This window comes from Bacillus sp. ms-22 (genome assembly GCF_009759805.1).
GTDB classification, from domain to species: Bacteria; Bacillota; Bacilli; order Bacillales; family Bacillaceae; genus Bacillus; species Bacillus xiamenensis.
Map to the genome: position 1 here is coordinate 3,513,661 of NZ_CP046653.1, position 57,671 is coordinate 3,571,331.

At 42.0% G+C, this 57,671-nt stretch carries 53 protein-coding genes, 1 pseudogene and 1 riboswitch (2 of these 55 only partly in view); of the genes and pseudogenes, 23 read left to right on the plus strand and 31 right to left on the minus strand.

Annotated features, from left to right (window positions below; all coding sequences use genetic code 11):
• On the plus strand, positions 1 to 165 hold the 3' portion of the coding sequence (locus GPA07_RS18000; protein ID WP_157293096.1) for a DUF4352 domain-containing protein. It extends 876 nt beyond the left edge of the window; the window shows 165 of its 1,041 coding nt (coding positions 877–1,041); its start codon lies off the left edge, out of view; the stop codon is at positions 163 to 165.
• A 53-nt stretch (positions 166 to 218) separates the two neighbouring features.
• Here the strand turns inward: GPA07_RS18000 and GPA07_RS18005 are convergent, their stop codons facing one another.
• From GPA07_RS18005 to GPA07_RS18015, 3 genes are all read right to left on the minus strand, one after another.
• Positions 219 to 1,304 (minus strand): SEC-C metal-binding domain-containing protein, encoded by a 1,086-nt coding sequence (locus GPA07_RS18005; protein ID WP_071168160.1) that lies wholly within the window; start codon positions 1,302 to 1,304, stop codon positions 219 to 221.
• Positions 1,305 to 1,497: 193 nt separating this feature from the next.
• On the minus strand, positions 1,498 to 2,436 hold the full coding sequence (locus GPA07_RS18010) for a response regulator (RefSeq protein WP_157293097.1): 939 nt from the start codon (positions 2,434 to 2,436) through the stop codon (positions 1,498 to 1,500).
• 4 nt (positions 2,437 to 2,440) lie between these two features.
• Positions 2,441 to 3,727, minus strand: coding sequence for an ATP-binding protein (locus tag GPA07_RS18015; protein WP_008358238.1), 1,287 nt, complete (start codon positions 3,725 to 3,727; stop codon positions 2,441 to 2,443).
• 518 nt (positions 3,728 to 4,245) lie between these two features.
• On the opposite strand from GPA07_RS18015, the gene GPA07_RS18020 reads away from it, so the two are divergent.
• Together GPA07_RS18020 and GPA07_RS18025 are read left to right on the plus strand one after the other, a co-directional pair.
• Positions 4,246 to 5,226, plus strand: coding sequence for a glutaminase (locus tag GPA07_RS18020; RefSeq protein WP_071168161.1), 981 nt, complete (start codon positions 4,246 to 4,248; stop codon positions 5,224 to 5,226).
• A gap of 33 nt (positions 5,227 to 5,259) precedes the next feature.
• On the plus strand, positions 5,260 to 6,687 hold the full coding sequence (locus GPA07_RS18025) for an alanine/glycine:cation symporter family protein (protein WP_157293098.1): 1,428 nt from the start codon (positions 5,260 to 5,262) through the stop codon (positions 6,685 to 6,687).
• Positions 6,688 to 6,711: 24 nt separating this feature from the next.
• On the opposite strand, the gene GPA07_RS18030 is transcribed toward GPA07_RS18025, so the two are convergent.
• The 4 genes from GPA07_RS18030 to GPA07_RS18045 all read right to left on the minus strand — a co-directional run bounded on the left by GPA07_RS18030 (position 6,712) and on the right by GPA07_RS18045 (position 11,124).
• The gene (locus GPA07_RS18030) at positions 6,712 to 7,587 is read right to left on the minus strand and encodes an alpha/beta fold hydrolase (protein ID WP_157293099.1); all 876 of its coding nucleotides are present in this window, start codon (positions 7,585 to 7,587) and stop codon (positions 6,712 to 6,714) included.
• A 113-nt stretch (positions 7,588 to 7,700) separates the two neighbouring features.
• A complete protein-coding gene (locus tag GPA07_RS18035; RefSeq protein ID WP_008358234.1) occupies positions 7,701 to 8,066 on the minus strand; it encodes a VOC family protein in 366 nt (121 codons plus the stop codon).
• Between the two features lie 100 nt (positions 8,067 to 8,166).
• A complete protein-coding gene (locus GPA07_RS18040) occupies positions 8,167 to 9,549 on the minus strand; it encodes an amino acid permease (RefSeq protein ID WP_071168163.1) in 1,383 nt (460 codons plus the stop codon).
• A gap of 66 nt (positions 9,550 to 9,615) precedes the next feature.
• Positions 9,616 to 11,124: a class I adenylate-forming enzyme family protein gene (locus tag GPA07_RS18045; protein WP_157293100.1), complete on the minus strand. Its 1,509-nt coding sequence runs from the start codon at positions 11,122 to 11,124 to the stop codon at positions 9,616 to 9,618.
• Positions 11,125 to 11,386: 262 nt separating this feature from the next.
• Here GPA07_RS18045 and GPA07_RS18050 point away from each other — a divergent pair, with 262 nt between their 5' ends.
• Positions 11,387 to 11,824: a MarR family winged helix-turn-helix transcriptional regulator gene (locus tag GPA07_RS18050; protein WP_008358231.1), complete on the plus strand. Its 438-nt coding sequence runs from the start codon at positions 11,387 to 11,389 to the stop codon at positions 11,822 to 11,824.
• Positions 11,825 to 12,278: 454 nt separating this feature from the next.
• Here GPA07_RS18050 and GPA07_RS18055 read toward each other — a convergent pair whose 3' ends face one another.
• From GPA07_RS18055 to GPA07_RS18065, 3 genes are all read right to left on the minus strand, one after another.
• Positions 12,279 to 13,301 (minus strand): quercetin 2,3-dioxygenase, encoded by a 1,023-nt coding sequence (locus tag GPA07_RS18055; RefSeq protein WP_008358230.1) that lies wholly within the window; start codon positions 13,299 to 13,301, stop codon positions 12,279 to 12,281.
• 80 nt (positions 13,302 to 13,381) lie between these two features.
• The gene (locus GPA07_RS18060) at positions 13,382 to 13,945 is read right to left on the minus strand and encodes a TetR/AcrR family transcriptional regulator (protein WP_157293101.1); all 564 of its coding nucleotides are present in this window, start codon (positions 13,943 to 13,945) and stop codon (positions 13,382 to 13,384) included.
• A 45-nt stretch (positions 13,946 to 13,990) separates the two neighbouring features.
• Positions 13,991 to 15,475: an amidase gene (locus GPA07_RS18065; protein ID WP_198303830.1), complete on the minus strand. Its 1,485-nt coding sequence runs from the start codon at positions 15,473 to 15,475 to the stop codon at positions 13,991 to 13,993.
• 169 nt (positions 15,476 to 15,644) lie between these two features.
• On the opposite strand from GPA07_RS18065, the gene GPA07_RS18070 reads away from it, so the two are divergent.
• Entirely contained in the window at positions 15,645 to 17,276 is a 1,632-nt protein-coding gene (locus tag GPA07_RS18070) for a S8 family peptidase (RefSeq protein WP_157293103.1), read from the plus strand.
• 36 nt (positions 17,277 to 17,312) lie between these two features.
• On the opposite strand, the gene GPA07_RS18075 is transcribed toward GPA07_RS18070, so the two are convergent.
• The gene (locus GPA07_RS18075; protein ID WP_008358226.1) at positions 17,313 to 17,849 is read right to left on the minus strand and encodes a ribonuclease FAU-1 family protein; all 537 of its coding nucleotides are present in this window, start codon (positions 17,847 to 17,849) and stop codon (positions 17,313 to 17,315) included.
• A 114-nt stretch (positions 17,850 to 17,963) separates the two neighbouring features.
• On the opposite strand from GPA07_RS18075, the gene GPA07_RS18080 reads away from it, so the two are divergent.
• On the plus strand, positions 17,964 to 18,170 hold the full coding sequence (locus tag GPA07_RS18080; RefSeq protein WP_157293104.1) for a hypothetical protein: 207 nt from the start codon (positions 17,964 to 17,966) through the stop codon (positions 18,168 to 18,170).
• 57 nt (positions 18,171 to 18,227) lie between these two features.
• Here GPA07_RS18080 and GPA07_RS18085 read toward each other — a convergent pair whose 3' ends face one another.
• A complete protein-coding gene (locus GPA07_RS18085; protein WP_157293105.1) occupies positions 18,228 to 18,764 on the minus strand; it encodes a GNAT family N-acetyltransferase in 537 nt (178 codons plus the stop codon).
• A gap of 212 nt (positions 18,765 to 18,976) precedes the next feature.
• On the opposite strand from GPA07_RS18085, the gene GPA07_RS18090 reads away from it, so the two are divergent.
• Positions 18,977 to 20,194 (plus strand): multidrug effflux MFS transporter, encoded by a 1,218-nt coding sequence (locus tag GPA07_RS18090; protein ID WP_071168167.1) that lies wholly within the window; start codon positions 18,977 to 18,979, stop codon positions 20,192 to 20,194.
• Between the two features lie 101 nt (positions 20,195 to 20,295).
• On the opposite strand, the gene GPA07_RS18095 is transcribed toward GPA07_RS18090, so the two are convergent.
• The 5 genes from GPA07_RS18095 to GPA07_RS18110 form a co-directional block, all read right to left on the minus strand.
• Positions 20,296 to 21,648, minus strand: a complete 1,353-nt coding sequence (locus GPA07_RS18095; protein ID WP_157292061.1) for an IS1182 family transposase — start codon at positions 21,646 to 21,648, stop codon at positions 20,296 to 20,298.
• A gap of 142 nt (positions 21,649 to 21,790) precedes the next feature.
• The gene (locus tag GPA07_RS18700) at positions 21,791 to 21,952 is read right to left on the minus strand and encodes a hypothetical protein (protein ID WP_008358222.1); all 162 of its coding nucleotides are present in this window, start codon (positions 21,950 to 21,952) and stop codon (positions 21,791 to 21,793) included.
• Positions 21,949 to 22,536 (minus strand): DUF1700 domain-containing protein, encoded by a 588-nt coding sequence (locus tag GPA07_RS18100; RefSeq protein ID WP_008358221.1) that lies wholly within the window; start codon positions 22,534 to 22,536, stop codon positions 21,949 to 21,951. Before GPA07_RS18100 ends, GPA07_RS18700 begins: the two co-directional genes overlap by 4 nt.
• Complete coding sequence (locus GPA07_RS18105) at positions 22,529 to 22,846, minus strand: PadR family transcriptional regulator (RefSeq protein WP_157293106.1); 318 nt, start codon at positions 22,844 to 22,846, stop codon at positions 22,529 to 22,531. Before GPA07_RS18105 ends, GPA07_RS18100 begins: the two co-directional genes overlap by 8 nt.
• A gap of 693 nt (positions 22,847 to 23,539) precedes the next feature.
• Positions 23,540 to 24,370: a YitT family protein gene (locus tag GPA07_RS18110; protein ID WP_008358218.1), complete on the minus strand. Its 831-nt coding sequence runs from the start codon at positions 24,368 to 24,370 to the stop codon at positions 23,540 to 23,542.
• Positions 24,371 to 24,705: 335 nt separating this feature from the next.
• Here GPA07_RS18110 and mmuM point away from each other — a divergent pair, with 335 nt between their 5' ends.
• On the plus strand, positions 24,706 to 25,644 hold the full coding sequence (mmuM, locus tag GPA07_RS18115) for a homocysteine S-methyltransferase (RefSeq protein WP_008358217.1): 939 nt from the start codon (positions 24,706 to 24,708) through the stop codon (positions 25,642 to 25,644).
• A 46-nt stretch (positions 25,645 to 25,690) separates the two neighbouring features.
• Positions 25,691 to 27,094 carry an S-methylmethionine permease gene (gene mmuP, locus GPA07_RS18120; protein ID WP_008358216.1) on the plus strand — a complete coding sequence of 468 codons (1,404 nt, stop codon included), beginning with the start codon at positions 25,691 to 25,693 and terminating at the stop codon, positions 27,092 to 27,094.
• Positions 27,095 to 27,176: 82 nt separating this feature from the next.
• Here mmuP and GPA07_RS18125 read toward each other — a convergent pair whose 3' ends face one another.
• Positions 27,177 to 27,659: an Ig-like domain-containing protein gene (locus tag GPA07_RS18125; protein ID WP_008358215.1), complete on the minus strand. Its 483-nt coding sequence runs from the start codon at positions 27,657 to 27,659 to the stop codon at positions 27,177 to 27,179.
• A gap of 108 nt (positions 27,660 to 27,767) precedes the next feature.
• Complete coding sequence (locus tag GPA07_RS18130) at positions 27,768 to 30,434, minus strand: S8 family peptidase (RefSeq protein WP_157293107.1); 2,667 nt, start codon at positions 30,432 to 30,434, stop codon at positions 27,768 to 27,770.
• Between the two features lie 242 nt (positions 30,435 to 30,676).
• Between GPA07_RS18130 and GPA07_RS18135 the strand changes: the two genes are divergently transcribed.
• From GPA07_RS18135 to GPA07_RS18160, 6 genes are read left to right on the plus strand one after another with little or no spacing between them, the layout of a single operon-like run.
• The gene (locus GPA07_RS18135; RefSeq protein ID WP_008358213.1) at positions 30,677 to 31,135 is read left to right on the plus strand and encodes a PTS sugar transporter subunit IIA; all 459 of its coding nucleotides are present in this window, start codon (positions 30,677 to 30,679) and stop codon (positions 31,133 to 31,135) included.
• Positions 31,132 to 31,461, plus strand: coding sequence for a PTS fructose transporter subunit IIB (locus GPA07_RS18140; protein WP_007498438.1), 330 nt, complete (start codon positions 31,132 to 31,134; stop codon positions 31,459 to 31,461). Before GPA07_RS18135 ends, GPA07_RS18140 begins: the two co-directional genes overlap by 4 nt.
• A gap of 36 nt (positions 31,462 to 31,497) precedes the next feature.
• Positions 31,498 to 32,616: a PTS fructose transporter subunit IIC gene (locus GPA07_RS18145; protein WP_017358746.1), complete on the plus strand. Its 1,119-nt coding sequence runs from the start codon at positions 31,498 to 31,500 to the stop codon at positions 32,614 to 32,616.
• A 28-nt stretch (positions 32,617 to 32,644) separates the two neighbouring features.
• A complete protein-coding gene (gene mngB, locus GPA07_RS18150) occupies positions 32,645 to 35,308 on the plus strand; it encodes a mannosylglycerate hydrolase (RefSeq protein WP_157293108.1) in 2,664 nt (887 codons plus the stop codon).
• 57 nt (positions 35,309 to 35,365) lie between these two features.
• Entirely contained in the window at positions 35,366 to 36,250 is an 885-nt protein-coding gene (locus GPA07_RS18155; RefSeq protein ID WP_157293109.1) for an ROK family protein, read from the plus strand.
• On the plus strand, positions 36,247 to 38,166 hold the full coding sequence (locus tag GPA07_RS18160) for a BglG family transcription antiterminator (protein WP_157293110.1): 1,920 nt from the start codon (positions 36,247 to 36,249) through the stop codon (positions 38,164 to 38,166). Before GPA07_RS18155 ends, GPA07_RS18160 begins: the two co-directional genes overlap by 4 nt.
• A gap of 105 nt (positions 38,167 to 38,271) precedes the next feature.
• Here GPA07_RS18160 and arr read toward each other — a convergent pair whose 3' ends face one another.
• Positions 38,272 to 38,688: an NAD(+)--rifampin ADP-ribosyltransferase gene (gene arr, locus GPA07_RS18165; protein WP_157293111.1), complete on the minus strand. Its 417-nt coding sequence runs from the start codon at positions 38,686 to 38,688 to the stop codon at positions 38,272 to 38,274.
• 135 nt (positions 38,689 to 38,823) lie between these two features.
• The gene (locus GPA07_RS18170; protein WP_232532080.1) at positions 38,824 to 39,006 is read right to left on the minus strand and encodes a hypothetical protein; all 183 of its coding nucleotides are present in this window, start codon (positions 39,004 to 39,006) and stop codon (positions 38,824 to 38,826) included.
• 382 nt (positions 39,007 to 39,388) lie between these two features.
• Between GPA07_RS18170 and GPA07_RS18175 the strand changes: the two genes are divergently transcribed.
• Entirely contained in the window at positions 39,389 to 39,589 is a 201-nt protein-coding gene (locus GPA07_RS18175) for a hypothetical protein (protein WP_008358206.1), read from the plus strand.
• A gap of 37 nt (positions 39,590 to 39,626) precedes the next feature.
• On the opposite strand, the gene GPA07_RS18180 is transcribed toward GPA07_RS18175, so the two are convergent.
• Positions 39,627 to 41,246, minus strand: a complete 1,620-nt coding sequence (locus tag GPA07_RS18180; protein WP_157293113.1) for a glutamate/serine transporter AimA — start codon at positions 41,244 to 41,246, stop codon at positions 39,627 to 39,629.
• Positions 41,247 to 41,596: 350 nt separating this feature from the next.
• Positions 41,597 to 42,559 carry an oxygen-dependent tRNA uridine(34) hydroxylase TrhO gene (gene trhO / locus GPA07_RS18185; protein ID WP_157293114.1) on the minus strand — a complete coding sequence of 321 codons (963 nt, stop codon included), beginning with the start codon at positions 42,557 to 42,559 and terminating at the stop codon, positions 41,597 to 41,599.
• Positions 42,560 to 42,756: 197 nt separating this feature from the next.
• Between trhO and GPA07_RS18190 the strand changes: the two genes are divergently transcribed.
• The 3 genes and pseudogenes from GPA07_RS18190 to GPA07_RS18200 all read left to right on the plus strand — a co-directional run bounded on the left by GPA07_RS18190 (position 42,757) and on the right by GPA07_RS18200 (position 47,176).
• Positions 42,757 to 43,824 carry an iron-containing alcohol dehydrogenase family protein gene (locus tag GPA07_RS18190; RefSeq protein ID WP_008358203.1) on the plus strand — a complete coding sequence of 356 codons (1,068 nt, stop codon included), beginning with the start codon at positions 42,757 to 42,759 and terminating at the stop codon, positions 43,822 to 43,824.
• A 120-nt stretch (positions 43,825 to 43,944) separates the two neighbouring features.
• Positions 43,945 to 44,750, plus strand: a pseudogene (locus GPA07_RS18195) (IS3 family transposase); the annotation flags it as partial.
• Positions 44,751 to 45,493: 743 nt separating this feature from the next.
• Positions 45,494 to 47,176 (plus strand): CDP-glycerol glycerophosphotransferase family protein, encoded by a 1,683-nt coding sequence (locus GPA07_RS18200; RefSeq protein WP_232532081.1) that lies wholly within the window; start codon positions 45,494 to 45,496, stop codon positions 47,174 to 47,176.
• A 1,100-nt stretch (positions 47,177 to 48,276) separates the two neighbouring features.
• On the opposite strand, the gene GPA07_RS18205 is transcribed toward GPA07_RS18200, so the two are convergent.
• The 4 genes from GPA07_RS18205 to GPA07_RS18220 all read right to left on the minus strand — a co-directional run bounded on the left by GPA07_RS18205 (position 48,277) and on the right by GPA07_RS18220 (position 50,554).
• Entirely contained in the window at positions 48,277 to 49,104 is an 828-nt protein-coding gene (locus tag GPA07_RS18205; RefSeq protein WP_157293115.1) for an aldo/keto reductase, read from the minus strand.
• A 181-nt stretch (positions 49,105 to 49,285) separates the two neighbouring features.
• Positions 49,286 to 49,747: a 2-thiouracil desulfurase family protein gene (locus GPA07_RS18210; protein WP_008359308.1), complete on the minus strand. Its 462-nt coding sequence runs from the start codon at positions 49,745 to 49,747 to the stop codon at positions 49,286 to 49,288.
• Positions 49,744 to 49,989: a hypothetical protein gene (locus tag GPA07_RS18215; RefSeq protein WP_008359309.1), complete on the minus strand. Its 246-nt coding sequence runs from the start codon at positions 49,987 to 49,989 to the stop codon at positions 49,744 to 49,746. The genes GPA07_RS18210 and GPA07_RS18215 overlap by 4 nt, the downstream gene beginning before the upstream one ends.
• A gap of 106 nt (positions 49,990 to 50,095) precedes the next feature.
• The gene (locus GPA07_RS18220) at positions 50,096 to 50,554 is read right to left on the minus strand and encodes a MarR family transcriptional regulator (RefSeq protein WP_008359310.1); all 459 of its coding nucleotides are present in this window, start codon (positions 50,552 to 50,554) and stop codon (positions 50,096 to 50,098) included.
• 207 nt (positions 50,555 to 50,761) lie between these two features.
• On the opposite strand from GPA07_RS18220, the gene GPA07_RS18225 reads away from it, so the two are divergent.
• Positions 50,762 to 51,529, plus strand: coding sequence for a GNAT family N-acetyltransferase (locus GPA07_RS18225; protein WP_008359311.1), 768 nt, complete (start codon positions 50,762 to 50,764; stop codon positions 51,527 to 51,529).
• A 137-nt stretch (positions 51,530 to 51,666) separates the two neighbouring features.
• Positions 51,667 to 52,044 carry a hotdog domain-containing protein gene (locus tag GPA07_RS18230; RefSeq protein ID WP_008343876.1) on the plus strand — a complete coding sequence of 126 codons (378 nt, stop codon included), beginning with the start codon at positions 51,667 to 51,669 and terminating at the stop codon, positions 52,042 to 52,044.
• A gap of 42 nt (positions 52,045 to 52,086) precedes the next feature.
• Here GPA07_RS18230 and GPA07_RS18235 read toward each other — a convergent pair whose 3' ends face one another.
• On the minus strand, positions 52,087 to 53,259 hold the full coding sequence (locus tag GPA07_RS18235) for an MFS transporter (RefSeq protein WP_017358727.1): 1,173 nt from the start codon (positions 53,257 to 53,259) through the stop codon (positions 52,087 to 52,089).
• A gap of 77 nt (positions 53,260 to 53,336) precedes the next feature.
• Positions 53,337 to 53,436, minus strand: a riboswitch (purine riboswitch).
• Positions 53,437 to 53,835: 399 nt separating this feature from the next.
• Here GPA07_RS18235 and proS point away from each other — a divergent pair.
• Both proS and GPA07_RS18705 read left to right on the plus strand, forming a co-directional pair.
• Positions 53,836 to 55,269 carry a proline--tRNA ligase gene (gene proS / locus GPA07_RS18240; protein WP_008359313.1) on the plus strand — a complete coding sequence of 478 codons (1,434 nt, stop codon included), beginning with the start codon at positions 53,836 to 53,838 and terminating at the stop codon, positions 55,267 to 55,269.
• A gap of 175 nt (positions 55,270 to 55,444) precedes the next feature.
• Entirely contained in the window at positions 55,445 to 55,621 is a 177-nt protein-coding gene (locus GPA07_RS18705; RefSeq protein ID WP_017358723.1) for a hypothetical protein, read from the plus strand.
• A 52-nt stretch (positions 55,622 to 55,673) separates the two neighbouring features.
• Here GPA07_RS18705 and GPA07_RS18245 read toward each other — a convergent pair whose 3' ends face one another.
• The 3 genes in view from GPA07_RS18245 to GPA07_RS18255 are tightly spaced (at most 58 nt apart) and all read right to left on the minus strand, a layout consistent with a single transcriptional unit that may run on beyond the window.
• Positions 55,674 to 56,450, minus strand: a complete 777-nt coding sequence (locus tag GPA07_RS18245; protein WP_157293116.1) for a sulfite exporter TauE/SafE family protein — start codon at positions 56,448 to 56,450, stop codon at positions 55,674 to 55,676.
• A 58-nt stretch (positions 56,451 to 56,508) separates the two neighbouring features.
• Positions 56,509 to 56,739, minus strand: a complete 231-nt coding sequence (locus tag GPA07_RS18250; RefSeq protein WP_008343881.1) for a sulfurtransferase TusA family protein — start codon at positions 56,737 to 56,739, stop codon at positions 56,509 to 56,511.
• A gap of 34 nt (positions 56,740 to 56,773) precedes the next feature.
• On the minus strand, positions 56,774 to 57,671 hold the 3' portion of the coding sequence (locus GPA07_RS18255; RefSeq protein WP_157293117.1) for an MBL fold metallo-hydrolase. 230 nt of this gene lie beyond the right edge of the window; the window shows 898 of its 1,128 coding nt (coding positions 231–1,128); the start codon falls outside the window, past its right edge — the gene reads right to left on this strand; its stop codon occupies positions 56,774 to 56,776.

The following is a 57,671-nucleotide window of genomic DNA, read 5'->3' on the forward strand; positions in this document are numbered from 1 at the left end:
AAAATCTTGAAGATGTACGCATCTGAGTTCGAAAAGCTTCCTCCAGTCTCCAGCCCAGTTGAATATGAAGTGAAAATGAAGCGGAATGGGGACGACAAGTGGAAAATCGACCTCAATGATTATCAAACAGAGCAGTATATGAACGGCTTTATCAAAACAAGGTAATAAGAAAAGAAGACGCTGGCTCCCTAAAGGGTGCCGCGTCTTTTTCATTTACATTATACAGCCGCCTCTTGCTCTTCTTTGACCGCTTTTTCAATGTCTTTAAAACGGCTCGATACAGTAGACGCACTAACGCCATACTTTTTAGCCACTTGGGCTTGAGAAAGTGGTGCATCACTTGCAAGCGAATGAATATAATATTCGATTCCCGCAGCAAACGACGCTGCTTTACGGATCACAGGTGATTTCTGATCACAGTAAGCTTTCCAAACCGTTAAAGCGCCATCTGTGAGGCTTTGGTCACCGTGCTCTTTCATGCCATCTTCAATCAGTTTGGCTGTTTCCAGCTGAACATCACTTGCCCAGTTCATACGGTCTGCTGATAGTCCTGTACCGCCTTCTGTTGGAACAGACGCTTCCGTTTCTTCTACTTCTTGCTTCGCAAACATACGCTTCAGCACTTCAGGGAAGGCTTCTCTCATAAATGTGCTACGCGCGCCTCCATTTGCTTCGTGCGCTTCAACGAGCTGGCGAACCTGAAGAAGGAGCGTATCTGTAAACTCTTTCGTAAACATCGTATATTGAATGAAAAACTCTGCTTTTTCTCCAAACTGAACAGGAAAACCCAGAACAAGACTGCCCTTCTCTGGCAGTACCGTTTGATTCGGCTTCACATCAACTTCAACCTTCTGAGCTGTTACCATATTCTCGAAGAAAAGAGACTCGTCCGTTTTTTCATTTAATAAAAGTAAAGATGGCTCCATGTTTGTCCAAGATTGAACCACCTGTCTTGTTTTCGGACGGGTAATATCCTCTGCTTTCTTTGTCAGAAATTCATGGAAGATCGTCTCTTTCTTATCTGTTAATGGGCGGAAGAAGATGCCCCATACACTCAAATGAAAGACTGAGATTTGTTGCGTTTCTTTATCCATATCTGCAAGAAAAGAAAACTCATTAATGAATTGATTAATCGCTCTCTGATGCTTAGAGAAGGCATAATTCATTAAATCCTTTTGAACTTGAACAGCTTCCTTAAACACAAGTTCAGACGTTTGTTCTCCGCCTGACTTTTGACCACAGCAATGTTTATATTTTTTTCCGCTTCCGCATGGGCAGAGCGCATTTCGTTTAATTTTTCCCAAAATAAAACCTCCGACATTCTAGTCTAACCTCACTATTTTAACAAACGATTGCATAGGAGAGTTTTATTTTCAAGAAAAAAGAAAAATCAGAATGATCGGATAAATAACAAAGACACCTACAAGAGCAAGACCGATCCTAGAAAAGAGCATCCTGTCTCTGTTTATTTTCTCCAATCATTCCAACAGATTTTCCTTAGTTCATTCCTTCGAATAACTGCTTGGCTTCAAAATAAAAAATTTGCACAAACTTCTTCGTATTGACCCTGCCTGTTGACCCTGCGGGTGAAGATGCCTTCTGCATTTCTTTCATTCTTTGGCTGACGTCGGTAAAATCAAAAAACTTTGACGCATAATGCTCAAACTTAGGATTCGAGAAATCTGTTAACCCTAGTGAAGCGAAATGGTTTAAGGAATGATGAATAGCTCGTCTAATTCGCTGCTCTGCTGCTTTCACTTCCCGCATCACTTCCACATCGGTCGCACCATGATCCAGCTTTCTCTCCGCCGTTTTGATAAACAGCTGCTTGAGTGGAGGAAAATTGACCTCATGGGAATTGGCTGTCTGCGTTTCATGTAAGTAGATCAATATCTCTAGTAAATCCTTAGAGCCGCTCTCTCCAACAATTCCTAATTCAGATAGGAGGAATTCCCCTGCCTCTTTCATCGTTCTTCGCTTCGCCCCAGCGCCCGCATCATGAGAAATCACTGGCTCTAATTGCAGCACATGCCGAAGGGAAGCTTGAATATCATAAATGGATTTTTCCAGCTTCATACGCTCTATGACCTTTCGAATGACACTGACAATTTCAATTCGATTGACGGGTTTATGAATATAATATTCAATCCCAAGTTCATAGGCCTCTGCCATCATCTCTTTTGCCTCTACTTGAGAAATCATAATGACCTTGCCTTTGAATTCAGGGTGAATATGGCGTATTGTTTGAATACCATCTCTAGCTGGCATTAAAAGATCAATCAAAAGGATGTCTACTTTTTTCAGGTTCAATGAATGAGCTTCTAATCCAATTCCGTCATCAGCTTCATCCACGACCTCTCCCAAATCCTCATCCTCAATGATTTGACATAAAATCGAGCGTATTGCACGATCATCATCTGCAATGAAAAATCGCATACACTCACCCTCTCTGTATTAAATTTTGTATTGGAAGGACAAGCTGAAAAGCTGTACCTTTTGCTTCTTTTTGTTCAATCTTGATTTGCCCTCCAAGCTCTTGAACCAGCTCTCTCACGTAGGATAAACCAATCCCCGTAGACGGTGTACCATATGCATCAAATTTCGAGGTGTAGCCTGGATCAAAGACAACCTCTCTTAATTTCTCAGGAATACCCGGTCCATCATCTTCAACCCGAATCTCTATTTTATCATGACTGCCTTTTAATACGAGTGAGATGGCCCCGTTATCCTCTATTGCTTCAACTGCATTTGCCATTAAATTATTAATCAGTGATAAGAAAATGAACACATGATAATCATGCAAGTGAATGCCTCGTATATCAGATGTAAAAGTAATGTTCTTCTCTAGAGACAGCGCATATTTCTCTTGAATGCGGATCACAATTTGAACGAGCTCCTCAGCTCTCATATAGTCTTGCATATTTTCTTTTGAGATCAGCTTCGAAAGTCCAGCGAAAATACGCTGATTGTCCTTTTTAACCTCATGTATTTCTCCTGCGAGCTTCAACAGCTCCTGACTCACGTTTTTCCCTGCTTCGTGTTCATGCAGCACACGGTAAAGCCGGTATGATTCTTGCGTAATGTGTTCTGTATGATTTAACGTCTTCTTTAAGTGAACCGTTTCCTCATATAAATTCGAAATGACCATCATCATATGCTCATTTTGTTTCATGATTTGTTTCTCTCTTGATTGTGCCTCATACAGCCTCATCATATTAAAAAAGCTGATAACTACAAAGCTGTGAGCAAATGCAATGAGCACCATATCACTCAGCTTTGAAAAGGTGATTGTGGTATCAAACACTAAAAACTGTACAAACAGCTCGACAAAATCAGCAAGCAGCTCAATCATAAGACCAATCAGTCCAATAAAAATGGAGCGCTGCTTAAAACGTCCCGTACGGACAACAAAGAAAAGAAAAGCGTAAGTAAAGTAAAAAAAGAAGCTCGGAAATTGCTGATAAAACGACACAGCCAGATCAGCCTTTTGCTGAATCAAATCTAAGCCTACCCGAAAAAGGACAATGGCTGCGCCTGTTAACAATCCCGGCAGAAACGGTCTTGATTTTCTTAAGAGCAATAAACAAAAGAAAAACGCAGGTGCCCCAAAACTGATGCGAAATGTCTCGTTCACAGGATAAAACTTCAGCTCTCCTGCAAGCGGCACAATGACCACCATAAAAATTAAAATGAATGCGTCTTTTTTGACAAGCTGGTTTAAACTCAAGTGACTGACATCCCTTCCCCTGTTTGCATAGCCACAGTATACAAGGAGACTCTTTTCTTCACAATGAGCAAAAAAATAATTTTCACTGTGCCTTTCATCTCCAAAATCTTTTTTTATGACTATTCTCCGAGTCATCAAGGTGACCTTTCAGCTATTCTGTTCTTTGGTGATTGTCTACAATAATAGGAATTGTTTAGACAATTGTCGACATACCGATTTTTATTTGTAAGTTTTTCTGTAGATTTTCGTCAGATTGTGTAGTTTCCAAGATAAATTAAATGAACAATTTTAGTGAAACTATATGTAAGCGTTTTCTGAATTTTCACTAAAAACCCTTTTTGTTTTTTCGCCGCCAAAGCCTTCATTTGAACATATATTTAGGTGTAAAGGAGTGGTACAAGCAGCGCATGACAAGTTCATTGAAGATGTGTAACATGTTTTCGTGCCTATTTGATCGCATTTTTTGTCATCCGCCAATTCAATAGGGTACTTTTTTGATTTTTGATTGGAGGAATCGTATGAAAACAGAAATTTCTAATAATACACAACACGCATGCCAGCCTGCTGTTGATCAATGGGCAGAAGAAATACGTCCGTATTACAAAAACGGACAGAATGCTAGCTACATTCCAGCACTCGGAAAAGTGAATTCCTCTCAACTTGGTATCAGCGTGATAGGCCCAGATGGATCATCTGTACGTTATGGTGATTGGGACGTTCCCTTTACCCTGCAAAGTATCTCAAAAGTCATCAGCTTTATAGCTGCCTGCTTAGGAAGAGGCGTTCCTTACGTCTTGGATCGGGTAGATGTAGAGCCAACTGGTGATGCATTTAATTCGATTTACCGCCTTGAGATGCATAAGCCAGGGAAACCCTTTAATCCAATGATTAATGCTGGAGCTATTACCGTATCCTCCATCCTTCCCGGAAAGACTTCTACAGAAAAGCTAGCATATATTTTCGATTTAATCGAAAACTTAATAGGTAAGCGTCCTTCTGTTAATGAAGAGGTATATCAATCAGAATGGGCAACAGCGCACCGTAACCGGGCACTTGCTTATTATTTAAAAGAAACCAATTACTTAGAATCAGATGTCGAAGAAACGTTAGAGGTCTATTTAAAGCAATGCTCTATCGAGGTCACAACAGAGGACATCGCCTTAATTGGACTGATTATCTCAAGTGATGGCTATCACCCCTTTAAACAGGTCCAAGTCATTCCCAAAGATATCGCAAGACTAACAAAGGCGTTGATGCTGACATGCGGCATGTACAATGCGTCTGGTAATTTTGCTGCTTTTGTAGGCGTGCCAGCCAAAAGTGGTGTGTCTGGAGGAATTATGGCTTGCGTTCCGCCAAGCGCAAGAAGAGAATTCCCGTTTCAGACAGGCTGCGGAATTGGCATTTATGGCCCCGCCATTGATGATTGCGGAAATAGTATTACTGGTGTCATGATGCTGAAAAAGCTCGCCAAAGAGTGGGATCTCAGTATTTTTTAAAAAGAACAGTGATGAATTCGAAGAGGTGATGTTATGAACGAAAAAGCTTTGCTATCTTATTTAACACATACAAATGATTTTATTTGGACTTATATTGTCATTGCTCTGTTACTCGGAGTAGGGATTTACTTTACGTATAAATCACGCTTCCTCCAAATCAGAATGATGAAAGAAATGGTACTTGTTCTGAAAGAAGGAAGAAAAGAAAAAGAAGGCATTTCACCGTTCCAAGCATTCGCCATCAGTATGGCGGCACGTGTAGGAACAGGGAACATTACAGGAATTGCCATCGCTATTGCTGTCGGCGGACCTGGAGCTATTTTTTGGATGTGGGTCGTAGCCGTTATTGGTTCTGCTTCAAGTTTTGTTGAAAGCACACTGGCTCAGGTGTATAAAGTGAAAGATAAAACAGGGTTCCGCGGCGGACCTGCGTATTATATGGAAAAAGGGTTAAACAAGCGATGGATGGGCGTGTTATTCGCTATCCTCATCACCATTTCTTTTGGGATTGTCTTTAACTCGGTTCAATCTAATACGATTACTGTTGCTTTTAAAAGTTCCTTTGGTCTAGACCGTTTAACTGTTGGAATCATAATGGCTGTTATTTTTGCCGCCATTATCTTTAAAGGTATTCAAGCGATTGCAAAAGCATCTGAATATATTGTTGTTGTGCTTGCTGTTGCATACATCGGTATCGCATTATTTGTGATTGTCACAAATATCACTGAACTGCCTGGCGTCATCAGTACGATTGTGAATCATGCTTTCGGTTTTGAACAGTTCGCCGGAGGTACACTAGGCGGAGCATTATTACAAGGGATTAAACGCGGTCTCTTCTCAAACGAAGCCGGTATGGGTAGTGCACCTAACGCAGCAGCAACTGCTGTCACAAGCCACCCTGTTAAACAAGGCTTAATTCAAGCATTCGGCGTGTTAACAGATACGTTAATTATTTGTACGAGCACAGCATTTCTTGTTCTGTTTTCTGATGCGTATAAAACAACAAAATTGCAAGGGATTGAGCTCACACAGGCTTCATTAAGTCAGCATATTGGACCATGGGCTTCTGGATTCCTTGCAGTTATGATTTTCCTCTTTGCTTTTAGTACTTTAATTGGTAACTACTACTATGGAGAAACGAACATTGAGTTCCTTGGAGCGAACAAAATTTGGCTTAACATATATCGCGTCGCTGTCATAGGGATGGTTCTGTTTGGTTCCATCGCAAAGGTCGATCTTGTTTGGGGACTGGCTGACATATTCATGGGTCTCATGGTCATCGTCAACCTCATTGCCATCACCATGCTGTCTAAGGTCGCCTTTGCAGCACTGAAGGATTATATGAGACAGAAAAAAGCAGGCGAAGATCCTGTCTTCTATAAAAATGCCGTACCGAACAATGAGAAAATCGAATGCTGGGACGATGAACCCGTTACGTTGAAAAAGAATCAAATCAGTTAACTAAAAAAAGCTCTGGTCCTTTGATCAGAGCTTTTTGCTTGATTTGAGAAATTCGAGTATGAGCTTGTTCACGACATTTGGTTTCTCATGATTAATCCAATGTGAGGCATCATCGACAAAAATCAGCTGTCCATTTGGGCAAATCTTGATCGTTTCCTTTGCCAGCTTTCTGCTTAGAAACTTGTCCTCCATTCCCCAAATCATGCGGACAGGAACTAAAATTCGTTTGGAAATCGGCTTTTCAAAACCGCCTTTTTTAATAGCCCGATACCAATTCAGCATAGACGTAATCGCTCCAGGCTGCGTCCATGCCAGCTTATAGCTTGAGACATCTTCCTTCGTGAACAAATGGGGTCTAGCCGTCAATCCAATGGCTTCATCCAGCCTTTGAAAGTGATTTTCTTGAAGCGCCGCCTCCGGTACATTCGGAAGCTGAAAGAATGCAATATAGGAGCTCTTTTTCCACTGCGGCGGATAAAACGGGAGAACCTTCATCATTACACGCGGATGCGGCATATTGACGATGATTAATTTCTCGACATATTGAGATCGGGTTGAAGCCAAATGCCAAGCAACAGCTCCGCCCCAATCATGTCCGCCGACAATGGCCTTTTGATTTGGACTCAGCGCCTTAATCACCCCCACAATATCATCTCTCAATTGATCTAAGACGTATGATTCGACTCCTTCTGGTTTGTCACTAAGATGGTACCCCCTTTGATCAGGAACGATGACGCGATAGCCTGCCTCTGCTAAGGGCATGATTTGATTTTTCCAGCCGTACCAAAACTCTGGAAACCCATGCAGCAGAACAAGAAGCGGGCCATCTACAGGGCCTGCCATTGCTATATGGAGCTTGATACCATTTGTTTGGATATATTGAAATTCAACTTTCTCCATTGATTTTCCACCCTTCCCCATGTCGTATGATTCTTCCAACATAGCATATTTTCCATTTTTCAGAAAATAAAAACACTCCCCAAAAAAACCCTCACAGATGTGAAGGTCTTTGTTTATTTTATATAATTCAGCACCCATATCAGACCATTCTTCCGGTCTTGTACTTGTCCGTGAAGTGCACCAAAGAATGTATCCTGTAATTCCACCAGCACATCTCCGTCCGCTTCAAGCGCCTCATATACAGCCTTTAACTCTTCTTCATTGTCAAACTGCATGATCAACCTCAAATTCTCTGGCTTTGGCGTGCGCCCAAACGTATCTGAAAAATGGAGCAGTGATTCTCCAAGGTGCAATTCAGCATGTAATATACGGTCTTGATGTTCATTTAAGATATGAATCTCTCCGCCAAAAATCCCTTGATAATATTGAAGAGATTCCTTCACATCTTCTACGACAATATAAGGACTAACGCTGATCATATCCCTCATCCTCCTCTTATTCCGTACAGTATCTCTTATATAGTTTATCCCAAATCGTAAGAAAAAAGGCACAAATCGTCAACGGATTTGCACCTTTTTCTTATGAAGATTTCGCTAACTCACTGTGTTTATTAGAATACGCTGCGTACATGACGACACCGATGAACAGCCAAACCCCAAAGTACAGCCATGTCCGGCCCGGTAAATTGAGCATAAGAAACACACAGCAGCCCATTGAAATGATCGGCAAGACCGGCACAAAAGGAACCCGGAATCCCCTTTCAAGCTGCTTATGCGTCTTTCTCAAGATGAGAACAGATAAGCTCACCATCGCAAACGTTAATAATGCACCGATATTGGCTAGGTTGGACAGGTTCTTCAAATCAATAAAGCCTGAAATAACAGCTGTCATTCCGCCAATCATCCATATGCTTGCAACAGGTGTATCACGCTTGTTTGTTTTTGAAAACAGCTTAGGCAAGAGCCCGTCTCGACCCATCGCATAAGCAATTCGAGTGGCCGCATAATTATTGGCGAAAATCACAGCCATCAATCCAATGACGGCACCGACAGAAATAATACCAGCCACACTATTTTGATGCACACTTTGCAGCACATAGGACATGGCCTCTGTCACATTCAGCTTCGTATAGTGCACCATGCCTGTCATGACCAAACAAACGACAATATAGATGACCGTACAAATAAGCAATGAACCAATGATACCAATTGGGAGGTTCCGCTGTGGATTTTTCACCTCTTCTGCAGAAGCCGAAATGGCATCAAACCCTAAAAAGGCAAAAAACACAGCAGCTGCACCGGCAATAATCCCTTCCGTACCAAACGGCATGAACGGCTGCCAATTGGCTGGCTCTACATAAAAACCACCTACTACAATGAAAAGAACGATAATACCAAGTTTCACAAACACCATGATATTATTGAATGTTTTACTTTCCTTCGTTCCTCTAGATAAGATCCACGCAATCAGTAAAGCAATGATAATCGCTGGCAAATTCATATATCCGCCTTGTTCTGGTCCCGCTAAAAATTGATGTGGAATCGAGATTCCAAATCCCTCCAGCAGGCTGTTAAAATAACTGGACCAGCCGCTAGCTACAGCCGAAGCCGTCAGCATATAAACAGATAATAATGTCCAGCCCATAAGATGGCCCACGAGCTCACCCATCGTTGTATATGAATAAATGTAAGCACTGCCGAACACAGGCAGCGCTGAAGCCATTTCTGCATAACAAAGTGCTGCTAAACTGCACACAATCGCTGCGATCGCAAAGGAGAAAATGACAGCCGGTCCTGCATCCTTAGCTGCTGTAATTCCGGTCAACACCATGACCCCCGTCCCGATCACAGCCCCTATACCAAGGAGCGTGAGATCGAGCCCGCCCAGTGTTTTCTTTACCTTTTGCTGTCTACTCTGTTCTAACAAATCGTGAATGTGTTTCTTACGAAGAATATGTCGCAAACCCTTTCCCTCCAAAACGTTAGAAAAACAAAAAATCATTCAAATTTCATTATAGCAGAATAGATACTACGCATTCACAACCAATTCACGTAAATCTTTCTTCATGATTTTACCAAGCTTATTTTTTGGCAGTTTCTGCGCGAAATGAATGGACGGAACTTTGTAATCTGCCAAACGTTCTTGGCAATAGTGCACAACATCTTCTTCGCAGAAATCAATGGATTCGTCCTTCACAATATACGCACTTGGCACTTCACCATATACATCATCTGGTACACCAATCACAGCTGATTCAATGACACCTGGAATTTGTTCAATGACTTCCTCTACTTGGTCAGGATAAATATTATCCCCGCCGTACACAATCACATCCTTGTATCTGCCTGTGATATATAGAAAACCGTCTTCATCTAGATAACCTGCATCCCCCATATGGAACCAGCCATCTTTGAGCACCTTCTCAGTCGCTTCAGGCTGCTGATAATAGCCTAGAAAGTAAAATGGGCTTCTCATAACGACTTCGCCAATTTCTCCAGCCGGCAGTGTTTCCTTTGTCTCAGGATGCACGATTTTCACTTCTACGTCCGCATCAACTTTACCGGCAGACCCCATTTTATCTTCGCCCATTGCAGGGTACCATGCACTGACAATCCATGCTTCGGTACTTCCGTAGCCATGCATCATTTGAATGCCCGCCTCGTTGTAATCCTTGATCAAACGTACTGGCACCTTCGTACCGCCAGAAATCGCAATTTCAAAGGACGAAAGATCATATGACCTACGTTTCATCTCTTCCAGCATATACGTATAAGCTGATGGGAAGGCCATCATAAACGTAATTCGTTCCTTTTCAATCGTTTCTAAAATACGCTTTGGTGTTGCATCATGCAAAAAGACAAGCGTATACCCTTCAATTGCCGCTGCGATAAGATGGTTGATTGAGCTCATATGATATAGAGGGTGACTCGCCAAATAACGTTTTCCTCTTAGGTCAAATCCTCGATTCCCGTGTCTTGTTAAAAATTGATAGAGTCGTCCATGTCCGACCATACAGCCTTTCGGATTGCCTGTCGTACCAGAGGTAAACAAAATCATCGCTAGATCCTCTTCTGACACCTCATCAGCAAGATCACTTCCATCGTTTGAAGCCAATATGTCTTCAAATAGTTGCGTTGTTTTTGCATTCACACCGGACTCCACCACCAAGCAATCCTCTAAAGACACATTCACAGCGGCAATGATGTCACGGAATTCACGGTCAAAAAATAAAGCCTTTGGCTCTGCTTTTTTCAAGATACCTTCTAGCTCAAAAGAGGTAAGCTGCCAGCTAAGCGGCACTGCGACTGCACCTGCTTTGATGGCTGCCAGCATAATCGTAGAAAAGTGGTGATGGTTTTGACAAATAAAGCAAACACGGTCACCTTTTCGAATTCCTTTACGATGTAAGTAATGCGCCAGCTGATCAATGCGTTTTGCATATTCTTCAAATGTATAAGACACACCCCCGCCAGTTATCGCTTCAATGTGTGAAGAGCGTTCCATTCTGTCGTTTAGTAATGCCTGTAAAGTATTCAATATCTTCATCTCCAAACGTTTGATTTCCAATAGCCAATTTCCATAGAATTGGATTGGAAGATTTTATCTCATTCACATTCTAAAATAAAAAAAGACGAAAGTAAAATCATTTCATTTTAGAATTATTATTTTTGTTAATTGATAATATAGGTAATTTTATATTCGACTTCCATTTTGGTTTAAATGATGGTGATTATTATGATAAGATAGACCTAGTAACTGATCGGAAAATGCGAATGCAATAGGAAAAGAGGTATGGAGAATGCAACATTTCGAGCTAGAGGCCAGTTTGTTAGACCATGCACTGACAAAGTATTTAAAGGCGACGAAACGAATAGATGAAAAGAACATTCCGAAAAACGTCACGAATATCAAAGGGTTTATTTTACGCATCATCTACCGCCATCAATCATGTACTGTGAAAAATATTCTGCAGGAAGTTTCATTATCTCCCTCTGCAACAACAACCGCTCTCAACCACTTAGAAGATGAAGGGCTGATTATCCGCTCTAGAAATAACAATGACCGCCGTACGGTGTGGATTACACTCTCTGAATCAGGTGAACAAATAGCCAAACAAATGATCGACAATCGCCAGCTACTTGTCAATCAACTGTTCAACCATTTATCAGAAGAAGATAAAAAAACATTTTTTGAATTAATTGAAAAAATGATGGACGATCGCACATTAAAGGCTTAGGAATGCTCCTAAGCCTTAGATTGTTGACAAAGGGCTAAAATGATCTTTATTTTAGCCCTTTGTCTTCTTTTCAGCGTGACATGAAAACCTTTGCAGTCTAGGAAGGACGAGTACCGGCGCGGAGCGAATTCAAGATTCGTGAGCACCGGCACGCAGGACTGACGTCTACACGCTGAGGCTTAGGAATGCTCCTAAGCCTTTCTTTTTATGGCTTTAAGGTGACCTTTATACAATCATCCTGTTTCTCGTTGAATATGTCATACGCATGAGCGGCATTATCTGACAGCTCTCACACGCATCTCCACCTTTCACTCAAGTCAACTTTTATATAGCTTCACCTTGAATGGATGGATCATGCATATGATCAGGATGATCTGTCACAGAAGGAAAAACGAAAAAGCCCGCCGATCCATTCGGCAGGCTTTTGATGACAGCTATGTAACGTGTGATACAACTATTCTGTTTCTACAAAATACACATCATACTGAGCGAATGTCTCCCGATCGATCATCAGGTTCTGTTCCTGTATAAAATAAGGACACATACTTGGATTTTGTGCTTCTTGAAACTGTTCATACACCTGATCAATATCCCCAGGGAGCAGCAACATCAAAAATTTATTTGAATGAGACACTAATTCATACGAGTGAACGGTATTCGGAGGAATATAGGCAAAATCACCCGGCATCAGGCAAATATCCTCTCCGTTTAACTGAAGATTCATTCTGCCTTCAACACAATAAATTGCTTCTGTATGAACTTGATGATAATGCGGCCGGAAACCTTTTCCCTCTGTCCCTTCAATCACAAAATGACTGAATCTGCCTCCTGTTGTTTCTGTTGTCGCAATCAGCTCATGAAGCTGACCTTCGACAATGTATTGCTTCCCTTCACCAGCCTCTAATACATAGGGCTGCACTGCGCGAGGGAGCTGACTATGAAACAAAACGGCTGGCTTGGTTGTATTAGACAGCTCTCTCATGCCATGCATCAGCATGAGATCGTTCTCTTTTTCAGCCTGCTGAAAGGCGTCTGCATCAAATGCATAATCGGTCATCGGCCATTCATTCTGCAAACCCCGCTTGCCAATTTGCTGATAGACATCTGTCATTTGTCCGCCCAATGTATATGAAATAAACCTTGTTTTGTGACTATGCATTCTGTAGCCATGGATTGTTTTGGGCGGAATATGAATATAATCGAAGGCGGTCACCATATATTTTTTACCGTCAAGCATCACTTCAAGCTTACCTTCCAGCACAAAAACGGTTTCAAACAATGCCTCGTGACAATGCAAGGGAAAGTAAGCACCTTTACCGCCTGTGATTAAGGCAAGCTCAAACAGTTGATTCGTTTGATTTGCTTCTGCCAGCACATGCACAAGCTGATTTCCCAGCCCATACAGCTCCCCTGAACCAGACACGGTATAAAAAAAGGTACCTTCGGATTGCTTGATCGATTGTGGTTGCTCCGACATCCCATCACTCCTCATGACTAATTGACTATCTTTATTATATAGACCAATTGATATAATAGATAGACAATATGCGAGAGATTTTACTCTGCTCGCATAAATAAGTGTCTAAGGTAGCATTTTACGTGCTCTAAAGGTGTCGTTTGTTTGAGTGCAGTGGTCATCGATAAACCACCAATGACCATTGAATGAAGAAGGGATGCCAGTTCATCCGCCTTTGCTTCTTCATATCCGCTATTCATCAATTTTTCTTTGACAAGCTCTTGCCAGCGGATCATTTCTTGTTTGCATGCAGCATGAAGCTGTGTATGCTCAGGCTTTGACTCAGCTGCCAGCAAGACAATCGGAATGCCTCTTTCGTTTTCTTTCTCCTCAAATCCCTTGATGATGTTGGTCATAAAGCGATCGATGGCGATATATGGGTCATCTGAATAGGCAAAGCTTTCTTCAATTTGATTGATGACCTTTTGACTAATATATTCAACGGCTGCGATGGCTAGCTCTTCTTTTCCTTTTGGAAAGTAATAATAAAGAGATCCTTTCGGCGTGCCGCTCTCTCTAATGATTTGATTCAACCCTGTCGCATGATACCCCTGTTTACGTAAAAGAAGTGCGGCCGTTTGAATGATTTTGTCTTTCGTACTCACGTATGACACTCCTTTCCTCCATAGGCCAACGGCGATTTCACCGTATTATTGATTCAGTAATTGATGAGTGCCTTTCCATATTGAGGATGATTCCATCTCTGACGCCAGTCTGAGCAGCCAGTCCTCTTTTCCTTTTGGAGCTGTCACCTGAACCCCTAAAGGCATGCCTGCCTCTGTGAGATGAACTGGAACACTCATAGATGGCTGTCCGGTGAGGTTGGCAAGCTGTGTAAATGGGGTGTAGGTCAAACTCTTTAGGAACATCTCATAAATCAAGTCCTGCTGTGCTTGCATTGAAAGCTCTGACACACGTAACAGTGCGGCTATTTCCTGATCGGTATGCATAAGCTCACCAACCTTTGGAGCTGAATAGGCAGTAGCTGGTGTCACATAAAGATCGTAGGTTTGATGAAATGCGGCCATTTGTGCAGCAGCCATATCCCATGCATCAAGACTTTCTGTATAAGCGGCAGCCGTCACATTCTTTCCAGCCTCCGCCAGCACCCATGCCACAATGTCTGTTTCCTCCGGCTTCACAGAACGCCCTAATGAGCGAGCTAATGAGGTAAATAATGCAGACATTTCTCCGCTGTTCATGATGTAATATTGCTGCATCAGATGGACACCATCAATGTTCGGCTTCATTTCCTCTAGTTGATGCCCTTGTTCACTCAGCCATTTCACTGTTTTTAAGACCGCCTGCTTCGCTTCCTCACTGACCTGCGTACCAACTGGAGAGTCTACACTGTAAGCAATTCGCATAGAAGATGTGCGTTTCACAAGGTCCTCCTGATAGCTGCCGTCATATAACGGGGTTTGGAAAGCAGCTTCTGGCTGAATAACCTGAAGCAGATCAAGAAGTGCTGCACTGTCTCGAACGGTCTTTGTGAGCGTAAAGTCAATGGAAGCTCCTTGCCACTGTCTACCTGCACCCGGACCTACTGGCGTTCTCCCCCGTGTTGGCTTGAGTCCAAACAAACCAGTAAACGATGCCGGGATACGAATGGACCCGCCGCCATCACTCGCTCCCCCCGCAGGTACGATCCCACTTGCCACAGCTGCAGCCGTCCCGCCGCTTGAACCGCCCGGAGAATACGCAGCATCCCACGGGTTTCTCGTTGGACCATACAAGGCGGGTTCAGTCACATTTCTCAAACCGAATTCTGGTGTGTTGGTATGACCGATCATGAGAAATCCCGCCTGCTTCAATCGATGAACAAAATGGGAATCCGTTTTCGCCCTAGCCTCCTTTAACACTGCAGCACCTGCTGTCAGCGGTTCATTGGCCAGCCCTTGCGATATATTTTTCAGCACAAATGGCACACCTGCAAATGGCTGATGCTGCTGTAATGGCTGGATGTCTTTTAACACTTGATCCTGTCTCGTCCGAATCACCGTATTTAGCGCTGGATTGACTTCTTCTAATCTAGCAAATGCAGCTTGTACAAGTTCTTCGGGTGCGACCTCTTTTTTCCGTACAAGTGCTGCAAGTCCCGTCGCATCATACGTCATATACTCTTTTACGTTCATCGGCATTGTCCTTCTTTCTCTTATTATGTCTCTCTATTGTCTACTAGAATTCTATGAATTTCAATTTCGACATACTTGTCAAAAAACTTTCTGTCCAGACTATAATTCTTCTAACGATCTATCTCATTTCTCCGATATAATAGAGGAAAACAGACGGAGGTCATCTCGTATGCAAGGAGCCATTGCCTTGAAAAAGAATATATTCGTGGTCATCGCGTTTCTTCTTGCTTTGACAACTGCTTTGCCCCTCCATTCGCAGGCAGCTGCACCGCCAAAAGAAACAGATGTCATCATCGTCTATAAAAATCAAAAAGGAAAACAAACTGCGATTCAAGAAAGTGAAAAAGTGAACGCTCAGTACATACACCTTCCAGCTGTAGCGGTGACAGCAAATGAACAAGCTGTCACCTCACTTAAAAAAGACCCAAACATCGCTTATGTCTCAAAAAATGTGAAGGTCAAACTCGCTTCTTCTACCGTGAAAAAAACCGCTGCTGCCATTGGTCAGGATGTGTTGGTACAAAAATCTTACAACCTGCAAAAGCTCAATATTAAGCAAGCGATCAAAGAAGGCGTGACAGGGAAAAATGTCAAAGTAGCCGTCCTCGATACTGGAATTTTCCCACATGAAGATTTAAAGATCGCCGGCGGTAAATCATTCGTCGATTACACGTCCTCATATAAAGATGATGAAGGACATGGCACTCATGTCGCCGGCACGATTGGGGCACTCAATAATGATTATGGTACAGTCGGTGTCGCTTCTGATGTGAAGCTGTATGCGGTGAAAGTGTTAGATAAAAAAGGAGAAGGCGACCTATACAGCCTGCTACGAGGCATTGATTGGGCGATTAGCAATAAGATGGACATCATCAACCTTAGCTTAGGCTTTGAAGATAATATCCCCATCTTGCATTCAGCAGTTGATGAAGCATATAAAAAAGGACTACTGGTGGTCGCTGCCAGCGGAAATGATGGGAAGAAAAATGCGATTAGCTACCCTGCCGCTTACAGTAGCGTCATTGCCGTTTCCGCAACAACTGACAAAGACAAACTCGCGTCGATTTCCAATACAGGAAAAGAAATTGAATTTTCCGCCCCTGGCGAGAACGTCATCAGCACCTATTTAAAAAATGAATATTGGTATGCAACGGGTACATCACAAGCTGTACCGCATGTCACAGGGATGCTTGCGCTGTTAAAACAGCTGCATCCGAAGAAAACAAATGTACAGCTTCGCACCTTATTACGCAGCTATACAGTGGATCTTGGCGCGAAAGGGAAAGATTCACAATTCGGCTATGGCCGCGTGCAATATGTTCCCCAATCAACCTTTTTAAAAGCTGCGACCAGTGCGGTCAAGACTGCTGAAACATCTAAAAAACAGGCAGATGTCGATCAAGCCAAAACGAGAATCGGCCGACTCACTGCAAGCAAACAAAAAACAGCACTCACAGAACGGGTGAAAAAAGTCCAAGCAAACATTGATATCCGTTCCGCCCGTGCAAAGGTCAAAACAGCTGAAAAAAACAAAACGCAGAGCTCCATTAAAAGCGCCCAAACGGCCATTAACAAGCTAAACAAAGGCAAAGAAAAAACAAGCCTGCAAAACCGACTCGACAAAGTCAAAAAACAAGTCGCTTATCAAAAGAAAGTGACAGATGCCAAACAAAAAGTAAAAAAAGCTGAAGCCAAACGAACAAAGAAAACAAAAGCAACAGCTCAAAGTGCAGTCAAACAACTCAAAGCATCTAAAACGAAAACCGATTTACAAAAACGGTTAAATCGTATCAAGGTCTGACAAAAAAACGATTCCTCGCTTAAAGGAATCGTTTTTTTATTTTAGAATCGGTTCAAACAAAGTGTGATGGTATCTTCCTTCGGCATCTGATCTCAATCGACCTAGTATACGCTCTAATGAACCGATGACATCACTTAGTGCTTGATGGACCGAACCATTTTCAAAAGAAGCTAAACTCTCCGGCAATTCCTCTTCATCCAAAACAAAGACATCACCATTTGGGAGAACGAGAAGGTCAATCATCAAATCGTTAAAAATGACCATCTGATCTTTGAACTGCGTATTTCTGACGATATTCAAATAGGAGCCAAGTTCATTGCCTTGATCATCTCTCCAAAAATATACATTGTAAGGCCGGTCCGTCCAATAATAGGCGGTCGTATAGCTCCCTTTTGGGATCGTGACAGCACCATCACCAGCAATCATTGTAAACGGGTCTTGAATTTTATGAAACAAGACGACTTGCTGCTCCTGTGCGTCTAACAGCTGACAAGTATGTTCCACAACCTCATCATCGTATTTGATTTTTCTCTCGATTACGTCATCCCAAGAATCTGCATGTAGCCGAAACAATGTGTCACAACCCCTTCAGCATCTACTTCTTATTCCAGTATACACTGATTTCCTTTGAAGAAATAAAGGTTAACTGCTGCTGTTGATGGAAGACATATGCTGAGGTGAAAATAAATGAACGGGATCACAATCATCGAAACCGTAGCAAAGCTTGGACAAATCATGTTGGTTTTTTGCGGCTATGCCCTTTACTGGCGGCTTGTGAAAACGAAAAGAGAAAGAAAGCTGACCGTTTATGAACATGTGTTGAAATTTTTTGTCATGTTTGGTTTAATCTCATGGTGCTTATCGTATATGGTACTGAACGTATGGGTGTCATGAGAAAAAGGAAGAGCCTCGTCCATGCAGGACATGCTCTTCCTTTTCTTATACGGCGTATTATGAGCCAGCCGGCTGTTCTTTTTTGATCACATACTGATAGCTCTTTACATGCGTTCCATTTTGATTCACAAATTCCTTATCAAGTGCCCGCTCAAAGCCCATTCTTTCATATAAACGAATGGCGGCCTGCATTTTATCCGATGTATGAAGGTACAGGACGTTCTCGCCCCACGATTGCGTGATTTCAATACTTTTACGTAACAATGACTCCGCGATTCCTTTTCCTCTCACATCAGGATCTACCCCTAAAAACCGGACAATTGCGGAAGTAATGCCCATTTCAGGCTTGTCATACGCTTGTTCAGATGACCGAAACATTTGAAGGGTTCCCACAACCTTCCCCTCAAGCTCCGCCACAAGCATAAGCTTCATGTTTGGGTTATCCACAGCCGCTCGCAGTGCCGCAGAATAATTTTGCCAGCCTTCCTCTGTAAATTGAGGCTCATACTGTGCGTATGATTTGATTAATACGTGTCTAATCGCCTCATGATCTTCTCTCACTGCTTCACGTATGATCAGCTCTTGCTGCTCCATAACAGCACCTCCTATTGTCTATTGAAGGATATACGTATCATGCAATCACTGCATGCCGATGATCTTGTTTTCAATCTCTACTCATTCAATGTAAAGAGTCTCAATCGAAAGATCAATCATTTTGCACGAAATCCGATTTGGACATTTTTCATTGAAAAGAAACGACGTATTCATTATGCTGATTTGAGGACATATACGAGGAGGGTCATTATATGAATACTTTATCTTATCCCCAAGAATCGAAAAAAAATCGGTTCCTCCTTGCCGCGCTGCTTGGCTCTTTAACAGCCCTTGCACCGCTGGCAATGGATATGTATTTACCTGCTTTACCTAATATCGCGCGGGATTTTGAAGCCAGCACGGCGCTGTCTCAGTTAAGTCTCATGGCTTGTTTGATTGGACTGGCGCTTGGGCAGCTGATTGCCGGCCCAATCAGTGATACGGTCGGCAGAAGAAAGCCGCTGATGATCGGATTAATCATTTTTATTGCGGCCTCTCTTTTATGTACAGTGGTCACATCCATTTGGACATTCATTCTTTTAAGACTGATTCAAGGGCTCGCTGGTTCAGCTGGCATTGTCATCGCAAGAGCCATCGTGCGAGATCATTATGAAGGATCAGAGATGACGAAGTTCTTTGCTCTGCTCATGTTAGTCAACGGGGTTGCCCCGGCAGCCGCACCTATCGTGGGCGGACAAATTTTACGATTCACAACATGGCAGGGTGTGTTTGTTCTACTAGGAATCCTTGGGGCATTGATGCTCCTAAGATCAATGTTTTCACTGAAAGAAAGCTTACCTGTGGAACGCAGACAAACTGGAGGCTTTCAACAGATTATCGGTGCGATGAAAATTCTAGCGAGTGATCGACTCTTTGTTGGCTATGCTCTCTCACAAGGTCTTGTCTTCGCCGCCATGTTTGCGTATATCTCTGGATCACCGTTTGTACTGCAGGAGATTTTCAACCTTTCTCCTCAAGGCTTCAGCGCTGCCTTTGCAATCAATAGTCTTGGGATTATCACAGCTGGACAAGTATTTGCTCGAGTCGCTGCGAAAATTGGTGAGGAGAAAGTCCTTCGCATTGGATTACTGACAGCTGCTTTAGGGGGCGTCACCTTGTTTTTGATGATCTCTATTGATGCAGGGATGTATGGCATTCTCATCCCATTGTTTTTTGTGGTGTCAAGCGTTGGGATTGTCGGTACTTCTGCTCCCTCCCTTGCCATGCAGCATCATGGTGCGCATGCTGGAAGTGCGGCCGCCCTCATCGGTGTAGCGCAAATGCTTTTAGGCGCATGCATGACACCTCTTGTCGGACTCGCCGGAAGCCAGACTGCCTTTCCAATGGGGCTGATTATTATGCTCTGTGATGTTGGCGCACTTTGCTGTTATATCTTCTTTGTAGCCCGAGCGAAAAAAAGACCCGCATAAGCGGGTTCAGATTGTAGAGAAACTCATGTTTTTCTACAATCTTTTTTATTTTCAGCGTAAGTATGATGGATAAGATTGAATGAAAAAGGCCTCCCACACACCTAGCCTAACTTCGCTAGGTGTGTGGCAATCTTCTTCATGTTCTGACAGGCAGCTGTGAGAAGCACTTGCTCACTCACATTTTGTTTTCCCCTCAACCGGCAGTAGCGAAGCCCATGCAGTTGTTTTGAATCTGCAAAGCTTCGCTCTATTTTTTCTTTTCTTTTTTTGTATAGCTCTTTTCCAGCGGGAGACAGACGATTTTGTCTGACCTTTTCTTTATGTTCCTCCCACACATGTCTTGAGATGACCTTTTGATGATTTTTAGATCTTGTACAGTTTTCAAGAAAAGGACACGAAGCACATTTTTTGGGATCTGATTTGTAGAACCTATAGCCTTTTCGATCAGTTGTGGTATATGAAAGCTTTTCACCATTCGGGCATATGTAGTGATCGTGTTCAGAGTCATACTGAAATTTCCACTTCTCAAATAATCCTCTTGTTGGATGAAAGCGTCTATGTGCGATAACACCAAAAATACGTCGATCGGATAAACCTTTACAGATTGGGGTTGTCAAATAACCAGAATCAAGGGCAACAGCTTCTACTTGAAAACCAAATCGTGCGATTTGGTGATCCAGTCGTTCAAGATATGGTACAGAATCGTGGACATTACCTGGTGTGACATGAGCATCAGTGATGATATTGTACTTCATATCTGTTGTACGGTGGTCTAGGTAGAAAAAGCCTTCTGGCTTGTTTTCACGATAAAGATAGCCACTTTCAGGATCAGTCTTACTTTGACGAATGTCTTTTTCCGTTTTCACCTCCTCTTTTACCTTTAAGGGCTTTTTTCCGTGTGCCATCCGATCTTCTTGGATCGCTTCTTCTAAATCATTTATATAGTTCTGGGTATCTTGTTCAATCGTTTTTCTCGTATATTTATGTTTATTGGCATTGGCTTTAAGATGAGTTGAATCAGTAAAAAGAACGCGGCCTCCTACCATATCATGATTGATAGCTTGAAGCACGATCTCGTCGAAAATGTCTTGAAAAATCGTTGTATCTTTGAATCGAGTACGACGATTCCAGCTAATGGTCGAGTGATGAGGAACGGGGTCATTGATGTTCAAACCTAAAAACCATCTATACGCCATGTTATAGTAAATTTCTTTTTCAAGTTGTCTTTCAGAACGGATACCGTACAGGTATCCGATAAACATCATTTTGAACAAAATAAGTGGATCAAGAGAAGGGCGACCTTTATTCTCGCTATAATACGGTCTTACTTTATCTACGATAAATGAAAAATCAATGTACTGATCAATTTTACGAAGCAGGTGATCCTCTTCGACCAGTTGATCTAGTAATACAAATTCGGCTTCGTGCTGAGAAGAATTTCTAGTGTGGAACATGAGAAAAACACCTTCCTTTAGTGGGCTTTTCTCTATTATAAAATGAGGGGATGGAAACTTTAAGGAAAAAATTAAAGCTGTCGAGATTTTCTCGACAGCCTGGACCCGCATAAGCGGGTTTTTTTGGCTTCGTGATGGCAAGCTACCAATTAATGGTGCGGAAAACGTTGGACTGATCGTTTGTATGATATGCATCTAAGTCAAAGCCTGATAAACCAAAACCAAGAGCGGCTACAAAACCACCTACAATGGTGAAAATGATGCCCCATGTGATGCATTTTTTCTTTAAGTCATTCACCTTCATATTCTCACGACCTTCTTTCTAAACATCCCCATAAATGCCTTACTGGTTTGGACCGTCATGTGCGTGAATAGCTTTGTTAAATACACTGTGGCAATACCGCATAATAACCCTACACCTAAAAGAAGAATACCAAGCCCAAACTGCGTCACCGCCACATGCAAACCGTCCTGATAGATAAACGGAGTACCAATGATGCTCCAACATCCTCCAAGCAGGCCAGACAGCGTCAATGCACCCGTCACAAGGGGAATGCACCAAATCACCATGTACACAGAAAGAATAAGCAGGATCACTGCAGCTAGAATACTTCCCCATAAAGGAAAGCCTAAAATGAGGATCGAGAACCTCGTCGCCTTTTCTCCAAATGTAGGCACTTCTACGGTTTTCATTCCTTGTTCCTTCATAATGCCTTCAGCAATGATTGCAGGCTGCCCTACTTGATGAACCGCTTCCTGTTCACTGTACCCATCTTCCTGATAATCCTCGATCATTTCATCGTAATATTCGATAAACCGCTCACTTTCTTTTTCGCCCAGACGATGCAGATGCTTCTCTAAGCTGCTTAGGAACTCTTTTTTATTCATTGCTCTGTCCTCCAGAAATAAAGTCGTAAATCGCCATCACCTGGTCCCATTCATCTAAAAATTGCGCGATATGCTCCCGTCCGCTTTTTGTCATCCGGTAGTATTTTCTTAACCGGCTGTTATGTTCTTGTGAATAGGTCTCCACATAATTGTTTTGTTCTAACCGCTTTAATATCGGATATAATGTCGACTCGGACATCTCAATACAATGAGATATATCTTTAATGATTTGATAACCATAGGAATCGCCTTTCTTTAATACCGCCAGTACACAAAACTCCAATAAGCCTTTTTTTAGTTGTGCATTCATGTTTACAACTCCTAACCATTTATACTATACATTACATAGTATGATGTGACAAGAGGTATCTTTCCCAACTTCTCACACGCAACATACCTATAAAGTTTCATGCAGGAAGTATCTCTTTTTTCAAGGCTTCACCTGATCAAGATAAATCTAGCGTGTGTCTATTGTAGACAACAAACATAAACAAGAACGAATATTAATAAATTAGGAAAAAACCAATTTATTCTCTTTATTTTAAAGGGATATGTTGAATTGCATGGAATTAAAAAGTGAATTCAACATGGCTTATCCTTATTTTAATCATACTAAGTTTTACGAAAACTCAACTCGAAAAAAAGTGATGAGAACGGCTGGAAGTGGAAAATTCTTTTCAACTCAACCAATACCGGCTAGTTGTAGACCTTAAAAAAGAGGAGTGATGATCTTGAATAGAGCGTTGAGCAATTACCTCACGTTAGTTATTACATTAACTTTATGTTATACCGTGTATTTGTTCATCTTCAAACAACCTTTTACCATTACACCCATCATCCTGTTTGTGGTGGGAGCGGCCATTGCTGAGTGTATACGCTTTTTCGTTCTGAAAAGTAACGAGAAGAAAGAGGATACCCTAAAAAAATAGTCACTTAAACATAAGATCACTCGACATATGAAAAGACACCCCCACTTTATAGTGGATGTGTCTTTTTTTACTTTTTATATATTCACAAATCCTTCTCCAAACACATCCCGCACGTCATGGACAACAACGAATGCATCTCGATCAATTTTCTTAATAATTTTCTTTAGACGCATAAGCTCTTGTTTTTGAATGACTGCATAAAGAATTTCCTTTGATTCCTTTGAATAATGACCGCGTCCATTTAAGATCGTCACGCCTCGGTCAAGGGTGTGGTTGATTTCTTCCGCAATATCATCTTTACATGAAGAAATAATCGTGACCGCCTTTTTCGTATTGAGCCCTTCTATGACGAAATCCATCACCTTAGTCGCCACATACAGCATCACAATCGTAAACATTAATTTTTCCGCACCAATAATAAAATAGGAAGCAAAGACAACGATTAGATCAAAGAACAAGATGGCATAGCTCACGTTCCAGTCTAAATATTTGTTGGCCATTCGCCCAAGAATAGCGGAACCCGCCGTTGTTCCGCCTACTCTTAATACAAGACCAATTCCAATTCCGATAATGATTCCCGCGAAAATAGCACCAATGATCAATTCATGTACATGTACCACCCATGTAGTGGTCAAGTGTAAAAATAGGGAGTTACTTGCGACAGCTACCACTGTGTAGATCGTGGTCTTCTTGTCCAAGTATTTATACCCCACAAGTAATAAGATCGCATTCAACACAAGGTTCGTCAGCCACGGTGCAATCTCAAACAAATAATAAAAAATGATGGACAGCCCTGTTACACCGCCTTCACCAAATTCAAGCGGAATGACAAACATGTTTACTGCTGCAGCGAATAAAAAAGAACCGACTAGAATCATCGCAATATCTTTCACACATTTTTTCAATTTCTTCTTTCCTCCTTTTTTAAGCATATAAAAAACCCTCTTTCTGCACGAAAGAAGACAGTCGTTGGACAACATAAAATCAAAAGACGGCGCCTTTTGATGAAGCTTTCTGAAATGAACCTTTCCATAATATATATCTCTTTTTAGAGGCTGTCAATGACTTGTTGTTCTATTATTTTGACTGTATGTTTATGCATTGAAATCCGCATGTTTTCAGGGTTTTTACGCCCTCCTATGCTTTTTCCTCTCCTTGACAAAAACACTTTAGTCATTTAAACTACTGCCTCATATCATATCCATTATTTCCGATCTAAAAAGGAGGCTGTTCAATTCATATGAACCCTATTCAAAGCCGATTACAGGCTCACGCACCTTTAATTTTAGACGGTGCACTTGCAACGGAGCTTGAACGAAAGGGCTGTGATTTAAACGACAGTTTATGGTCAGCCAAAATCCTCATTGAACAGCCAGAATTGATTCAGCAAGTACACTTGGACTACTTCCAAGCAGGTGCTGACTGTGCCACAACAGCCAGCTACCAAACGACGATTGATGGCTTCGCTGAAAAAGGCTATACAAAAGAAGAAGCCATTGCATTAATGAAACGATCTGTCACTTTAGCGAAAGAAGCATGCGAACTGTTTTGGCAGGATGAAACACGTCGTGAGGGGCGCACAAAACCATTTGTCGCTGGATCAGTAGGACCATTCGGCGCTTATTTATCTGATGGTTCAGAATATAAGGGAAATTACAGGCTGTCAGAGCAGGCACTCATTGATTTTCACAGACCAAGAATTCAGGCATTAGTAGAGGCTGGTGCAGATATTCTCGCATGTGAAACCATTCCTTGCCTGATTGAAGCAACGGCTATCGCAAAGCTACTTCAGGATGAATTCAGCGGTGTATATGCATGGATCACGTTTAGCGCAAAGGATGATCTGCACATTAGTGAGGGAGATTTGCTGAAAGACTGTGTACAAGCACTTGAGCCATATGAGCAGATCGCTGCTGTTGGCGTAAACTGTACACCGCCTCAATTTATTTCTTCTCTCATTCAAGAGATGAAAAAAGGGACGAGCAAACCAATTGTGGTGTATCCGAACTCAGGGGAATTATATGACCCTAAAGAAAAGGTATGGAGCGGAGATACGTCCCACCGTACGTTTGGAGAATGTGCGCATCAGTGGTACAAAGACGGCGCACAAATCATCGGCGGCTGCTGCCGGACGACACCAGAAGATATTACGGACATCTTAAAACAGGCAACATCGTAGCACCATGAATCAACACACATACTTCTAAGCAAAAGGGCGGGAAGACATGGAACAAGCAAAAGATCAGTCACAACAATATCAACGAAAAATGACGAGCCGGCACCTATTCATGCTTTCTTTAGGGGGCGTGATTGGTACAGGACTCTTTTTAAGCTCAGGATACACCATTCATCAGGCCGGACCTGCGGGAACGATTCTGGCTTATCTTGTTGGGGCATTAATTGTGTATCTTGTGATGCTCTGTTTAGGTGAACTGTCTGTCGCAATGCCGGTTACCGGGGCGTTTCATACGTATGCAACAAAATACATTGGGCCTGGTACGGGGTATACAGTCGCTTGGCTTTACTGGCTGACATGGACAGTGGCACTTGGTTCTGAATTTACAGCAGCTGGACTTTTAATGCAGCGCTGGTTCCCAGACACATCGGTTTGGATGTGGAGTGGTGTTTTTGCGCTTCTCATCTTTTTACTCAATGCATTTACAGTCAAGTTCTTTGCAGAATCCGAATTTTGGTTTTCTAGCATTAAAGTCATGGCCATTATTCTCTTTATTATCCTTGGCGGAGCTGCGATGTTTGGCTTGATACCATTAAAAGGCGGTGAGGCCGCTCCGTTCTTTTCTAACTTCACTGGAGATGGCGGACTTTTCCCAAACGGCTTTTTACCGATCTTCATGACGATGCTCGCCGTCAATTTTGCTTTTTCCGGTACGGAGTTGATCGGGATTGCTGCGGGTGAAAGCGTCAATCCAGATGAGACCATTCCTCGGGCGATTCGGACGACGGTGCTGCGCCTTGTTCTGTTTTTCGTCGGAACGATCGTGGTCTTAGCTGGCTTAATTCCTGTAGAAGAAGCAGGGGTGATCAAAAGTCCATTTGTCGTGGTATTTGACCGCATCGGTATTCCTTATGCGGCGGATTTCATGAATTTTGTCATTCTGACGGCGATCTTATCTGCCGCAAACTCAGGACTATACGCCTCATCCCGCATGCTCTGGTCACTTTCTGAGGAACGGACACTTCCAAAGAAACTAGCGAAATTGACACCAAAGGGAATTCCTTTGAATGCACTTATTTTAAGTATGATCGGCGGTATCCTCTCTTTGCTATCAAGTGTGATCGCACCAGAAACGGTGTATCTTGTCCTTGTTTCCATCTCTGGACTCGCCGTTGTTGTGGTGTGGATGGGGATTGCTGCTTCCCAGTTCATGTTTCGCAAAAGATTTTTACAGGAAGGCGGACAGCTTCATGATTTATCTTTCCGAACCCCGCTCTATCCAGTGGTTCCGATTGCTGCCTTCCTCCTGTGCCTTGCATCTGTGATCGGCATTGCCTTTGATCCAAATCAGCGGATTGCCCTCATCTGCGGCATTCCTTTCATCGCGCTTTGCTATGCTGCATATTACGTGACGGCTTGGATTCGCAAACAACGAGAAGAATCTGGTGTATAACACCAGGTTTTTTGTTTTGCTGCAAAAGGGTTTTGCAACAAAAAAACGACAAGGCTTCAGCCAAGTCGTCTCTCCCAGTATATTAGTTACGCAATGTATACGCCAAATGGTATACACTTGTCACATTTGAAGATAGCGTGATGTCGTTTGAAGTGAAAGTCACTGGAACGATATCGTAGTAATGTGTAGACCAGCCTGCATTATTATATGTACGGTAGCCTGCACCAGAAGGAACTTGAATCGTCAGTGAAAATTGTCCATTCTCATCCGTTGTGCCTGTCGCTGTTTGAGCCAATGATTTGATTGCTGCTTCAAAATAAAGCTGGATTGGCTGATTGGCCATGAGGTTTCCGTTCGTATCTTTTAGTGTTCCTTTAAAAGTAGCCGGATAATATGAACCCACTCGATATTTACTGCCAGAACCGTAATTGACCATACCACCGTCTGCTGCTGTGACACCTGTTACTTGAACGGATGCTGGTACTGCTTCTGTTTCCTCTGCATGTGCAAAGGTTGGGAAGACGAGAAGTAATGATAGAAAGAAAGCAAACATGATTTTTTTCATTGATAAATCCTCCTTTTTTTTCCTACTTTCTTACTATCGACAGTAATTGGTATTTTTCCAGTATAAAACAAAAAAACTCCCCTTTTTTAGAAAAGGGAAGCTCTCACACTATTTTTTCACAACAACTTTCACTGCTTTACTTTCTCTTTTTCTCACATCTGAAGCTGTCACGTACAAGACGGTTTTGGCTTTTTGCGGCTTGATTTTAGCTGTAAATGCGCCTTTGCTATTGGTTTTGACCGTTTGAATGACTTTCTTTGATTTGTTCTTCACCTTGATCGTCAAGCCTGCACCCGCAGTCCCTTTGATGGTTTTGCTTTTCACCGTGACTTTACTCACCTTCGGTTTAGCTGGTGCTTTGCCCTTTTTCACGACCGTTTTGAGAGAAGTAGCAGCCTTCCCTTTTGAAATCTTGATGTGAAGCACTTTGTTTTTGTTCTGATGCTTGATCTTCACACTAAAGGTTCCCTTTTTGCTTGCCGTGCCTTTTCCAAGCAGGGTTTTGCCTCTATACACAGAAATGGCAGCACCCGCTTTTGCTTTACCTGTCACCTTTTGATGCTGATCTTCTACTTTGTTGACAGATGCATTGAGTTCAACAGCACTTAATGCGGCAAAAGCATTGAGTCTGCCATGCCCAGTCATCCAATCAATACCCGGAATCTTCGGATCGACAATCGGCTCGTCATTTTCATCATAGAAAATGTCATTATTTCCATCAACAAAGGGAAATGAGATGTTATCTGCTGTATTTTGCAAAATATTTCTCACTTGATTTGGTTTCAGGGCTGGATTTTTAGAAAGCAGTAATCCTGCTGCTGCTGCAACGTATGGTGTAGCCATGGATGTCCCGCTCAGGTATGAGACATTCCCATCCGGCATTAAACTTGGAATATCAGACCCCGGTGCTGACATGCTTAATCCTTTGCCGTAGCTTGAGAACTCAGCGCCAATATCCATGCGGTTGCTTGCGCCAACTGCCATGGCGTATTTGGAAGTCGCAGGATATCCCATTTCTGGAATACCATCATTTCCGCTTGCCACGACCACTAGTACATTTCTTTGTGCAGCATAGTTCATCGCATATTCAATGACCCTGCTGTAGTAGCCGCCAAGACTCATGTTGATGACCTTTGCGCCTTTGTCCACTGCATGCTTAATTCCAAGTGCAATATGCTCTGTATCTCCGTATCCATAAGCATCCAGCACCTTGACTGGAATGATGCCTGTATGCTGATTCAGCCCTGCCATAGAATAGTGGTTATCGGCTTTTGCTGCAATGATGCCTGCCACATGAGTGCCATGTCCATTGTCATCAATTGCATCTTTATTTCGTCCAATCAAGTTAGCACCTAAGTCTGTGCGAACCGTCCCGCTTAAATCGGACAAACGGCTGTCGACACCTGTATCAACAACAGCAATTAACGTTTGCTTCATTTTGCTAGTGCCAATCAGTGAATTCATTTGTTCAAACTTTACATCAGCGCCTTTTTTCCCGCTGTTTTGTGCACTGTTTTTCAAAGGCCATTGGTATCCATACTGCACGTCATTGCTGAGCGCACGATAAGTTTGCACTGGCTCTGCAAATTCAACATTCGGCATGCTGGACAGCTTTCTTGCAGTGCTTTTGATCACAGCTTTCCCTGCTTTTAGTGTTTTTCCAGCTGACTCTTGCCCTGCTGGAACATCATAGACATACATTCCTTTAAATAAAGGACTGACTGATTGAGATGTCACACGGTTCTCTTGAATTCCATAGCTTTTCATCTTCTTTTTTGCAGATTGCAGTGTTTGACCATCTTTTAATTTAAAAATGATCTTATTCGTTTTGACCTTTTCTTCTGGAACAAGCTTTTGCTTCTCTAGAACATAACCGATCGATTTTCCTTCAAGCTGATTAATACCGATTTTTTGACTCACTGCGTCTAATTCTTTCTTTAAATATGCCGGACTGGCTTCTTTGAGCATATCAAAAAGGGAACGGATCGCCTGTTGCTCTTTCTCTGTGACGATATGACCGCTGAATGCACCATTTTTCTCTACGTCATTCAGCAATGATTTTAATGTAAGCAAATGATTGTACACCGTTTGCTGCTTTTTTTGATTGTTGATGAGTTTAGATTTGAGAAACGGCTTTGTTTTTTGCAGCAGACGTGTGAGTTTCTGACCATCGGCGGTTTCATTGAATCGTTTGTCCTCGATCGTACGAATGGATTGAAGAATTTCACGTCCATGCTTTTTCTCAATAATGATGATCCCTGGATCTTCTTCTTCAGGGAAAATCGGTTCAGATGGCGGGAGATTCGCGCCTTTATACCCGATTGTATAGGCTGCATCCTCTTCCTCATCACGGCTGTCTTCCTCCGTACCTAAATACAGCACTTTGACATAGTAAGGACCTGACCATGCATGCGGGAAGTTAATCTCTGTCTCTCCACTTGCTGTGTCAGCGCGATATCTCGAATAAGTGTCATCCTTCATCGCTCTGTCCTTACTTGGATAGACCGATACAGACAACATTTGTTTGCTTTTTACAGAAATTTGCATATGTGTATATTTTGCCACCTCTTGTGAAGATGGCGTAATTTGATACCATGACTCTTCTTTTTCATTCTGTAATGTACCTGAAATGACGTCACCATTTTTTAACCCAATGGCTTCATTGACACTTGTTCCTTTACTAACTGCTGATGCCTCGTACCCAGGTAATGCAGCCATACATAGAATGATAGCCATGAGTACAACCACACAGGATTTGACCTGCTTTTTGAACATGAAAAGACCCCCTTATTTTTTACAATACCTTGGAAGAATATCACAGAAAATCATTTAGTAGAATCTGTTTTTGACATAATTAAACTCGTTTTAAGCTAGGATTTGAGATATTCAGTTAGCAAGTCTGATCGCTTCATAAACTTTTTGCCATTTCAAACGGAAAATGATGCTATTTAACCATATCGAAAAGTACATTACAATCAACTTGTAAGCGCTTAACAAACAAGAGAGAAGGGATCAGCTTGTTCCAAAAAGATCATGTTTTTACACAAGTAAACGGTCGATCAAAGAATGAGATTTTACAATATATTTCTGAGAAAGCTGAAGACCTTCAGATTACAAACGATCACGCGGGGCTATTAACAGATTTGTTGAAACGCGAAGACGAAGTCTCAACAGGACTTCAGCAAGGCTTTGCCATTCCTCATACAAAAAGCTCCGCTGTACAAACGGCTTCACTTCTTTTTTTAGAGCTTGAACAGCCCATTGACTGGGGAAGCTTCGACGATTTACCAACAAGCTATTTATTCACCTTGCTCGTTCCACTAGAAGAGGCCAATGTCACACACCTGAAATTACTGTCTGGCATTGCCACCAGCTTAATGGAACCTGATTTCATCGAAAAGATTCAACCCGGTCAAACAGCAGACTATTATTACGAGGTCATTGAACAACAATTGAAAGAGGGGATTACACAATGAAAATTGTCGGTGTCACTTCATGTCCAGCAGGATTAGCGCATACGCCAATGGCAGCAAAAGCATTAGAGAATGCGGGTAAACAGCTTGGACACGAGATCAAAATCGAGCAGCAAGGGATTATGGGACAGGTAAATGGCATTACAGCAGAGGAAGCCAAACAGGCAGACCTTTGTATCATTGCCTCAAATCAGCATATTAACGACGCAGAACGCTTCTCGGGTATTCCCACAGTACGTGTCGAAATCGGACGCGCTTTAAAAAATGCCGAGCAAATTATCACAAAAGCCGTTGCGTTAGTTGAAAAGAAAAAATCTGAATCTCAATAAACAAGAGCAATGCCATATAGAAAGGAGCAAAGCAGAATGAAAGCAAAATTAAAAGTCATTGAAGGCCATCTTATGACCGGTATTTCTTATATTCTACCGGTCATCATCGGAGCTTCACTTATCGTTGGTTTAGCCAAACTAGTCGGTTTAGGTTTTGGTGTGTCAGATTTAAATGCCTATAAGGATGCAGGCGGCATTTTACATGGTGCCTATTTGATGGAACAGGTTGGCTGGACAGGCATTGGCTTAATGAACGTACTGCTCGCTGGCTTTATTGCCTATTCGATTGCGGATAAATCAGGTCTTGCGGCCGGCTTTATCGGCGGAGCTCTTGCCAGCTCAACAAATGCTGGTTTTATTGGCGCCGTCATTGCAGGTTTCTTTGCCGGATATGTCGCCCTCTTTGTGAAAAGAAAAATTCAAATTCAAGGCTCCGCAGCTGGACTCGTCCCTCTGCTCATCTTACCGCTCATTACTGTTGGCTTAACTGGACTTCTCATGTCGGTGTTGCTAGGCGGGCCATTAGGTGCTTTGAACACAGCATTAATTGAATGGATTAAAGGCATGGTCGCAGATGGAACGAGCACACTCGCACTTGCTCTCATTCTAGGTGCAATGATTGGCTTTGATCTTGGCGGCCCAGTGAATAAATCAGCTTGGATGGCTGGTAACGCGCTCTTCCTATCAGGTGTCTATCTTCCTGCCATTCTCGTCAATATCGCGATTGTCATTCCGCCGCTTGGATACGGGCTTGCGACATTGATTCGAAAACGCAACTTCTCTCCTACCTTCAGAGAAGCCGGACGAGGCGGCCTTGTGATGGGAATTATTGGGATTACAGAAGGAGCCATTCCCTTTACACTCGTCAATCCTTTGAAATTGATTCCGCTGAATGTCGTCGCTTGTGCTGCAGGAAGCGGGGTCGCTGCCTTATTAGGTGTCCATGACATCATGCCGCCAATTGGCGGACTATACGGATTCTTCTCAGTAGGAAACTGGTGGGCGTATTTAATCGGCGCACTAACTGGCGCACTTGTTATTGGAATTGGCGCCAACCTGCTTGTGAACTTCTCGGAGAAAAAAGAACCCCAAAAGCCAGAACATGATCAGAAGCAGAAAGAAGAAGATGATTTTGACCTTGTGCTAGAAGGATAATTTGAACAAAGAAAGGTGTCGTTACACAATGACTGTCAATGTACATGTGATTCCACATACTCACTGGGACCGGGAATGGTATTTTACCACCTCCCGCTCCCGTATCTACTTAATGAAAAGCGTAATGGACATATTGGACACCCTCGAAACAGATGAACGGTTCCATTACTTCATGCTCGATGCACAGGCATCCTTGCTTGATGATTACCTAAAATGGCGTCCAAAGGACGAGAATCGAATCAAAAAGCTCGTCACGGCCAAACGTCTCATCATCGGTCCGTGGTATACACAAACTGATCAGCTCGTCATTTCAGGTGAATCGATTGTACGGAACCTGCAGTATGGTATAGAGCGCTGTCATCAATTCGGACATGTCATGAAAGTGGGTTATGTACCAGATTCCTTCGGTCAATCCGCACAGATGCCTCAAATTTATCAAGGCTTTGGCATTGTAGATACGGCATTTTGGCGCGGCGTTTCGGATCATATGACGAATCATACAGAATTTAATTGGCGCGGTGCTGACGGCAGTGAAGTCTTTGCTGTGAATCTGCCATTCGGCTACTACTACGGTGGAAATATTCCTGAGAAGGATGAAGATTTAAAAGCCTTTCTTTCTGAGAAAATCGGTGCGCTTCAAGCAAAAGCCACCACTAACAATGTCTATTTCCCAAATGGGTTTGACCAGGCGCCAATCCGTAAAAACCTGCCTGACTTATTAGAAAAAGCCAATGAATTAGACGAGCATCACTATCACATCAGCAGTCTGGAAGATTACATTGCAGCGGTGAAGAAAGAGCGGACTTCCTTTGACACATTACAAGGAGAGCTCATTCATGCCAAGCATATGCGAATTCATAAATCGATTTTTTCAACAAGAGCAGATTTAAAAATCTTAAACAATCAAATTGAAAACTATCTCGTCAATGTGATGGAGCCCATTTTAACCATCAGCTATTCACTCGGGCACGATTATCCGCATGACACAGTGCGTGATATTTGGTACCTCATGTTTGAAAATGCAGCGCATGACAGCATTGGCGGCTGTAATAGTGACACGACGAATCAAGATGTCTTCTTCCGCTATAAGCAGGCAAAAGAAATCGCCGAGAACCTTGTGGACTTACACATGCGTCTCATCACCATTCGATTACAGACAGAGCAAGAAATCACGTTCACTTTATTTAATACCCTGCCTTCAAAGCGCTCTGAAGTCATTGAAGTCGAAACCTTTATAACGGAACGGCCATTTACGCTGAAAGACGCGAACGGACACACCCTTCACTACACAGTGAAAAGCAAAACCGATGTGACTGATTATGTCTTAGCACAGCAAATTTCTCTTAACCCAAGCAAAGAGGTGTACATCCCTAAGCAAGTCTGGAAAGCCGTTCTACTCATTGAAGCCGTCGACTTACCTTCCGTTGGGTATACACAAGTCAGCATGGTTTTCGATGAATCAAGCGAATCCGTTTGGGAGCAGACGGATGACCGTATCATTGAAAATACGTATTACCGCATTGCGGCAAATGACAATGGAACATTAGAGATCACGGATAAACAGACAGGCCGAACATTCTCTGAGCAAATGATCTTTGAAGACAACGGAGACGACGGGGATTCCTATAACTATTCACCACCGCGTGAGGACCTTTATGTATCATCTCAAGATATCTCATCCGCCAATATCACCGTGTCTAAAAGTGGGCTGCAAGAAGAACTGACCATCCAGCTTCATCTCACGGTTCCATATGACTTAGAGGAACGCTCACAGCAAAAGGTGACGACCTCTCTTCCGATCACAGCAAAAGTCGCTTTAAATCAAGACGAAGCGGTCATTCGTTTTCATGTGGATGTTGATAACCGTGCATTAGACCATCGTCTGCGTGTACTTTTTGATACAGGTATCGCATCAAACGTATCACTAAGCGATCAGCAGTTTGGCACAATCGAACGTCCAACAGAGCTGACGCAAGAGCTTGAATGGTGGAGCAAGGAGCATTGGGAAGAAAAACCGATCACCATTGAACCGATGCAATCATTTGTTGCCCTTCGTGATGAATCATATGGGGTCGCTCTGTTGACCGACTGCGTAAGAGAATACCAAATCACAGGCGAAGGCTACACAACAATTGCTTATACACTCTTCCGTTGTTTCGGAAAAATGGGGAAAGAAAATCTACTTTACCGTCCAGGCCGAGCGTCTGGAGAAAAAATCGTTGAAACACCTGACGCCCAGCTTCAAGGCGCGCTATCGTTCTCCTTCGGCATGCATTATAGCAAGGAAGCGGTAAGCGAAGGACACTTAGCGCAGCTTGCCAAGCGGTATACCACCCCAGTGCAATGCTATGAACGGGCAGACTTTTTAAACGGTCGTTTAATTTTCTCTTTCCGAGATGAAAAAGAAGACTTACAATCTACTTATAGCCTGCTTGACATTGAAACAGACGGAGCCATTCTAAGCGCTTTGAAAAAAGAGGAGCATGGCACAGGCATTGTCATTCGTCTCTTCAATCCATATTTAACGCGTCAAACAGCCGCTTCAATCAATAGTTCATCTCTACAACACGGAGAAACAGCGAATTTAGGCGAAACACCTGAAGGCCACATACTGAAAGCACAACATGGATCATTACAGATTGAACCGCTCACACCTTGTCAGGTACAAACCTACATTGTAAAGAAAAAATGAACATGTAGGGGCGGGATCCATTTGGATTCCGCCCCTCTCTAATGGAGGGCAATGATCATGCGAATTGGAGGCATTGAAGCAGGCGGTACAAAATTTGTCTGCGGCTACGGAACAACAGATGGAACGATTGAACACAAGACTTCCTTTCCAACAGGATATCCAGATGAAACATGCCGGCAAGTGATCGATTACTTTACAGCGCATCCAGTCGATGCGATTGGAATTGGTGCATTCGGGCCTGTTGATGTAAAAGAACAGAGTACAAGCTATGGGACGATTTTAGACACACCCAAAACAGCCTGGCGCCAATTTCCATTCCTCTCTACCTTAAAACAAGCGCTCGGTCTCCCGATGAAGCTTGATACTGATGTCAACTGTGCTGCGCTCGGGGAAGTCCGCTTTTCGGCTGAAGCAGAAAAGCCTTCTTCTTTGGTCTACATCACCGTTGGGACTGGCATCGGCGGCGGTGCCTATATTGAAAACCGTCTCATCCATGGACTGCTTCATCCAGAAATGGGTCATATCACAGTCCAGCGCCACCCTCATGACACCTATGGGGGCTGCTGCCCAATCCACCATGATTGTCTAGAGGGACTGGCATCTGGTCCTGCCATAGAAGGACGCTATCATACACTGGCACAGATGCTGCCAGAGGATCATCCTGCCTGGGCACTTCACGCCTACTATCTCGGGCAAATGGCCGCAAATTTATTACTCACCCTTTCACCAGAACGTATCATTCTTGGCGGAGGTGTGATGAAACAGCCAGCCATGCTGCCGCTTATCCTTGAAGAAGCAGACAAGCGGCTTTGCGGCTACTTACAATTACCAAAGCCATTACATGAAATTGTCACAAAGCCTTCCTTTGACGGATTATCTGGTTTAATGGGAGCAATCGCCCTTGGAACTGATGCCTTACAGGCACAAGGAGCGGCGCAATGATGATGACGGCAGATACTCGAACCTATCAGCTCATTCAGCGGCTATTTGAAACGAAAGGGTTCGTGAAGCTAGAGGAGCTAACTGCCTCTTTTCGCTTATCTGCCCGCTCCATCCGCAACTTAATCAAAGAAGCAAACGAGCTGTTAAAACAAGCCGGGGCCATGATTAAGACGATACGCGGGAAGGGGTATACACTCTTAACAAGTGACCAAGACGCTTTCCTACTTTGGCTTCATCAGCAAAGACTTCCTGCCCGCTCCCTCGTACCCATCATGCCAGAAGAGCGTGTACGATTTATGATGAGAAAGCTATTGCTTCAATCAGATTACTTAAAAATTGATCAGTTGGCAGAGGAGCTGTTCATCAGCCGCATGACGGTCAGCAGTGATTTAAAAAAAGGACGGGAACTGTTAGCCCGTTACGGCATGACCCTTGTCTCAAAGCCCGGATTTGGCTTAAAAGTCGAGGGAGACGAATTGCAAAAAAGAACGTGCTATGCAGACTTACTGCTTGAAGAAGAGCCTGCACTTTCCAATATTACCGAGCGGGAACAGCTTCATTTTCCTGATATTTCACTTGAAACCATTCGGTCCATTGTGCTCACGAACCTATATCAAGAATCGTTGCTCATTAAAGACATTGCCCTAAAAAATTTGGTGATTCATTTAGCGATTGCCATTCAGCAAACACGAAAAAAACAGCGAATATCTTCCAGCACCACACGCACACAAAGGTCACCTGTGTTAACGAGAATTGCCAAAAAGATCACTCAGCAGGTGAGCGACACTTTTCACGTGACCTTGTCAGAGGATGAAACAGATTACTTAGTGATGCACCTCTTGGCGAATCAAACGTGGAAAGAGGCCGACCAGCACCAAACGACAGAGGAAGTACAGCAGGCAGTGACACGATTTCTCCAGCACATTGAAAGGACAAGCGGACATCGTTTTGCTAATGACGATATCTTGCGTCAAGATTTGATGCTTCATATGAAGCCATTATTAAATCGAATTCAATACGGCGTGTCTTTACAAAATCCGCTTTTGCATGAGATCAAAGCGTCTTATCCTTATCCGTTTGACTTGGCTGTCAGCGGTCTGAATGCTTTAAAACTGGTGCGTACGCCAAATGAAGATGAGGCGGCATATGTTGCCTTACACATCGCTGCTTCATTTGAAAGAAGTCAGCTCGACACCTCGCAAAAAAAGAAAGCCATTATTGTGTGCGGGTCTGGACTAGGGACCGCACGGCTGCTTGAAATTAAATTGAAGGCCGCCTTTCAGCATGAGCTTGAGATTGTTGAGCTTTATTCTTATCAGGATTACGCTTTTAGCACGACTTTGCCATGTGATGTGATTATTACAACCGTACCTCTCGCACCAAAGGGGAAACCGATCATTCAAGTGAATGCTTTTTTTGAACATCATGATGTCCAGCGTGTGAGTGAGATCATTCATTTATTAAACGGACACGGCTCACCTTCGCAGGAGCTGATGGCATTTTTTCAAGAACGATTGACCCTATTGAATGCGGACCTCTCCAGCAAAGAAGAGGTATTAGATACGCTATGCAGCCGATTAGAGGCGCATCAGCTTGTATCGTCTTCTTTTCGCTTCTCAGTGCTGGAGCGTGAGCAAATGGCATCTACCTATCTTGGCAAGGGGATTGCGATGCCGCACCCACTCATCACAAATGAAGGCACCTCCTGCGTAGCCATTGCACAACTAAAGGAGCCGATTGACTGGCAGGGAGATCGAGTGTCTCTTATTTTCTTATTAGCCATTCATAAGGATGACGCTGCCTGCATGAACCAATTTTTCGAGCAAGCCGTCGATTTACTGGACAGCCCAGACCGCATTCATTCATTGAAAAAAGCAAACACATTTGATGAGCTGATGAATGCGTTGTTTCGATAAAGGTGAATCTTTTACAGTAAACACACACTATACTGATCACAAAAGACCGCCCAATGTATAAATGTTTAGGCGGTCTTCTTTCATGTAGGTGACATCACGTCAGAATCAATCGTATATCACATGTTTTCCTTCTTCACTTAACTTTTTTAAAGAGGCCCGCATATGGTTGATTTCTTCATCAGAATGCCTTTCCCATACACCTAATTCAGCGACTATTTTTAAAGGAGATTTTGATCGATAAGAACGGGTTGGGTTTCCAGGGAATTTTTGATCCGTCACATTCGGATCATGTTCAAACGCACCTAATGGTTCTACAATATAAATTCTCTCTTTTGAATCAGACCTTGCCAATTCAGCACCCCATTTGGCCGCGTTTAATGTTCCCGTAAAATAGATATAGTTCGATTTTTTATCCTGATAATTGGATACATACAACGGTTCAAGCAGGTCCCCCATCTTCAATTCTGCTTTCGTCCCATGAAAAAACGGCCCAGGATCTAAGACATGTTTCTGATCGCTCATATGGCCACTCCCCTTATCATTTTTGACTTGTGTATCACAGTATACGGTCTGATCTGGGCGGAAAACAGTCTATAAATTGTTTTTTAATCGGGGTATAATGAAAGTAGAGAGCAAGCTGTGATGGAAATGAACGATTTAAAAAAAAGGGAATTTCTCATTCATTCCAACAATTACAAACACAAGAACTCCTTCAACAGCTGACAGAATCACAATCAATTCATGCTTTACTGGGTATTCGTCCGCAATTAATTTCTGACCTATATAATTCAAAGCATAAAAAATAAAGAACACTAAGAAGAACATAAAAAGGATCGTCATCATATAAACATCCTTCTTTCTTATAATGGATTTTTAACTAATTTTTACAATATATTATTAGACTATCATTTTAGAACAACTTGAACAATATGATTTTGCCAATAGAGTGAACGCAGAAAAACGCCAACCACCCGCTAATAAGGTGATTGGCGTTTTCGTATTTTATTCTCTCCATTTAGCTGAATCAGGGTTTCATTCCAATAAGAGCTCTTTTTCCGCCCGCAATCTTCACTCAAAATATGCTCTCATCTTCACGCAACTGTCCAATCACTACGGGTTTTCATCTGACTTTTACAATAGATTTCATGAAAACTCTACTCTTTTTCTTGCTGGTCTGATCCTCCTTCAGCCTGCATACAATACTCCGAGGAGGTGACCTTCTATGAAAGCTTTTTTCTGGTCAGCATCTTTTGTATTCATGCTCATTTTTACCCTCGTTTTTCTAGGAATGGTTTTTTGGCTCAGTGGACAAGGCATAGATCAACTATGGAGATATTTGTTCATCTCTCTTGTCACAGCGGCCGTTCTACACGGCATCACCACTTGGCTGAAGCGACATGTCATGCATAGCTCATCAAAATAAAACAGGCTGCCCGCAATGTTCAGGCAGCCTTCATACTTTATTCCTTGGATGATGCGGCTTCTTTTTGAGAAGCACGCAGTTCATCATTGATTTTTTTCGCATCTTCTAAAAACTCTGTTTCAAATCCACTTTTAAGTGCCCACATATAAAATAGCAAGGCCACAACTGCAATGAGTGCCATATCCCAGCCATAATGAATGACATTGTAGCCGCCGAATTTATCACTGCCAAGACAAGAAATCGTCATCATCACAAGTAGATACACAACCATCCAAGCACCTGCTTTAAAGTTACGGCCAAAGCCCTTCCACTTCGCTTTTGCTTGATAGTAAAAATAGATGGGAAGACCAATGAGAATAATGAACAGCACCTGTCCTGTTAACGGCCATCTTGCCCAATACAGCGTCAATGATGCAAAGACAAAGCCTAAAGGTGCAATGATACTGAGTCCTTTTATTCGCAATGGACGATACAAATCTATCCCTGTCTTTCTAAGCGTCATGACCGTAACAGGCCCTGTCAGATAGGAAATCAGCGTCGCTACTGAGATAATTTCAGCGAGTACGCCCCAGCCTCTAAATAAAAACAGAAAGATAAACGATACAGCTAAGTTAAAAAACATGGCTGGACGAGGCACGCCGTAAATCGGATGCAAACGGCCAAGCACACTCGGCAAGTATTTGTTTTTTTCCATCCCATAAATCATACGAGACGTCGTCGCCGTATACGTAATCCCTGTGCCAGAAGGTGACACAAACGCATCTGCATATAAAATCAGAACAAGCCAGTTAATCCCCAGCGCAATGGCAAGGTCAGCAAATGGCGAGTTGAAATTCAAATGCCCCCAGCCATTCACAATCATTGATGGATCGACAGCGCCAATAAAAGCGATTTGCAGCAGCACATAGATGACAGTTGCAATGAAGATCGATCCAACAATGGCAATTGGAATCGAACGGCCTGGATTTTTCGCTTCTCCTGCCATATTAATCGGGCTTTGGAAGCCATTAAAAGCAAACACAATCCCTGATGTTGCGACAGCTGTGAGCACACTCGCCCAGCCGTTCGGCGCAATACTTGTTCCAGAAGTAAAATTCTCACTATGAAATCCTACGAATAAGAGCGCACCAATTGTTAATCCTGGAATGACGATTTTAAAAATCGTAATGAATGTATTCGCCTTTGAAAACAACCCAACTGTCCAATAATTGAGCAGAAAATAAATCACCAGCAGCACACTAGCAACCATAAGCCCCTCTGTCGTCAAAACCCCTTTTGTGACCAAATGGCTTGTCCACTTTGCCCACTCCCAAGGCCATGAGCTCATGTATTGAACGGAAGCCACTGCCTCAACAGGAATCACTGAGACAATCGCAATCCAGTTTGCCCAAGCGGCGATAAATCCAATAAAAGAGCCGTGTGAATATTGCGTATATTTGACCATTCCGCCTGCCTCTGGAAACATCGACCCGAGTTCACTATAAGACAATGCGATAAATAAAATGACAACCATCCCAATCAGCCAAGACAAAATAGCTGCAGGGCCGGCAATTTGCGCGGCACGCCAAGCACCAAAAAGCCATCCTGACCCAATGATTGAGCCAAGCCCTACCATCATTAAAGCGAAAGTTCCCATTCTACGATGCAAATGATTCATGTTCATAACACCTTTCAATTAAAATACCAAACATGTGTCGAGCAAGCGTCTTTCTTTCATAACAGTTCATTTTTCATTCCACCTGAAAATATTTTCTAATCTAAACCTTTACCTTTGTTCATTTTTCCGCCTGTTATATTATCTCTCAATTCTTCATTTTCTGATATAGTCGAACATGCTTATTTCAAAAGAAAGCGCCTTTTCAACTGTTCAATCTATTAGACTGATTAACTATCTTTACCCTTATATTGAAAAAAACAAAACAAAAAGGAAAGAGGAAATGTCTTCCTTTTCCCTTCTGAACATGTATCATGCAAAGAAAAAAGGATAAAAGGGAGACCCTTTTATCCTTATGAGACCACTTGTTCTTTTTCAATCACAGCTAGTCTTTCTTGAACTTCTTCTTCAGATAAATTGTGCTGTTTTACATATAGGTTCCGCTCGTTTGTGCGGCATTCATGACTGCAGCTGCGCATATATTTATGCTCACTTTCTTCAGTTGCAATCAATTTGCGGTTACATGCAGGGTTCGCGCAGTTCACATAACGCTCGCAAGGTTCGCCAGTGAAGAAATCTTTTCCGACAACTACATGCTCTGTTTGGTTGACTGGCACGGTTAAGCGGTTATCAAACACATAACACTGACCATCCCATAGCTTTCCTTGGACTTCCGGGTCTTTTCCGTACGTGACAATTCCTCCGTCAAGCTGGGATACATCTTCAAAGCCTTCACGCTTTAACCATCCTGAGAATTTCTCACAGCGTACGCCGCCTGTACAATACGTCAGGATTTTTTTCCCTTCAAGAATCTCTTTGTTGTCACGAATCCACTCAGGCAATTCACGGAATGTCTCAATGTCAGGGCGCACAGCACCTCTGAAGTGACCGACATCAAACTCATAATCATTACGTGCATCAATCACGACCGTATCAGGTGATTGCATTTGCTCATAAAATTCAACTGGGCTGAGATGTTTCCCCGTTAATTCTAGCGGATTCACATCATCTTCAAGACTTAAATTCACCAATTCATTTCGGTGGCGGACGTGCATTTTCTTAAACGCATGACCATCTGCTTCGTCAATTTTAATTGGCATGGACGCAAAGCGTGGATCTTCTTTCAATGCTTGCATGTACTTGTCCGTTTGCTCAATGGTACCAGAAACGGTTCCGTTTATACCTTCAGATGAAACAAGAATACGACCTAACAAACCAAGTTCCTTACAGAATGCTAGATGCTCTGCTGTAAACGTTTCTGGATCCTCAATGGGGACATATTGATAGTAAAGTAATACACGATATTGTTTTTCCATATATATAAACACCTCTTAAATTTAATCAAAACATACCATTCTTTATCATACAGGAAATACATACCTAAAGGCAATGTCGGCGGCTCAATTCCATAAAACGGAAGGGTCTTTCTCCTCATATTAATTAACATTGACAGAACTTTCTGTAAAGTGAGATGATTTATGGACTATACTGTGTTGTAAAGGAGTAGAGCTCTATGATCCAGCCAGAGGATATCGTCAGAAGTGGTCCAAACCAATTTATTTCTCAAAAAGGGATTTATCATAAACTCGATTCACTTGTTTCGCCATCCTTCCAGTCGCCCGCTGTCGTGACTGGACATCATTCCTATCATGCTTTTTCAACGTACACAAAGCTGCCGTCTCACTGGCCTGTTGTCCAGCACAAAGGCTACAGTTCACCCAATGCGATGACACGAATCGCAGACGAAATTAAAGGGGCAGATGTGATCATTGGAATTGGGGGCGGCACCATTTTAGATACCGCCAAATCAGTTGCAGATGCTCTTCAAATTGAAGTGATCATGGTTCCAACCATCCCGGGTACATGTGCGGCATCTACACCGCTCAGCGTTATTTATGATGACAAAGGGAACTTCATGAGAGTCGATTATCATAAACGATCCAGTTATCTCACCCTCATTGATCATACTTTTTTGCTTTCCTCTCCTCTTTCCTACCTTCAAAGCGGTATTGGAGATACGCTGGCGAAATGGTATGAAGCGGAGGCCATTATTCGAAACACAGAGGAGTCCTTACCGCTCATGGTGCATGCTGCATTAAAGCAATCGGTGTCCGTTCGAGACATTCTTCTTTCCCATAGTGAGGAAGCTGTTCACAGCTTGAAAACAGGGCAGCATTCGCAAGCATTTGCGGATGTAACTGATACAATTATTACATTAGCCGGAACGGTCGGAGGCTATGGGGGGCGCTACGGAAGAATGGCAGGCGCCCATGCCGTCCATAATGGATTAACGTTTATTGAGGAAACGCACCATGTATTACATGGACAGAAAGTGGCCTATGGTATCCTCGTCCAGCTTGCGGCAGAAAAACGAATGGCCGAGGTAGAGGAACTACTTCAGCTTTATCAAACACTCGGATTGCCTAAGAATATGCGCGAGCTTGGCATTAAAACTCAACTGGAAGAAGCAGCATATACAGTGGCAAGCCATGCTGCACGTGCAGACGAAACCTTTTGTTTGATTGGAAACTATTCCAAAGAACAAATTGTCGACGCCATTCAAGCCGTTGAAACGTATTAGTCCAAAATAAAAAAGCACAGGGATCGGGACTGACCCCCTAAGATGAGACAAATAAAAAACACCTTCAAGTTTGAAAACGGATCGTTGTGATCCGAAATAAAACATGGAGGTGTTTTTTCTATGGGGACAAGAGTGAGTTATCCGGCTGAAGTCAAACAGAAGGCTGTAGAAATGAGATTGGCAGGCGTACCTATGAAAGAGATCATGCAGGAATTGAATATCAAGAATAAGACGCAGGTTCAGACATGGGTGAGATGGCATAAAACTGGGGATACACACAGGTTCGAACAACCTGTTGGAAAACAATATACCTATGGAAAGGGTCCCGAGTACTCTTCAGAATTAGAGAGACTTCAGGCAGAAAATCGCTATTTGAGTCAACAGAATGAGGTTTTAAAAAAGTACAACGAATTGGAAAGGAAGTTGATAAGGAAACGTCAATCAAACTGGTAGATGAATTGAGCAAAACGATGACGGTACAGGACATCTGTGTCCATTTAGGCATCTCACGCACTTCGTATTATAGATGGAAAAAGAATCTGACTCAGAATCATCCTAAAAGACAACTAGAGAAACAGGTCGGCACGTTGTGCCGAAAGCACAAATATCGATATGGTTATCGGAAAATCACAGCCATACTAAAAATGGGAATGCGTATTAACCATAAAACTGTTCAACGTATCATGCAGAAAAACCAGTGGCAATGCCGGGTTAAAATGAAAAAGCGTAAGAAGAATGGGCAGCCCTATGCCGTGGCTGGTAATATACTGGATCGGAATTTTCAGTCTGATCGCCCTCTTGAAAAACTAGTCACGGACATCACGTATTTGCCTTATGGACAGAAACAATTGTACCTTTCCAGTATATTGGATTTATATAATGGAGAAGTGATTGCTTTTACAATTGGTGATAAGCAGGACACAGACTCCTAGTACTTAGTTTCATATAAATTATTCCCTTAACTTTTAATCTAAATATGAGTCTACCTAAATTATACAAGCAATATAGTGCAAACAGAAAAAAGCCAAACAACCACTTCGGATCATAGCAATTCAAGAAATATTGAATTTGTCCCATAAGAGATGAAATAGCTTATTGATTTAGAATAGTTTTGACAGTAAAATTAATGCTATACTTATTTGTATGCATTTCTCTTGTCTGGTAATTTCACGTTAAATTGGGTTCTTACAATCTATATACCATTTAGATAATTAATTGGATATAGAAAAGATATTTCTTTATGCTGATATTCCCACAAAAATAAGCTGATGTTAATTGAGTATGAAATGAAATTCGGTATACAGAAAAGTTTTCATAGAATGTTAACCTACTAAATCACAAGTTCAATCACCTGATTATTACATCGCCGAAAATACCACTATTTACTATATAAATTTAAAAAAGTTCACTGAGGAGAGGTCAAAATTGTTTTACGCATCTAATAAAAATGGAAATATTGTTTTAAATGGCGAGTTTACTGATTTTAATAATGGAAAAGTTATAAATAGAAAAAAAGAATGTTATTCAAAAAGTTTTATATATTAAAGCAGATCAGAAAGTCATTAAAAACAAAAGTAATAATAATAGAATTGAGATTTTAGAGATCCATGAAAACGACCATAGAATTAAAGAATCAATACTTGTCGTATATTTAGATCCTTTCAACACTTTGTCTTTTATAATAATTAAAAAAGACCATCCTCTATTAACAATTGAAGAAAGAATAGAGAAAGCAGAATCTAATCCCCCACAGAGATTAAAAACAATTACATTCGGTGATAATTTTTATATTCTTGGTGTAATTCGCTTTAAATTTGCTAATATGAGAAAAACTAATATAGCAATTGGATATGACAAAACTTTAAATTTAAATTTTAATTATATTTTTCCTCAAAAAATTCGCGATAAATTTTCAACTGTGACAAACAAATTAGGATTAATTACTCATTTTGGTTATGTTAAAATTAAAAAAAATGAGTTGTTAGATAAATATATAAAATCAAGTGAAATAAATTTGCCTTTATATATCAAATCGACAAACAAGGATAATACAGACTACTATTATCCCTTGAAATTTAATTATAGAAATACTTACGATCAAAAGCACTATGTTTATAGCTCAAGAAGTTATAAATTGAATGAAAATATTGAGTTTTTTGTAAGGAAATCTATAACTGGCCAAATGGTGTTAGTCATGACCGATTATTTAAGTTTTAAAACAAAGTTTAAAGAAAAATTTGCTAGGTTAATTTCAAGATTCGGGAAACAAGAAAAATACGACATCTATTTTGAGAAATTTTCTAAAAATGCAAGTGAATCAGCCTTTGAAGTATTCAAAAAATCAAAAGCAAAAAATGATTCCTACTCCAAATTTATTTTGGATAAAAATCACGATAAATTTTTATCTTTAAAAGAGGAATATGGTAAAAATAATATTCTAGCTCACAATAGCTTTAAGGCATTCTATTTTATATTTAAAGCTAAAAAATTCATATCTTCTGACTTAGTAAGCCATGTACAAAGAAGATTATATGATAATAGTCAAAATATCAAAAGAAAGATATTAAGTAATAATAATAAAATATTCTTACAACACGGTGTCTGTCTCGCCACCAATGTTTTTGAGAGAGGCTATTTTAATAAAAAAGTACCCATTTGTCCGGATTATATTGTAACAAATTCAAAACTCGAATCCTATTATTTTAGAAAATACCCTAAATTTACTGACGATCAACTAATTGAAAAAGGGGTACCCAACTTAGATCTATATGTTAAAAATAGAAATAAAGATAAAAAGCAAATTACTTTTATGTTAACCTGGAGACCCTGGGATGTTACTGGAAGAATAGAAGAAAATTCCTATATTGACCGCTATTTACAATTTTTAAGAATTATTAAAACTGATCCTTTTTATGAAGATAAAATAATCAATATTACTTTACACCCAAAAGCAGGGCTAATGCTAAAAAATCAATTTCCAGAAACTTATGACCAGATTAAAGATTATCTATACCAAGGTGATATAAAAGATGCCCTCATTAATTCAAAGGTTGTTATTACTGATTACTCTTCCATATGCTTTTATGCATTTGCAGGAGGAAGTAATATGATCTTTTTTTGGGGGGATAAAGAGATAGCAGAAGCAGAATATGGAGCGCCAAACATATTACAAGATACTAATTGTTTTGGAGATATCGTAAATCATATCGATAGTACATTAAATAATTTTATAAAAATAAATTATAATCAAAACCAACTTCAAAAATATATTATTAGATATAATAACTTAGTGGAACATAGTAATGGAAATAATACTGAAAATGTTTATAGCGAAATTAAAAGATTAGGATAGTTTAGTAGCACAAATAATAAACTCAACCACGTCAACCATATATGTTTTATTAGGATTCTAACATTATACGGTAATAACCCCAAGTTAAATTAAGCAGAGACCGACCTCATAAGATGAGGTAAATAAACAGCACCTTCAAGTTAGAAAACGGATAGCTGTTATCCGAAATAAAACATGGAGGTGTATTTTCTATGGAGACAATAGTGATTTACCTTGTTTAAGTCAATCGGAAGGCTGTAGAAATGGGATTGGCAGGCGGATCTATGAAAGAGATATGAGGATTAGGAATAAGACGCAGGTTCAGACATGAGTGAAGTGGTATAGGACTGGAAAGACACACCGTTTCAAAAAGCCTATTGAAAACCATTTACTATGGAAAAGGACCCGAGTACTCTCCAGATTTAGAGAGACTCTAGGCAAAAAATCGCTAAATGAAACAACAGAATGAAGTTTTAAAAAAGGACAACGAATTGGAAAGAAAGTTGATAAAAAAAGTAAATTGAACTGTAGAATATTTTTGCAAAACGAGAACACCTGTATCTAAATAGGCACCACACACATTTCGTTTTATAGATGGAAAAAGGATCTAACTAAGAATACTTCTAAGAGACAACTAGAGGAAACAAATCGACACTTTGTGCCAAAAGATACGGATATCGAAAAAGGCTGTTTATCACCAATCGTAAAAGCAATCATCTCTCCATTATAAAAATTTAAAATACTGGAAATTATAATTGTTTCTATCAATAAGATAGATACGTGATACCCTTGTTAGTTTTGCAAGGGGGCGATAAGACTGAAAGTTCCGATCCGGTATTTTTCGACTACGGGATACAAACTTTGTCTTAAACACAATTGATCAGCTCCCAGCACTGCCTGAGAACTTGCGTGTTACATAGCGCAAGGTTCTTACATTTAAAAAGTATTACAAAGGTGTTCATATAAAAGGCATTACCATGGGCATGTTATATCAACCTTCGCATTCGAACGAACAACCAATCACCGATAAACTATCGGCAATTGACAGTATAAAATTTTTTTGATTCCCTGTCTCAAAAACTAGGGTCAGTCCCACCATATCACCTGTGCTTTTCTTTCGTTTAAAAATCAAAGTTATCTGGATCTGGACCTGTGCGCTCATCTTCATTCAGCTGATCAATAATAGCCAACTCATGTGCGGACAGCTCGAAATCGAAGACTTGTGTGTTTTCAATGATTCGGCTCTTCGTCACAGATTTTGGAATGGTGATAATGCCATGCTGCAAGTCCCAGCAAAGAATTACTTGCGCTACTGATTTGTCATGTTTTTTCGCGATATCTTGGAGAACAGGATGGTTCAGGAGCTTCCCGCTGCCTAATGGCGACCACGCTTCTACATGAATTCCTTTCGCCTTGCAGTAGTCACGTAAAGGCTCCTGCGTCAGCTTCGGATGCAGCTCGATTTGATTCACCATTGGCACAACCTCTGCCTCTTCTAATAAATCCTCTAAATGATGCTGATGGAAGTTACACACACCAATTGCCCGAACGCGTCCATCCTTATACAGCTTCTCTAGCGCTTTCCACGTTTCTTTATATTTGCCTTCAACTGGCCAATGAATTAAATAAAGATCTAGTACATCAAGTCCCAGCTTATTCATACTTGTTTCAAAGGCTTCAAGTGTTGATTCATATCCTTGATCACGATTCCAGACCTTTGTCGTAATAAACAGATCATCGCGAGAAATATCTGATTGCTGAATGGCTTTGCCTACACCTTCTTCATTTTGATAGGCCGCTGCTGTATCTATACTGCGATAGCCCGCTTCAAGTGCGTCTTTGACTGCATTTACAGCCTCATCCCCATCTTTTACTTGCCATACACCAAAGCCAAGCTTCGGCATTTTCACTCCGTTTGCTAATGTGACTGTATCTGTTAATCCACTCATCAAACAAACCTCCGCTTCATTTTTGCTTACCATGCACTATACCCGAATGTGCGAAAGATCATGCATGAAAATAGACCATGCAAGGGCTACTATGATCTAATTTCATTTTGTCCCATACTAACAACACAAAATTTTTATGTGAATATATTTGTTTTTTAATTAAATAGATTTCTACTTATTCCTATACAAACAGTGAGGTCCAATCATCCTCCTCAGAGAATACTTGAATCCCATGCTGTTTCAGCAAGGCAGACGTCACACCGTCCCCAGCCTTTGTCTTCCCGTTAAACTCTCCCCGATAGATCATCCGGCTTCCGCAAGAAGGGCTGTACTCTTTTAACACGACGGATGTTGCGCCAAGAGTCTGAATCTGCTTAAGCGTGGCTTGTGCACCATTTACATACATCTCTGTCACATCTGTTCCATGAACATCAACAACAGAAGCCTGCCCCCGTAAGACATCATGACCATCTCCACCAATAATTTCTGCGGGAGGTCTTGGTGTAGAGAAACCGCCAAGCAGCTCAGGGCAAACTGTTACCGCCTTTCCTTCCTGCACAAGCTCCTCGATACGTTGATCTAATCGATGGCTGCCATTATAACGGACCTTTAATCCCGCAAGACAAGCGCTGACAACGATCATGTATGTTCCTCATTTTTATGGATTGAGTGTTTTTTTCTAACTTTAAAATAAATACATACAGGCAGATAGAAGATCGTGTACCCTAAAAAGGGCAGAGCACAATACAATGCAGCAGCCCAAATCGGCCCTTCAACTCCTGTGATACCAAAAAAATAAACAAATAATAGCAAGCTGACAAACAATCCGACGAACGGCATGATGGTTGCTGATTTTTTAAAATTTTCCATCATTTCTTTCCCCAAAGAAGCTCCCCCCTTTTCACATCATCACGAATAACGTCAATATATGTTAATTTTACCATAAAAAAACCGAAAGCATCTAGTTTATAGAAAGCTTTCGGTCCGTTATTTATATCTTTTCCTTCCAAGCCTTTAAGAAGCGCTCAATAACCTGTAGTTCGTCTTCATTAAATTCATGGAGGAATTCTAAATAGGAGGAGACTGCCTGTTCATGAAGCTCATCATGCAGTGCCGCCAGCTGTGTACCTTCCTCTGTCAGTGAATAATAGACGGATTTCTTGTCACCTTGCCGGTGGCAATAGTCGACCATGCCTTTTTCGATGAGTTTTTTCACAGCCTTTGTAATGGCGGGTTTTGATAGTTTTAGTTGTTGTGAAAGAAATGTATTATTGGATTCGTTAGGGTTTGCTTGAATCATAGATAAAATATGAAGCTGTGTAAGTGTCCAATCTTGCTTGAGTGTATCAGTCGTGGTAATCAGTGGATCTGTTGGATCGTTCCGTTTCTTTTCCCTATGCATAATCAAATCTTGAATCGCTTTTAAGACAATCTGCTCTTTTGTTTCCATCTGAACCTCCACTCTTAACTGGTTAATAAAATGGTACTAATAATCAATAAAGGAGTCAAAAGAAATGTGGGGATGAGGAAAAGAATGGGTCATCAGACCTGATAAATAAAAGAACTTTTTTACTAGATTACAAGAGACGGCACAATTTCCTTTTCTTTGCTATCATTTATGATAGGTAACCCTCAATCAAAAAAAGAAGGTGAGAGAATGAAAACAGAGCAGCAAATGGCCATTCGCCAGTTAGAAGAAAAAATAAATTTGTTTTCTTCTGTTGTAAACGGATCGTTCCTATCAACAGAAGATTTCGTTCTATCAAACACGCATATATCAACTGACACGTTCAATTTATTATTACCGATTTCAGCGCACATACAAGATCAACAAAAAGTGGAAGCTGCCATCGAACAAATGCAGCAACAGCAGCTAACATTCAGCACATGGATCACTCAAAGCCTGCTCCACCCCGATTGGTCGAATATCATGCAGAAATATGGGCTTCAAGAAGTGGAACGCAATACCATCATGATGCTTGAACATACAAACGACATCGATCAAAGGACCTCTCAATCGCTTACGATCAAGGAAGTGACTGACGATCAAACTTTTCTCGATTATCAACATTTATTTATCGAACTTTTCGAAGGATCACCTGAAGCAATCTCTTTAAACAGCTATTTCCAGCGCTTTTCGATTGAACGATTACACCCGAGTACCCGCATGTTCGTTGGATATGAACACAACAAACCAGTCACAACGGGCTTATTGATTGAAACAGCAGACAGCTACGGTATTTATGATGTCATCACAAAGGCAGAACACCGCGGAAGAGGACTTGGCAGTGACATGTTTCATTACCTTCTGACCCAGACAGATAACAAACAAAAGTGTGTGATGTTACAAGCCTCAAATGACGGCAAACATATCTATCAGCGTGCCGGATTTCATCCAATTGGAGAAATGGTTATTTTTGAATAGAAGATGACATTTTTCCTGACGTATCAAGGGCAAAGAAAGGCATCCTGTCTCTTCTTTGCCTCTAACATCTCATCACAAAAATGAATGTACATTCATTCACTCCTTTGGTACATTTAAAAAAAGGAGCTGAAGAACAGATGGTTCGACCAGGCGATCAATTTCAAACAAGCAAAACCTATACGCATGAAGATGTGATCCAATTTGGCGAGATGACAGGTGATCTTGGCAAACATCATACCGAGCTAGATGATCAAGGCAGGCTCATGGTACACGGCTTTCTCACAGCAAGTCTAGCCACGAAGCTTGGCGGGCAGTTTCATTTTATCGGTCAAGAGATGACATGTACCTTCATACGCCCTGTTTATACAGGTGACACCATTACCTGTCAGATGGCCGTCACCAAGGTAGAACCCCTTGAAAAATACCATCGTGTCCACCTTTTTTCCCGTTATATCAATCAGCATGGAGAAGAAGTCATTACTGGTAAAAGTGAAGGTGTGGTTTTCAAAAAATAAAAAGCTGCCTATGATGAGGCAGCTAAACGATCTTATTCTCTTCTATTCAGCATGATGCTGACGATCCATATAAAGCGGCGGTCTCTTTAATGAAATCACTGCACAGCTAAAGGCAATCAGCACAAAAACAGCACCGAATTTAGCCAAATCAACAGATGAACCGGTCATTGTAAACATGACACCGCCCACGGCTGATCCAATGGAAATCCCAATTTGCAAAGCGGATGTATTCAAACTTTGCTGAATATCAGACGTCACAGGGTCTGTTTGAATCAAATAGCTCTGCAAAGCAGGTGTCAGTGCCCAGCTAAGAGCACCCCATAGGACAACCATCACCATAAAGAGCATAAACACTCCCGCTGTATAAGGAAGGATAAACATCACAATGGCAAACGCCATGGTCACAAGCAAAATGGCTTTTCCTGATCCTAGTTTGTCACTCAGCCAGCCGCCAAACCCATTCCCGCCAATCGACGCAAGTCCGAAGACCAAATAACAAATACTAATCCAAAACGGAGTCATATGCAGAACTTCCATCAGAAATGGCGTGAAATAAGAATACAGCATATAATGACCAGCAAGCATGAACAAGCTAATCAAATGCGCACTGAAAATTTTCGGATGCCCTAAAGAACGAATTTGTTCTTTAAGCGGTGTGACTTTTTCAACAGGCATTTTCTCCAATAGAAAATAAATGAGTACCATGGATATAGCTGACAGAATACTGATTCCTAAAAACATCACTCTCCAGCCAAAGCTCTCTGTAATAAAAATACCGATCGGTACACCGAGAACAAGTGATGAGCTAATCCCAATAAAAATCAGACCTAATGCTTTCGCTCGATGCGCCGGTTCCACCAGCTTGGCGGTAATCGTTAGTGATAACACCACAACAAGCGCCGTACTCATGGCAATCAAGACCCTAGAGATCATGACAAGGGCAAAGGTGGAACTAAAATATGTGAATACATTGCCTAATGTAAAGACCAATAATGCGATCAAATAAAGACGCTTTCGTTCGATTTTGGCTGTGACGGTCAGTAGCACCGGTGCTGAAATAGCATACACAATCGCAAATACCGTAATAAGCTGCCCAGCTGTCGCAAGAGACACATTGAGATCCTCTGCTAAACTTGGCAAAATGCCCCCGACCACAAGCTCAACTAATCCAACCGCAAAAGTAGAAACAGCTAATAAATAAACTCTCCAGTTCATGTCTAACATCCCTTCTCTATATCATGGCTTTCACTTTTGATACAGGGTGCAGACAAACAAAAAAACCCTGATTACAAAAAAGGAAAGCGCGCTTTTGTAATCAGGATTTATCGGATCCTGGTAGAAACCCTCAAACCATATTATTGAGGTTATACAAGTCTATTTTTTTCTTCAAATATATTAGCATAGCCTTCCATAACGTGCAAGCTGCAAAAACAGAAAGTGTTTGCCAATGGCTCAGCAACATAAACGACCTCAGAAGGGTATGAAATGAACTTGCGGACCAACTTGCTTTCTCCCCCATTTACAGGTAAACTGATGAAAAATCAACGAACAAGGATCAACGTAGATCTGGAATAGTAGCTTGAATCGATCTTTACTAGAGAGGGAACGGTGCTGAGAAGTTCCTACTGACATCTTCAAGTGAACCTGCCGATTTAGTTCTGTTTCATACAGCGGTTCATACCGTTATCATGATCGAGTGTAAAGCTGTGCTTTAAATTAGGGTGGTACCACCAGGAATGGTCCCTAACTTAAAGCACAGCTTTTTTGTTTTTTAAAAGGAGGAAAAAGACGATGTCAAAGAAACAATTTGTTGAGAAAATTACAAGCATGGAAGACGACTTTGCCCAGTGGTATACAGATGTTGTCACAAAGGCGCGTCTCGTCGATTATTCAAGCGTTAGAGGCAGTATGATTATTCAGCCATACGGTTTTAAAATTTGGGAGAATATTCGCGACGAACTTGATCGTCAAATCAAAGAAACGGGTCACGAGAATGTCTATATGCCGCTCTTTATCCCAGAAAGCCTTCTCCAGCAGGAAAAAGATCATATCGAAGGCTTTGCTCCTGAAGTGGCGTGGGTGACACATGGCGGTGATTCGGAATTACAGGAAAGACTCTGCGTCAGACCAACATCCGAGGTGCTGTTCGCCGAGCATTATAAAAACATCATTCATTCCTATCGTGATTTACCGAAGCTATATAACCAATGGGCCAATGTCGTCCGCTGGGAAAAGACAACACGTCCATTCCTTAGAACCCTTGAATTCCTCTGGCAGGAAGGGCACACTTGTCACGAGACTGAGCAAGAAGCGATTGAAGAAACAGAAAAAATGCTCCATGTCTATGCGTCTATTTGTGAAGAGCTTCTAGCGATCCCTGTCATTAAAGGCAGGAAAACAGAGAAAGAAAAATTCGCTGGCGCCCGCTTCACCTATACGGTTGAAAGCTTGATGCATGACGGAAAAGCCCTGCAAACCGCCACTTCTCACTTCTTCGGCAACGGATTTGCCAAGGCGTTTGGCATTGAATTTTTAAATCGCGAAGGAAAACTAGAGCATGTCCAGCAAACATCATGGGGCTTCACCACAAGAATCATTGGCGCTATGATCATGGTGCATGGCGATGACAGAGGACTTGTCCTACCGCCAAACATTGCGCCAACCCAAGTACGTGTTGTGCCAATTGCTTCCCATAAAGAAGGTGTCCTCGATCATGCCTATGAATTAAAGGATAGACTCGCCCGCATCGCACGCGCTGACATCGATGCAAGTGATAAACAGCCTGGCTGGAAATTCAACGAATGCGAAATGCAGGGCATCCCATTACGCGTAGAAGTAGGACCAAAGGATATGGAAAAAGGCCAGGTCATGCTCGCAAGACGAGACACAGGTGAAAAGCAAGCCGTCACGTTAGATGCACTTGAACAAACCATCACGTCCACGCTTGAAGACATTCAGCAGACGATGTACGAAAAAGCAAAAGAACGATTACATGAAAAAACATCAAACGCCCATACAATCGGAGACATCGAGCAGCTTCTTGCTGAAGAAAACAGGTTGATCAAAGCCATGTGGTGCGGCGATGAAGACTGTGAAAACGACATCAAAGAGAGAACAGGGGCGACATCACGCTGTATCCCGTTTGAACAAGAATCCGTTTCTGACACATGTGTCTGCTGCGGGAAACCTGCTTCTGATATGGTGTTCTGGGCAAAAGCCTACTAATCATATTTCAAATTGTTGACAAAGAATGCGAGGATTTGTCTATACGCTGAAGCATCTTATACGATGCTTCTTTTTTGTTAAAAAGAGCCAAATATCCATTGACCTCCTTCACACAATCCCCTATAATTCATATTAATATAATCGGTTTTTAAGACTTTAACTGGAGTGGTGATCTATGAAGCGCTGGCTCTCAATTTTTAACGAACGCTGTCCAAAATGTAAAACAGCATTAGATGTCTCGAAGTCCAATGCCTTGCAAGGCAAAGTCGTGAAAACATGCCCCAATCTTCATTATCAAAAAGAGTACCACCCTGCACTTGAAACGTATATCGAGCACGATGACATGAAATAAAAAAGACCAACACATGGAAAAGAGCCCTTGCTCTCAGTTGTTGGTCTTTTTCTTATAATAAATCTACCCAGATTTTGATCGCTGTGGCTGTAATCATCACGGCAAGTGCCCATTGCAAATAAACGGCATTGATTTTCTGACCAATTTTCGCCCCAATCGGCGCAGCAATTAAACTGGCCGCCATTAAGACAAGAGCAGGCATGAACATGACTTGACCCGTCAGCACTTTCCCAGCAGATGCGCCGATCGCAGAGAGAAACGTAATGGCCAGAGACGAGGCAATCGTCATCCGCACAGGGATTTTGAGAATCGATAGCATCACCGGTACTACAATAAAGGCACCGCCTGCACCTAATACGCCCGATACACTTCCGATCACAAAGGCAATACCAGCCGCCAGTCCTTTATGAAAGGTCACCTCTCCATCTGCTTCTGACCGCTGACCTTTTTTCGGAACAAGCATTAAAATGACAGCGACAATGGCAAGCAGACCATAGACTACATTGATGCCTTTCTCTGGAAGGAAATGTGATAAATAGCTGCCTAATAAACTCCCTGCCAATATACTGCTCCCCATATATAAAATCAATGGTCGATGTAAAAATCCGCTTTTTCGATACGCCAGCACACCGCCGAGTGTCGAAAATAGGACTTGAATGGCACCAATCCCTGAAACCTCGTGTGCCGATAATGCCATCACTCCGACTAGAGGCGGGATATAAAGCAGCATGGGATAGTTGATCACCGATCCTCCTATTCCGACCATTCCTGATAAGAAGGAACCAATAAATCCGATGATAAATAAAGTAATGAAAAATGCAAAATCCACGCTGGTCTCCTCCTTTGCAAAAGGAAAAGGGGCTTCCTCATAGATACCCCTCTCCCCTTTAGGACCCTTTTCTCACCCAGAACTTCAGCACATGCCCTTCATCTGTCTGCGTGATCAATTCATGTCCGCTTGACTTAGCCCATGCAGCCAAATCAGCTTTAGCTCCTTTATCTGTTGCATGTATTTCTAATACTTGACCTTCAGCCAAGTCATTCATTTTTTTCTTCGTCCGAATAATTGGCATCGGGCATGCAAGCCCGGTTACGTCTAAAATGTGATCTGATGTCATCTGATCATCCCTCGCTTCTTTATTTTATTGAACATTATCGAATCGCACAACGGTTTGGACCAATTTCCATGTCTCGCTGTGCTTCCTCGTCTGGATGCAGCTTCCCCATATTCGTAGACCGAATGTCTTGATAAGCGTTTGGCTGTGCAGGAAGATCCTGCGTGACTATTTGTCTAAATACGTCTTCATCTTCAATGTTCAGCCCGTGATTTTCTTCAAACAAAGCGCCTAGCTCCTTCCAAACGCTCCCGTCTTCATTAAGCTCATCCACGATCATAAAATGTGCAGGCAGCACAATCAATTCTGCCGAAAGCGCCGTATATCGTGTATAAAGGGTTTCTCTCAAATCACCTACCCAGTCCTCCGCCATACCGGCTAGATCAGGTCTTCCAATCGAATCAATGAACAAAATATCACCTGAAAGGAGGTAACGGCCGTCTACGATAAAAGAGGTTGAACCAATCGTATGGCCCGGTGAATAAAGGGCATGAATATCAATCTCCGTCGCTCCAATCGTCACACGCTGTCCTTCTTCAAGGTGATTGTAATCAAATGTCACCTCTTCGGCGTCTTTTGGCGGTAGCCAATAGATAGCTCCAGTCTGTTCAGACAGCTTTTTCCCGCCAGATATATGGTCCGCATGAAGGTGCGTATCAAACACATGCGTCACTGTGACTTGATGTTTTATAGCAAATTGCGTATAGACCTCCGTCATTCTAGCCGCATCAATAATCGCAGCTTCCCCATTCGACATGATCATATAGGACAAGCACCCCTTGCCCATTCGCACAAATTGGTACAACTCTCCACCGCCAGTTAAATCACCGATCTTCACTGGCTCTAAATGCTCACTCCATGCCTTCATGCCGCCTTGCAAATAATGGACCGTTCTGCCTGCCTCTGACAGCATCTCTGCCACCATAATAGAGGAG

Coding starts and splice junctions, on each gene's coding strand:
- GPA07_RS18020 (WP_071168161.1), top strand. CDS start 4,246: ATGAAAACAGAAATTTCTAATAATACACAACACGCATGCCAGCCTGCT.
- mmuP (WP_008358216.1), top strand. CDS start 25,691: ATGGAACAAGCAAAAGATCAGTCACAACAATATCAACGAAAAATGACG.
- GPA07_RS18235 (WP_017358727.1), bottom strand. CDS start 53,259: ATGAACTGGAGAGTTTATTTATTAGCTGTTTCTACTTTTGCGGTTGGA.
- GPA07_RS18065 (WP_198303830.1), bottom strand. CDS start 15,475: ATGAACGTAAAAGAGTATATGACGTATGATGCGACGGGACTTGCAGCA.
- GPA07_RS18070 (WP_157293103.1), top strand. CDS start 15,645: ATGCAAGGAGCCATTGCCTTGAAAAAGAATATATTCGTGGTCATCGCG.
- GPA07_RS18180 (WP_157293113.1), bottom strand. CDS start 41,246: ATGAATCATTTGCATCGTAGAATGGGAACTTTCGCTTTAATGATGGTA.
- GPA07_RS18010 (WP_157293097.1), bottom strand. CDS start 2,436: ATGCGATTTTTCATTGCAGATGATGATCGTGCAATACGCTCGATTTTA.
- GPA07_RS18190 (WP_008358203.1), top strand. CDS start 42,757: ATGATCCAGCCAGAGGATATCGTCAGAAGTGGTCCAAACCAATTTATT.
- mmuM (WP_008358217.1), top strand. CDS start 24,706: ATGAACCCTATTCAAAGCCGATTACAGGCTCACGCACCTTTAATTTTA.
- GPA07_RS18140 (WP_007498438.1), top strand. CDS start 31,132: ATGAAAATTGTCGGTGTCACTTCATGTCCAGCAGGATTAGCGCATACG.
- GPA07_RS18250 (WP_008343881.1), bottom strand. CDS start 56,739: ATGACATCAGATCACATTTTAGACGTAACCGGGCTTGCATGCCCGATG.
- GPA07_RS18100 (WP_008358221.1), bottom strand. CDS start 22,536: ATGAATAAAAAAGAGTTCCTAAGCAGCTTAGAGAAGCATCTGCATCGT.
- GPA07_RS18210 (WP_008359308.1), bottom strand. CDS start 49,747: ATGATCGTTGTCAGCGCTTGTCTTGCGGGATTAAAGGTCCGTTATAAT.
- GPA07_RS18130 (WP_157293107.1), bottom strand. CDS start 30,434: ATGTTCAAAAAGCAGGTCAAATCCTGTGTGGTTGTACTCATGGCTATC.
- GPA07_RS18145 (WP_017358746.1), top strand. CDS start 31,498: ATGAAAGCAAAATTAAAAGTCATTGAAGGCCATCTTATGACCGGTATT.
- GPA07_RS18035 (WP_008358234.1), bottom strand. CDS start 8,066: ATGATCAGCGTTAGTCCTTATATTGTCGTAGAAGATGTGAAGGAATCT.
- GPA07_RS18025 (WP_157293098.1), top strand. CDS start 5,260: ATGAACGAAAAAGCTTTGCTATCTTATTTAACACATACAAATGATTTT.
- GPA07_RS18160 (WP_157293110.1), top strand. CDS start 36,247: ATGATGATGACGGCAGATACTCGAACCTATCAGCTCATTCAGCGGCTA.
- trhO (WP_157293114.1), bottom strand. CDS start 42,559: ATGGAAAAACAATATCGTGTATTACTTTACTATCAATATGTCCCCATT.
- GPA07_RS18700 (WP_008358222.1), bottom strand. CDS start 21,952: ATGAAGGTGAATGACTTAAAGAAAAAATGCATCACATGGGGCATCATT.
- mngB (WP_157293108.1), top strand. CDS start 32,645: ATGACTGTCAATGTACATGTGATTCCACATACTCACTGGGACCGGGAA.
- GPA07_RS18155 (WP_157293109.1), top strand. CDS start 35,366: ATGCGAATTGGAGGCATTGAAGCAGGCGGTACAAAATTTGTCTGCGGC.
- proS (WP_008359313.1), top strand. CDS start 53,836: ATGTCAAAGAAACAATTTGTTGAGAAAATTACAAGCATGGAAGACGAC.
- GPA07_RS18220 (WP_008359310.1), bottom strand. CDS start 50,554: ATGGAAACAAAAGAGCAGATTGTCTTAAAAGCGATTCAAGATTTGATT.
- GPA07_RS18105 (WP_157293106.1), bottom strand. CDS start 22,846: ATGAATGCACAACTAAAAAAAGGCTTATTGGAGTTTTGTGTACTGGCG.
- GPA07_RS18085 (WP_157293105.1), bottom strand. CDS start 18,764: ATGGAGCAGCAAGAGCTGATCATACGTGAAGCAGTGAGAGAAGATCAT.
- GPA07_RS18050 (WP_008358231.1), top strand. CDS start 11,387: ATGCAACATTTCGAGCTAGAGGCCAGTTTGTTAGACCATGCACTGACA.
- GPA07_RS18030 (WP_157293099.1), bottom strand. CDS start 7,587: ATGGAGAAAGTTGAATTTCAATATATCCAAACAAATGGTATCAAGCTC.
- GPA07_RS18080 (WP_157293104.1), top strand. CDS start 17,964: ATGAACGGGATCACAATCATCGAAACCGTAGCAAAGCTTGGACAAATC.
- GPA07_RS18170 (WP_232532080.1), bottom strand. CDS start 39,006: ATGACGATCCTTTTTATGTTCTTCTTAGTGTTCTTTATTTTTTATGCT.
- GPA07_RS18055 (WP_008358230.1), bottom strand. CDS start 13,301: ATGTCGGAGCAACCACAATCGATCAAGCAATCCGAAGGTACCTTTTTT.
- GPA07_RS18090 (WP_071168167.1), top strand. CDS start 18,977: ATGAATACTTTATCTTATCCCCAAGAATCGAAAAAAAATCGGTTCCTC.
- GPA07_RS18175 (WP_008358206.1), top strand. CDS start 39,389: ATGAAAGCTTTTTTCTGGTCAGCATCTTTTGTATTCATGCTCATTTTT.
- arr (WP_157293111.1), bottom strand. CDS start 38,688: ATGAGCGATCAGAAACATGTCTTAGATCCTGGGCCGTTTTTTCATGGG.
- GPA07_RS18225 (WP_008359311.1), top strand. CDS start 50,762: ATGAAAACAGAGCAGCAAATGGCCATTCGCCAGTTAGAAGAAAAAATA.
- GPA07_RS18705 (WP_017358723.1), top strand. CDS start 55,445: ATGAAGCGCTGGCTCTCAATTTTTAACGAACGCTGTCCAAAATGTAAA.
- GPA07_RS18230 (WP_008343876.1), top strand. CDS start 51,667: ATGGTTCGACCAGGCGATCAATTTCAAACAAGCAAAACCTATACGCAT.
- GPA07_RS18205 (WP_157293115.1), bottom strand. CDS start 49,104: ATGAGTGGATTAACAGATACAGTCACATTAGCAAACGGAGTGAAAATG.
- GPA07_RS18125 (WP_008358215.1), bottom strand. CDS start 27,659: ATGAAAAAAATCATGTTTGCTTTCTTTCTATCATTACTTCTCGTCTTC.
- GPA07_RS18095 (WP_157292061.1), bottom strand. CDS start 21,648: ATGTTCCACACTAGAAATTCTTCTCAGCACGAAGCCGAATTTGTATTA.